This window comes from Pseudomonas entomophila L48, assembly GCF_000026105.1.
GTDB lineage: Bacteria > Pseudomonadota > Gammaproteobacteria > Pseudomonadales > Pseudomonadaceae > Aquipseudomonas > Aquipseudomonas entomophila.
In genome coordinates, this window is sequence record NC_008027.1 from 3,315,047 (window position 1) to 3,372,717 (window position 57,671).

Genomic DNA, 57,671 nt, shown 5'->3' on the forward strand with positions numbered 1-57,671 from the left:
GGGGCGGCGGATACGCAGGATCACCACCGACAGGGTCACCAGCAGGTAGGCCGTGCTCCAGGCACACACCGCGGCCAGCACCAGGTGCAGGATATTGTCGGTGTTGCCGCCCAGGTACCAGGCGTGCAGGCAGGGGATCAGCGCCACCACCAGTATGCACAGCAGCGGCGTCTTGAAGCGCGGGTGCAGGTAGGTGAAGACCTTGGGCAGGGCGCCGTCCACGGCCATGCCGTAGAGGATCCGCGGCACGCCGGCCATCAGCGTGTTGATGGTGGCGGCGCCGGCGAACAGGAAACCGATGCCCAGCCACACCGGGCCGATATCGCCCATCACCTGCTCGGCGAAGCGTGGGATGGCCATGGGCGTGTCCAGCAGGTGCACGCCGCTGGCAGCGTCGAGCACCACGTTCTCCACCTGGCGTTTCATCGCCGCGCCATAGATGAACATGCAACTGGCCACGCCGAACAGCCCGAGGGCCATGGCCTTGGGCATCACCCAGGCCGAGCGGCGCAGCTCCGGAGCCAGCGGGGTAACGAACTCGCAGCCGACGAACATGAACATGGCCATGCCCACCAGCGACAGGATGGTCATCAGGTCGGTCCCCACCAGCGACACCCCGAACGGCCCCTCCAGTTCGACGGCCGGCGCGGCGATCACGCCGAGCACGCCGAATACCATCAGCGTGGTCCACATGCCAAAGGTCAGCACCACTTCGGCGCGGCCGAAGGCGCTGACACCGAAGGCGTTGAGCACGCCGAACACCAGCACGAAGCCCACCCCCAGCAGCCACGAGCCACCGGCCGATTCGGCGAGGGTGTTGAGGTGCTCGAAGTTCACCAGGGCCATCACCCCGGAGAGGATGGTCTCGGCGGTGCCGGCGAACACATGCACGATCAGGTAGGCCGACAGGGTGCCGGTGATGGCGAAGAAGCGGCCCAGGCCGCAGTTGATGTAGTCGTATACGGAACCGGTGGTCGGCAGGATCGCCGCCGCTTCGGCGAAGGTGGTCGATTGCGCGAGCATCATCACCGCGGCGATCACCATGGCAACGGCGAAGGCGCTGCCGCCGATGCCGAAGCCCATGGTCGCGGTAAGGATCACGGGGCTGGCCATGATCAGGCCGACGGTGCTGGCCAACGCGGTGGGGAAACCGACGGTGCCGCGGTTCAGGTGCTCGGTGAGCTTATTGTTGATTGTCATGGGCGGGCCCTGGCTGGACGAGGAAAGTGCTATGCCGGGTTACTGTGGCCTGTGTCCATGGCGCTGTCTTGCCCCTGCCTGCCGCTGGCCTTGCAATTCTCTGCCAGCGTTGGCGAAAACCAGTGATTCATCGATATTGCTCAGCGCATTGCCTGGCACCGGCCTTGCCGGTGTTCGCCAGCAAGGATGGCTCCTACAGGTTTACAGACACCTGTAGGAGCGGCTTTAGCCACGACGCAGGCAACGCGATGGCCGGCACCCGCTTCGCGGGTGATCGCGGCTGAAGCCGCTCCTACAGGGGGCATTCCAAATCAACGGGCGATGATCGCCTTGAGCACGGTCTTGAAGGTGTCCAACTGTTCGTGGCTGAACTGGCCAAACACCTGCTCCTGCTGGGTCTGGGCAATACCCCACAGCCCCTCGGTTGCCTCACGACCGTCCTCGGTCAGACAGACCCGGCCATTATCCTCAGCCACCAGTCCCTTGCGCGTAAGGTTGGCCACGGCTTCGCCGACCTCGCGCTCAGGCATCGCCACCTCCCGCAAAAGGTCGGCTGGCGCGAGGCCTGCGTCGTGTTCCAGCACCATCAGCATACGGGCCTCGCTGGTGCGCAAGCCGGTGGCCAGTTGCCGGGGTTGGTAATCGCCCTGGTAAGCGCGCAGAGCCTGGGTCATCAGGTAGTACAGGTTGTGCTGCAAGCGGCCCTGGAAGTGACTGCGGTCATCGCCACGCGGGGCCATGCGCGGGTGTGGCAGGACCATGGAATAGGCGCCCTGGTGATAGAGCAAGGGCGAGCGGCCGAAGTCGTCGAACGCCAGCACCCTGCCCACCAGGATCCAGTGGTCGCCGCCATCGAGCTGCTGGAACGTCTGGCACCGAAAGCGCGCCGCGCAGTCGGCCAACAGCGGTGCGCCGCCCTCGCCCACCTCGTACTCGATGCCGGCAAAGCGGTCGTCGCTGGGGCGGGCGAAGGCATTGGACAGGTCGACCTGGTCAGCGGCCAGCACATTGACCGCGAAATGCCCGGCGGCCTCGAACACGGCGTGGCTGCTGGAGCGCTTGTCGATGCTCCAAAGGACCAGCGGCGGGTCGAGGGACACCGAATTGAAGCTGTTGGCGGTGACACCGACCTTGCGGCCGGCGGCATCGGCGGCGGTGATCACGGTCACGCCGGTGGCGAAGTTGCCCAAGGCGCGGCGGAACGCGCGAGCGTCGAACGAGGTAGTCATGCAAGGCTCCGGATTCGTTGTTGTTCTAGGGCTCAGGTCATTGCTGGATCCGGCTCCAGTCCCATTAGCTCACGGCCGAGGATCTGCGCGCAGACGTCGTAGTCGGTGTAGGCATGGGCACCTGTCATGTGGGCGTCACGGAACAGTCGCTGCAGTTCGCTGCTGTCGAACCAGGCGCCGCCACCGGCGGCTTCCATCAACCGGTCCACCGCCTGGATGCACAGTTTCACGGCATACCCCTGGTTGGTGCGCCAGAACGCCAGCTCCGTGCGCGTCGGGTATTGGTGGCGGGCGCTGTAGTCGGCGATCTGCTCCCAGCTTTTTTCCAGCAAGGCGCGGGCCGCGGCGACCTGGTGGGTGGATTCGGCCAGGCGCATCAACGCCGGCGTGGCGGCGCCGACGGCGGCACCGGTGTAGGCGCGCACGCGGTGGCGGGTCTTGTCCTTGAACGCTTCAAGCATCCTCTCGGCGATGCCCAGGCTGACCGTCGAGAAGCCACTGGCGAAGTACGGGCGGTAAGGGTTGAAGTAGAGGGCGCTGTCCGGGTACAGGCCGAACCCCGCCGACTGGCCTTCCATCATGTCCCGGGCCTTCTGGATGCGATGCTCGGGCACGAAGGCGCGGTCGACCACCAGGGTGCGGCTGCCACTGGCGCGCATGCCGGCGGCGAACCAGTCGTCGCGGATCTGGTAGTCGCTGCGCGGCAGCACGGCAAAGCAGTAGTCCTGACCGCCCTGCGGGTTGGCCCGGCGAAAGCCCATGATCGCCCACTCGGCGTGGTCGCAGCCGCTGCTCCAGCCCATCTCGCCGCTGAACAGCACGCCACCCTCCACCTCCTCGGTGCGGCCGAACGGGGCGATGCTGCTGCTTGCGGTGGCATCCGGGTCGTCCAGCCAGAGCTCGTCCTGCAACCTGGCCGAAAACATCGCCAGCTGGTGGCTGTGGGTGCACAGCAGGCTCATGGCCCAGGCCGTGCTAGCGCAGGCGCCAGCCAGGGCGCCGATGCATTCGGCGAACTGCGGCAGGCTGATTTCCAGGCCGCCGTAGTGCCAGGGCTGAAAGGCCCTGTGCAGGCCGATGCCCTTGAGCAGGGCGATGTTTTCGGCGGGCACGCTGCGCTCGCGCTCGGCCTGGTCGGCGCGGGCGGCGATGGCGGGCAACAGGGGCTTGAGGTCTTCAAGCAGGGCGTTTGGCTTTTTCATGATCTGGCTCATTGTTATTGGACCGTGGCGAGCGTGGCCATCAAGTGGCGGCCCGCTGATGAATGCCGGGTCAGTATGGGAGCCGCGCCGGGGGTGGAAAATGCAACTTCCGCACCTCGAATTGCATTTTTCGTGGGTTATTTCGCGCTGGCAGGCTGGGTCATGGGGCTGGCATGGGCAGACAAGATCGTGAGGGCTCGAGCGCATTAAGCTCAGGCAAAAGACCTGAGATCGCCCCCCCCTGTAGGAGCCAGCTTGCTGGCGAACCTTGCCACGACCGTGTCAAGCCTTGGTTCGCCAGCAAGCTGGCTCCTACAGGGGGACAATCATTGCCCGGAGCCGAAGCATGAGCGACATCCCCCTCCTTTCCAGCGTCACCGCGTTCCTTGCCCGCGACCATGGCCTGTACATCCATGGTCAGGCCGTCCCAAGCCAATCCGCCGCCCGCATCAGCGTGGTGAACCCCGCTAACGGCGAGCCCATCACCCAGGTCACCGATGCCAACCAGGCTGATGTCGAGCAGGCCGTCGCCTCCGGCCGCCAGGGCTTCCTGACCTGGTCACGCACCAGTCCTGCCGCCCGCGCTGCGGTGCTGTTCCGGCTAGCGGACCTGCTGGAAGCCCACCGCGAGGAACTGGCCCAGCTGGAAACCCTGCAATCGGGCAAACTGATCGGCATCGCCCGCGCCTTCGAGGTGGACCAGGCCGCGCACTTCCTGCGCTACTACGCCGGCTGGGCGACCAAGATCAGCGGCCAGACCCTCACCCCGTCGCTGCCCTCCTTCGCCGGCGAGCGCTACAGCGCCTTCACCCTGCGCGAGCCGGTGGGCGTGGTGGTGGGCATCGTGCCGTGGAACTTCGCGACGATGATCGCCATCTGGAAACTGGCCTCGGCGCTGACCACCGGGTGCAGCATCGTGCTCAAGCCCAGCGAGTTCACCCCGCTGACCCTGCTGCGTATCGCCGAGCTGGCCAGCGCGGCCGGGCTGCCACCTGGCGTGCTCAATGTGCTGACCGGCGGCGGCCTGGTGGGCAAGGCGCTGGTCGAACACCCAGGTACCGACAAGGTGTCGTTCACCGGCTCCGTACCCACCGGCATCGCCGTCGGCCAGGCTGCCATGGGCGCCAAGCTGACCCGCGCCACCCTGGAGCTGGGCGGCAAGAACTCGGTGGCGTTCCTGCCCGACGTGGGCATCGACAAGGCGGTGGACGGCATCATCGAAGCCGGTTTCCTGCATTCGGGGCAGATCTGCGCCGCCGGCGAGCGGTTCTTCGTCCACCGCTCGCGGATCGAACCGCTGCTCGACGCCCTGGCGCTACGCCTGGCGCAGCTCAAGACCGGCTCGCCACTGGACGAAACCACCCAGTTCGGCCCTGTGGCCAACAAGCCGCACCAGCAGAAGCTCGCCGAGCTGTTCGCCCTCGCCCGCGCCGAGGGCAGTCAGATCGTCCATGGCGGGCGCATCGGCGAAGGCCCAGGCTGCTTCGTCGAACCCACGGTAATCCTCGCCAATTCGGCCCAGGACAGCTTGCTCAACCAGGAAACCTTCGGCCCGGTGGCGACCTTCCTGCCCTATGACGACGAAGACGAGCTGCTGCAATTGATGAACGCCACCCCCTACGGCCTGTCCGCCAGCCTGTGGAGCAACGACCTGGGCAAGGTCATGCGCCTGATCCCGGAGGTCCAGGCCGGCACCCTGTGGGTGAACATGCACACCCTGCTCGACCCCGCCGTGCCGTTCGGCGGCATCAAGGCCTCCGGCATCGGCCGCGAATTCGGCTCGGCCTTCATCGATGACTTCACCGAGCTCAAGTCGGTGATGATCCGCTACTGACCATGGCCAACGCCCTGGACGAGCTGGGACGCTACTGCCTGCAGGCGTTCAGCCAGCAGGTGCCAGCGTCCCTGGCGGCGTTCTACCGCATCGACGCCGGGCAGCAGGCCTGCGACTTCCTGTTGCAGGACCTGCAGGCGCCCATGCACGCGCGCTATCTGGAACGCTATCGGGCCTTCGACCCGCTGCAGCCGGGGCATTGCCTGGCCATCGGCGGGCCGGTGGTGTCGCTGCGCCAGGGCCTGGCCCATCTACCGCAAGACCAGGGCCGCACCTATCGCCAGTTCCTGGCGCAGCATCAGGTGGTGGATGTGGTGGAGATCATCGCCCAGGTGCGCGGCCAACCCCGCGCGGGCATTTCCCTGCTGCGCTGCGCCAGCCTGGGCGAGTTCCGTGACGCCGAGCTGCAACGGCTGCTGCCGTTGCATGGGTTGATGCAACTGGCGCTGGCCAGCCAGCCGCTAGCACAGAACGCCGTACCCATCGCGCTCACCCCACGGGAGCGACAGATTGCCGAACTGTTGCGCCAGGGCGCCAGCAACAAGCTGATCGCCCGGGCACTGGAGGTTGGCCTGCCAACGGTGAAGACCCACCTGATCAACCTGTTCCGCAAGCTGGGGGTGAGCAACCGCACCGAGCTTGTGGCCAGCCTGTTCCTGTGACTCAACCTTCCGGTTGATACCAGGCCTTCCCGTGGCACTGCACCCTGTGGCCAAGCCAACCACAGGAGTCACCCCCATGAGCAAACCCGCCGACTGGATCACCGTGGGCGCCCTCGCCGAGGGCTTCGCCCCGCAAGCGTTCATCCTGCCGCAACGGGCCGACCTTGCCAGGCGCACGCTCACCCTCCACTTCGCCAATGGCTGGGTCATCCAGCACCGCTTCGATGCCGACCGACTGCACTGGCACGCCGCCGACGGCCACAGCACCGGCAGTGCCAGCTACCGCGCCACGTCAGTGCGCGATGGGCTGTACCTGGTCGATTTCATCAAGCAGGAAGGCGGCCAGCCCTGGTCGATCTCGCTGGTGCTCGATACCTTCAGCCGGTCTTTCACCGCCGTGCTCGGCCGCTTGCCCAATCAGGCTCAGACTGAACGCGGCCTGTACACCCGCGCCCTGGCCGGCGAACCCTTGACCGGCGTCGAGGCGACCTTCCTCCACGGCACCCTCGACCGCCCCTGGCAGGACGGCGCCTGCCCCCACGCGCCGACCACCGAGCTGGTGGGGCTGCGCAACCACTACCGCTACAGCCCGACCGAAGAGTACGAGCACCTCTACCTGAATGCCGGCTACTACAGCTGGCAGTGCCTCAAGGGGGTCGAGCAAGGTCTTTGCGACACCGACCGCGCCTACTACTACAAGATCGCCGAGCAGCTGTACCTGTTCGTCTGGTGCGAGAAGATCGTGCCGACCTTGGGCCTGGTGATGATCGACCTGCAGCAACACCGCAGCGACGGCAAGATCTTCGGCTATGCCGGTGGCAGCTTCGATGCCCTGGCCAACTTCCCGGTGTCCTCGTACTGCCGGGTGGTCAACCGCACGGAGTACCCGCAGTGAGCCGCCGCGTGCTGGTCACCGGTGCCGGCAGCGGCATCGGCGCGGCCTGTGCCCTGCGCCTGGCGCGCCAGGGCTGGCAGGTGGCGCTGGTGGGGCGGCGCCAAGCGGCGCTCGAACGGGTCGCCGAGGCAACGGGCGGCCTGGTGCTGGCGGGCGATGCGGCAGACAGCGCCACCTGGGGCGGCTTCATCGAGCAGGTCGAGGCGCGCTTCGGCGGCCTCGACGCCGTCATTGCCTGTGCCGGCGGCCACGGCCTCGGGCGTGCGGGCGATACCAGCGACGACGCCTGGCATGACGCGCTGCGCGGCAACCTCGACAGTGCCTTCCACACTGCCCGCGCCTGCCTGCCGTTGCTTTTGGCCAGCCGAGGCAGCCTGGTGCTGCTCGGTTCGATCGCCTCGTTGGCGGCCGGGCCCGAGGTGTGCGGCTATACCACCGCCAAGCATGCCCTGGTCGGCCTGATGCGCTCCCTGGCTCGTGACTATGGCCCTTCCGGCGTGCGGGTCAACTGCGTGTGCCCGGGCTGGGTGCGCACCCCGATGGCAGACGCGGAAATGCAGGCGTTGATGGACCATTACGGTGAGGACCTGGAGGCCGCCTACCAACGCGTCACTCGCGATGTGCCGCTGCGCCGCCCGGCAGACAGTGACGAGATCGCCGCCTTGTGCCAGTTCCTGGTCAGCGCCGAGGCGAGCATCGTGACTGGCGCGGTGATCACCGCCGACGGCGGCTCGACCGTGGTCGATGTGCCGACCTTGGCCTACACCCGCCTGGAGCACCAGCCATGAGCGCGCGCTACGATTTCGCCGGGCGCACGGTGCTGGTCACCGGGGCGGCCGGGGGCATCGGCCGGGCCATTGTCGAGGGCTTTGCCGGCAATGGCGCGCGGGTGCTGGCCGTCGATGTCGAGCCTGTGGCGTTGGCCTCATTGGTCGAGGCGCAACGTGCCCAGGGCCGCGATGTGCAGGCCCTGGTGCTCGACCTGGCCGACGCCCAGGCCATTGGCGCGCTGTTCGACGGCTTGCCGCGCCTGGACGTACTGGTACACAACGCCGCGTACTTTCCGCTCACACCGTTTGCCGACATCACGCCGGCGCTGTTGCAGCGCACCCTGGCCGTGAACCTAGGTGCGCTGTTCTGGCTCACCCAGGGCGCCTTGCCGCTGTTTCGCAAACAAAGAAGAGGCTGCGTGCTGGCGACCTCGTCGGTGACCGGACCACGGGTGGCCTACCCGGGCCTGAGCCATTACGCCGCGTCCAAGGCCGGCGTCAACGGTTTCATTCGCAATGCCGCGCTGGAGCTGGCGCCGTTGAATGTGCGGGTCAACGGGGTCGAGCCGGGGATGGTGCGCACGCCGGCCATGGGCAACCTCGGCGACGCCGCGCTGAATGCGCGGATTGCCGCAGGGGTGCCGCTGGGGCGCCTTGGCGAACCGGCCGATATCGCCGCGGCGATGTTGTTCCTGGCGTCCGATGCGGCCGGCTATATCACCGGCCAGACCTTGATCGTCGACGGTGGCGCCACCTTGCCGGAAACCCCCGCCCAATGAGGCCGTTGTAGGAGCGGGTTTACCCGCGATGCAGGCACCTAGCTGCAGGGCACCGGCTTCGCCGGTGTTCGCGGGTAAACCCGCTCCTACAGGCGCAGCCACCGCAATGGCGGCCAGGTGCAAGCGCGCTGGCAGCCACGGGCAAGACCCGCCCCACCGTTCCACGCGCTAATGCCCCGTCGCCCTGCGACACCTGCCTCCACAACAACGCGGCCCCAAGACCGCACATAACGAACGAGGAACGATCCATGCGTCTCACCCCACGCCGTACCGCCCTGGCCCTGGCCTTGCTGGTCACGGGCCAGGCCACTTCGGCCCACGAGCTGTACGCCGACGACGACACCCACCTGAACGCCGACCTGCTTGCGGTCTGGGGCATGTTCAACAGCCGCCACAACTATGACGGCACGCCTGGTGGCTCGACCTGGCGCGAAGGCTTCATCAAGTACGGCCTGAGCGGAGACCAGGGCCTGGCCGGCAACGGCAGCCTTTACGGTGCGCTGAACTGGGTAAGCTCCGGCGCCTGGGGCGACGGCGATGCCGGGGGCAACCAGGATGGCTCCGAACGCACCACCAAGATCGAGGACGCCTACCTGGGTTGGCGCTCCGGCGCTCTGTTCCCGTTGCTGGGCCAGGATGGCGTGGACATTTCCGGTGGCCGCCAGGTGATTCGTCTGGGCAGCGGTTTCCTGATCAACGACGACGGCCCCAACCTCGGCAAAGGCCCGGCCGAGGGCCATCTCAACCGCGGCGGTGGCTTCTACCTTGGCGCCCGGCATGCCTTCGACCGCACGGCGGTGCTGCGCCTGGGCGGCAAGGAGGGTTTGCACGGCAGCGTGCTCTGGCTTAAATCCGACAACCGCGCCCAGGCCGAAACCGAACTGGCCGCCGGCACCCTGGACTACACCCACGCGCTGGGCACCCTGGGCCTGACCTATATCCACGGCATCGATGTCGCCGACCAGTGGGCCAGCGATTTCCAGAAGGCCCGCGAAGGCATGGATGTATACAGCCTGCGCGGTGAGGGCAACGCCGGCTTGGCCAATACCCGCCTGGCCTTCGAATACGCCTGGCAGGACACGCGTGGCGGCCGGGAAACAGCCTGGTACGCCGAGGCCGGCTACACCTTCGCCGAGGCGCCATGGGCGCCGCAGCTGACCTACCGCTACACCCGCTACTCAGCAGGTTGGGACCTGCTGTTCACCGGCCTGTCCGGCGGCTACGGCACCTGGATCCAGGGTGAGGTGGCGGGCAACTATGCCGGGCCGTTCAACACCAACAGCGGCATCCACCATGTCGGCTTGAAGGCCACGCCACGGGACGACGTCACCGTGGGTGCGCTGTTCTTCGACTTCAATACCGTGCGTACCCGCGACACCCTCAACCTCGATGCGCAGGAACTGGACCTGTATGTGGAATGGGCGGTGAACGAGCACCTGATCGTCACCCCGCTGCTGGGGCTGTTCAAGCCGCGCAAGGATCAGAGCAATGGCGGGAACCAGGTGGGGAGTGGGACCAATGTGTACAGCCAGTTGACGGTGGCGGTGCCGTTCTGAGCAGCGGTTCGCCAGCAAGCTGGCTCCTACAAGTTCACCGCGCACTACTTGTAGGAGCCAGCTTGCTGGCGAACCGCCCGCAACTAGCCCAGCAACAGACGCAGGTCAGCGCCGGCTTCGTTCAACGGCGGGCACCAATAGTAGCCACCGCTCAGCGGCCGGCTGAAGCGGTACAAACCATCGATCACGCCATCTTCCAGCCCGCTCATGCGGCGCAGTTGCACCTCGAAGGCATCGAACGAATACCCCAGCGCCACAAACGCCAGACCCGCGCCGCGCTCGTCGGCCCAGGCCACCGAACGACGCACGATGAACGCCTCGGGCTCGAAGCTCTCCTGGGCGGTGCGCTTGACGTGGGCCGACTCGGGCGCGTCGTCAAGCTCTTCGTTATCGCTCAGGCGGCGGCCGATGATGTTGTCCTGCTCGCCCTGGGGCAGCGACTTGAAGTAGTTCAGGTCGTGCTTCCACAGCTGGAAGGCGGCATAGCTCGAGCCCGCCAGGCCCGGCACATCGCCCGGCACGATGGCGGCGGCGACGGCGTCTTCATCCACCGGGTTCTCGGTGCCGTCTTCGTAGCCGGTCAGGTCATGGCCACCGCGGTGCAGGAAGCCATCGACGCTGTCCACCAGGCGCAGGGCCGGTGCCAGGGCCTGTTGCAGCGCCTGGGCGCGCAGGAACAGCTCGCCACGCTCCTCGCCGCGCAGCCACAGCCACAGGGCGTGCTGGGTGGCCGGGTTCTCCACCACCGCGTCCAGTTGCGGGAAGCTGCGCAGGCCAGGTACTTCGCGGCCCAGGGCCTTGGCCAGCGGCGCGCCGACGGCGAGGATCAGGTTGTTGCCATCGACCTGCGGCAGCAGTTGGTCCAGGACGGCGGGCAAGGCCTCGACCGCGTCGAGGGCGAAGAACAGGTGGCGGGCATGGGCCGGCACCGGTGTGGCAAGCAGACCTGGCTGGAACGGCATGACAGGCTAATCCTCGGCAAAAGCGGGAATGCTACTGCGCCAGGCGCGGCATCGCAACGCGACCCAGGGCCGCTGTGCCGGGCCAGTTTAGTAACAAACGGTTACCAAGAAAGGTGTATTGCAATTAGCTATCGTTCCAACGCCACCTAGACTCCCGGGATCCTTCGCCCGAGAGACCGCCCATGACCGCCTCGCCGCTGCTCACCGCCGTCCTGCCCCTCGCCCTGGGCATCATCATGCTCGGCCTGGGGTTGTCGCTGACCCTGGCCGACTTCGCCCGGGTGGTCAAATACCCGAAACCCGTGGTGATCGGGCTGACCTGCCAGATCCTGCTGCTGCCGCTGGTGTGTTTTCTGATCGCCAACGGCTTCGGCCTGGAGTCGGCGCTGGCGGTGGGGCTGATGCTGCTGGCCGCCTCGCCGGGCGGTACCACGGCCAACCTGTTCAGCCACCTGGCCCATGGCGACGTGGCGCTGAACATCACCCTCACCGCGGTCAATTCGCTGATCGCCATCCTCACCATGCCGTTGCTGGTGAACCTGTCGCTGACCTGGTTCATGGCGTCCGACCAGGCCATCCCGTTGCAATTCGCCAAGGTCATGCAGGTGTTCGCCATCGTCCTGCTGCCGGTGGCGCTGGGCATGCTGATCCGCCACTGGGCGCCGCGCTTCGCCGCGCGCATGGAAAAACCGATGAAGCTGGTGGCGGCGTTGTTCCTGGCGTTCACCATCGTGCTGGCGCTGGCCAAGGACTGGCAGACGGTGGTCGAGTACGCGCCGGTGGTGGGTGGCGCCGCACTGCTGTTCAACCTGCTGAGCCTGGGGGTGGGCTACTGGGTGCCAAGGCTGCTGAGCATCCCCCGGCGCCAGGCGATCGCCATCGGCATGGAGATCGGCATTCACAACGGCACCCTGGCCATCGCCCTGGCCCTGAGCCCGACGCTGCTGAACAACGCGACCATGGCGGTGCCGGCGGCGATCTACAGCCTGATCATGTTCTTCACGGCGGCGGGGTTCGGCTGGTGGGTGAGCCGCGGGCAAAAGGCCGGGATCGCGCATAGCACAGGGGCTCTGTAGGAGCGGCTTCAGCCGCGATACGGGCAACGCGGTGCATGGCACCCGCTTCGCGGGTGTTCGCGGCTGAAGCCGCTCCTACAGGCCCCTGCGCCGCTTCAGCTGTTGCTTCAACACCCGCAACGGTGGCGCGTAGAAGAACCCGAACGAAACACTGCCTTCGCGCCCCTTCACCGCATGGTGCAGCCGATGCGCCCGGTACAGCCGCTTGAGGTAGCGATTGACCGGCTTCGGCGCCCGTGGCCAGTGGCGGTGAAAGAAACCGTCATGGGCCAGCACATAGGCCACGCCATACCCGGCCACTCCACCGCCGACCCACTGCAACGGCGCATGCCCGGCCTTGCCCAGCGCCACCAGCGCCGTGGCGATCAGCCCGAGGGCGAGCAGATACAGGTCGTTGGTTTCCAGCATGCCCAGCTGCGGTTCATGGTGCGAGCGGTGCAGCCACCAGCCCCAGCCATGCATGACGTACTTGTGGGCCAGCGTGCCGACGCCTTCCATGGCCACCAGGGTGCCGAACAGGATGGCGAGGTTGAACAACATGAGACGATCCGGGGGGTTGGCAACGAAAGGCGCAAGGGTAACATTGCCGGCAGGTCATACGGAGGGATTTTCCATGAAGGATGTACACGCCTCGGCCAGCACCGGCTTCACCCGCCAGTCGGGCAACTACGAACAGGGCCGGCCGGACTACCCCATCGCGCTGCAGGGCTGGCTGCGCGACACACTCGGCGTCGGCAACGGCACGACGGTGCTGGACCTGGGCGCCGGCACCGGCAAGTTCACCCGCCTGCTCACCCCGCTGGCACCACGCCTGACGGCGGTGGAGCCGGTGGCCGCCATGCGCGAGCGCTTCCATGAGCAACTGCCCGAAGTACCCGTGCTCGAAGGCACCGCCCAGCACATGCCCGTGGCCGACGCCAGCCAGCAGGTGCTGGTCTGCGCCCAGGCCTTCCACTGGTTCGCCGACGCCGCCGCGCTGGCCGAAATGCACCGCGTGCTGGCCCCCGGCGGACGGCTGGGGTTGGTGTGGAACGTGCGCGACGAGTCGGTGGACTGGGTGGCGCGCATCACCGAGATCATCACCCCCTACGAAGGCGACACCCCTCGCTTTCACACCGGCCGCTGGCGCGAGGCGTTCGACGGCCGCTGGTTCAGCGCGCCGACCCTGACCACCCTGCCCCATGTCCACGAAGGCAGCCCCCAGACCGTGATCATCGAACGGCTGCGCTCGGTCAGCTTCATCGCCGCCCTGCCCCAGGTCGAGCAGGACAAGGTCATGGCGCGGCTGCAGGACCTGATCGACCACCACCCCGATCTGAAGGGCCGCGAGCGCATCGCCTTCCCCTACCAGACCCAGGCCTACCGCTGCCAGCGCCTGGATTAACCGGATTGTCATGTTCCGCGCCTTGACCCGTTGGCGGTCAAGGCGTATGGTCCGCCGCGCACTCAAGCATCCCTTCAACAGGAGTCCCCTGCATTGGACAGTAGCCCCAGTCGATTGCGACAGGCCCACACGGCGAGCTAGTCCGGCAGCGTTCCTGCCACTGTCTCGCCGCACCCGGTAGACGGTGGTTTCCTCCAGCCCTCCATGGCTGAGCACCCCTCTTTTCCAGCAGCCTTGCCACCCGGCATGGCGCGTGGTCCTGCGCATTCCTCGCTTTCAATCGCGCCGTCTTCGGCCGGCGCTGCCGCGGGCCATCGCCCGCGCAAACGGAGTTCGCTATGGATTGGAAAATCTTTCTGCTGCGCGTAAGCGTGGCCCTGCTGCTCGGCGCCGTGATCGGTGCCGAGCGTCAACTGCGCCAGCGCCTGACGGGCCTGCGCACCAACGCGCTGGTGAGCACCGGTGCCTGCCTGTTCGTGCTGATGACCCAGGCGGTGCCGGGCATGGCGCCCACCGACGCTTCGCGCATCGCCGCCTACGTGGTGTCGGGCATCGGCTTTCTCGGCGGTGGCGTGATCATGCGCGATGGTTTCAACGTACGCGGCCTGAACACCGCCGCCACCCTTTGGTGCACCGCGGCGGTGGGCGTGCTGTGCAGCCTCGGGCTGCTGCTCGAAGCCTCGCTGGGCAGCCTGGTGGTGCTGTGCGCCAACATTCTGCTGCGCGATATCGCCCAGCGCCTGGACCGCCAGGACATGGTGCCGGCCAGCGAGGTCGAGCAGCGCTTCGAGGTGCGCATCGTCTGCCGCGCCGAGGATGAGATCCAGGTGCGCAGCCTGATGCTGCACAGCCTGAGCGACCCAGGCCTGCGCCTGCAATCGCTGCACAGCGAGGACCTGGCCGACCCCATGCGCCTGGAAGTGCGCGCCGAGCTGCTCGGCACGCCCCAGGCGCCCACTTCGCTGGAGCGCCTGGTCAGCCGGGTCAGCCTGGAGAAAGGTGTGAGCTCGGTACGCTGGCAACTGCAACGCCCTGTGCTGGAGGCCGACTAGCCGTCGCTGCGCAGGTGGCGCTCCCTGAGTTCCTGGCGCTCCTTGGCCTCGATGCTCAGGGTCGCGGTGGGGCGCAGCAGCAGGCGGCGCAGGCCGATGGGCTCGCCGGTTTCCGCGCACCAGCCGTAGTCGCCGCGGACCAGGCGTTCCAGCGCCTGGTCGATCTTGTCGAGCAGCTTCTTTTCCCGCTCCAGCGAGCGCAGTTGCCAGTGGCGTTCCTCCTCGGCGCTGCCCAGGTCAGCCGCGTCGCTGTGCACTTCCTGTTCACGCAGGGCGCGGAATTCCTGTTCGATACGCGCTTGCAGCTCGCGCCGTTGGGTCAGCAGCAGGTTACGGAAGAACTGGCGCTGGGGTTCGCTCATGTAGGCGTCGGTGGATTGCTGTAGCAATTGGTCTTCGGTCATGGTGTTTCTCCTGGCGGGTTCGCCGGCAAGCCGGCGCCTACATAGGGCGTGGGCGATCGAACATCAGTGGCAGGCCCTGGCAATGTGGTTGTACGCGTCCTTCATGCCAGGCCAATTGCCCAGACACCAAGGTGCTGCGTACCACATGGTGGAAGCCACGTGCCTGGAACGGCGTCCAGCCGCAACGGGCCAGCACGGGGTCGTCGGCCACCGCGCGCGGCGTGTCCAGGCGCTCGACCAGGGCAAGGTCCGCCCAGTAGCCCTCGCGCAGGAAACCACGCTCGCGGATGGCGAACAGCTCGGCCACCGCGTGGCTGGTCTTGGCCACCACCTGCGCCATGCTCAACACGCCTTCGCTGACCAGCTCCAGTGCCGCCGGCAACGCGTGCTGCACCAGCGGCAAGCCTGACGGCGCACGGCTGTAGCGCTGACGTTTCTCTTCCAGCGTGTGCGGCGCATGGTCGGTGCCGATCACATCGATACGGTCGTCGGCCAGGGCCCGGCGCAGGGCGTCACGGTCGCTGCGGGTCTTGATCGCCGGGTTGCACTTGATCAGGTGGCCGAGGCTGGCGTAGTCGCCATCGTCGAACAGCAGGTGGTGCAGGCACACCTCGGCGGTGATGCGCTTGCCCGCCACCGGGCCCGGCTGGAACAGTTCCAGTTCGCGCGCGGTGGTCAGGTGCAGCACATGCAGCCGGGTACCGAAGCGCCGGGCCAGCTCGACCGCCAGGCTGGACGAGCGATAGCAGGCCTCGGCGTCACGGATCAGCGGGTGTGCGGCGGGTGGAATGAACTCGCCATGGTGCGCCTGCCAGCGGGCTTCGTTTGCCAGGATGCTCGGGGTGTGCTCGCAGTGGGCCAGCAGCAGGGTTGGGGTATAGATGAACAGCTTTTCCAGCACCTGCGGGTCGTCCACCAGCATGTTGCCGGTCGAGGCGCCCATGAACACCTTGACCCCGGCCACCTCACGCGGGTCCAACGCGGCGATGGTGTCGAGGTTGTCGCGGCTGACGCCGAAGTGAAAGGCATAGTTGGCTAGCGAACTGGCCGCCGCCCTGCGCTTCTTGTCGGCCAGCGCTTCGAGCGTCAGGGTCGGCGGATGGGTGTTGGGCATGTCCATGAAACTGGTGATGCCCCCCGCCACCGCCGCCCGCGACTCGCTGGCGATGCACCCCTTGTGCGGCGCGCCCGGCTCGCGAAAGTGCACCTGGTCGTCGATCATCCCGGGCAACAACCAGGCGCCCCGTGCATCGATCTCGCACCGCGCCCGGGCGCCTTCCAGGCTGCCGGCGATGCGTTCGATCCGGCCCTGGCGCACCAGCAGGTCGCCTTCGAATTCACGCCCTTCATTGACCATGCGCGCATTGCGCAGCAACAGTTCGTCCATGCTCAGAACTCATTGCGCAGGGCCTTGTAGCCCTGCACCAGGTCGATATTGGTGCGCGCCACGTCCTCCGAGAACTCGGATGCCGAGACGCTGACGGGTGGAAAGCGGCCCAGGTCGGTATGCGGGCCGATGTGCTCGGTGGGTGGCACGTAGAAGCGTGCGGGCAGGTCACGGCCATCGACCACCGAGTTGTGCCGCACCACGCTGCCATCGCCGACCTGGCAGTTGAAAAGCACGCTGTTGAAGCCGATGAACACCCGGTCACCGACCTGGCAAGGGCCATGCACGATGGAACGGTGGGCGATCGAGCTGAACTGGCCGATGCGCACCGCCGCGCCGGACTTTGAGTGGATGACCACGCCGTCCTGGATGTTGGAATTGGCGCCGATGACAATCGGCTGCATGTCGCCGCTGGCATCCACTTCGTCGGCGCGAATCACCGCGTAGGGGCCGACGAAGACGTTGTCGTGGATGATCACCTTGCCGCAGATGATCGCGGTCGGGTCGATGTAGGCCGACTCGGCGATGTCGGGGAGATGGCCGGAGGGGTTTCTGCGGATCACGGGAGAAGTCCTGAGGGAAAGAAGGCAATCAATTGTTATATTATAACATTTAATTCGCAAGCACCCTTGCCCTCTGTAGGAGCGGCTTCAGCCGCGATGAAGGCACCGCGCTGCCTGGCACCCGCTGCGCGGGTGATCGCGGCTGAAGCCGCTCCTACAGAGGGCGGATCAGATCAATGGTTTGCCAGCGAACATCGACCACTCGCTTTGCGGCACAATCGCCAGGCAACCCCGTGCCCACACATCGAGTACCGTTCATGACCATCCGCCCCACCCTCGCCCAGGACCTACCCCTGCTCCCCGACCTCGAGCGCTCCGCCGCCCAGGCGTTCAGGCAATACCCGGCCCTGGCCTGGCTGGCGGACAGCGACGTGATGGATGAGGCGGAAAATGCGCGGTTCCAGACTGTGGGCGGCAGTTGGGTCGCTGTGGACGAGCGGGACCACCCGCTGGGCTTTATCTGCGCCGCGGTGGTCGGCGACAACTTGCACATCCACGAACTGTCGGTCTGCCAGCAAGCCCAAGGCCAAGGGCTTGGCCGGCAACTGCTCGACCAGGCGATCCAGACAGCCCGTGCAGCAGGACTGCACGCAGTGACCCTGACCACCTTCGCCGAAGTGCCCTGGAATGGGCCGTTCTATGCCCGCCTTGGGTTCAAGGTGCTGGCAGCCGGGCACCTGGACGACCGCTTGGCCGCGATCCTGGCCGAGGAGCGCGCGCACGGCCTGGAGGGGCGCTGCGCCATGCGCCTGCCCCTCGGCATCTAGGGGCCGCTGCGCACCCCGGCCTGCACACTCCCCGCCAGGCAATAGCGATCCCGCCCCTGGCGTTTTGCCGTGTACAGCGCCTCGTCCGCCGCCGTCATCAGGTTCTCCGGGGTGACGTTCTCCAGCGAAGGCGCCGCCACGGCGATGCCGGCACTGGCCGACACCTGGCCCAAGGGGCTGCCCAGGTGCTCGATGGCCGCGTGGCGCAACGCGTGCAGGATCTCCTGGACGATCAGCGCGGCGCCCTGGGTATCGGTGTCCGGCAGCAGCAGCGTGAACTCCTCCCCGCCATACCGCACCGCCAGGTCACCCGGGCGCTTGAGCGCCTGGCGCAGCAGCTCGCCGAACTGCCGCAGGCACGCATCCCCCGCCGGGTGACCGTAACGGTCGTTGTAGGGCTTGAAGTGGTCCAGGTCGAACATCACCAGCGCCAGCGATTGCCCCTGGCGCCGCGCACGGCGGATCTCGGGTTCGAGCACGGCATCGAGACGACGGCGGTTGCCCAGGCCGGTGAGGCTGTCGGTCAGGGCCATGGCCTTGAGCGTCTGGTGCGCCTGGTGCAAGGCGCGCTCGATGGCGATCCGCTCGCGCAGCTGGCGCAGTACCACCCAGCCAAACCCAGCCAGGCCGATCAGCAACAGCACCAGCACCGCCACCGACTTGAGCATGTCGTGCCGCCAGGGCGCGATGATCGACTCACGCGACAGCCCCGCCTCCACCACCAGCGGGTAGCTCGACAGCACACGGAAGCCATACAACCTCGGGGTGCCATCAACCACCGCCACCGCCTCGGCCACGCCCTCGCTGGCGTAGGGCAGGTGGTTGCGAAAGATCTCGCTGGCCGCAAGGCTGCGGCCGATCACCTGCTCGACGAAGGGGCGGCGCACGAGGATGGTGCCATCGCGCATGGCCAGCACCAGCGCGCCGCGCTCGTCGATCTTGAAGTCGCCGTAGTAGCGCACGAACCAGTCGACCTTGATGGTGCCCAGCAGCACCCCGGCGAAACTGCCGTCGGGGTAGTCCAGGCGCCGCGAGATGGGGATGATCAGGTCGCCGGTGGAGCGGCTGCGCACCACCGAACCGATGCGCACCTGGCGGTCCGGGTGGGTGCGGTGGTAGATGAAATAGTCGCGGTCGGCGTTGTTGGCGCCTGGGGGTACCACGTCCTTGTCGGTGACGATCCAGCTGCCGTCGGGGGCGTAGACGAACAAGCCGTGCAGCTGCGGGATGATCGCCGCCTGCTGCTTGAGCAAGGCGTGCAGCCGGGGCCGATCGATGTGATCGAAACCATCACCCTCGAGGCGCTCGGCCAACGCGGCGGTGATAGCGTCGACCTGGCGGATGGCATCTTCGGCGTGCTGGCCGGTGGCCCGGGCCAGGTTGGTCACCGCATGGTCAGCGTTGATGAACGCCTGGCGATAGTCGCGCCAGATCCGCCAGCCCTCGATCAGCACGAAGGCCAGCATCACCACCGCCATGAAGCACAGCACCAGGCGGAACAGCGCCGTCGCCCTGCCCTCGCTGGTCACCGCGTAGACACCGTCCTCGGTCGCTTTCCTGGCTGCACGCATTGAAATCCATTGCCCTCTTGCCTTTGCCGCCCATGACTATAGCCCAGGCGCTTGCAGGCAAAAAAAGGCCCCGGGACACGGGGTCCAGGGGCCGAGGTGGCTGGAATGCCCAACCAAAGGAGGTCTTTGACTGCCTGTAGGAGCCAGCTTGCTGGCGAACCGGCCAATCGTCGACACGACCTGTTCGCCAGCAAGCTGGCTCCTACCGGGTGTCATGTCATATTTGCGTCGGCCAGCCGCCGCCCAGGGCGCGGAACAGGTCGACCAGGGCCAGCTGGTGCTGGGTGCTGGCCTCGATGTAGGTCGCCTCGTTCACATAGTTGCTGCGCTGGGCGTCGAGGTAGCGCAGGTGGTTGTCCACCCCGCCCTCGTAGCGCGCCTTGGCCAGCGCCAGGGTCGCCTGGCTGGTGTCGGCCAGGGCCCGGCGCGCAGCCTCTTCGCGGCGCAGGGTGTCGGTGGCGGCCAGGGCGTCGGCCACCTCGCGGAAGGCGGTCTGGATGGTGCCTTCATAGGCGGCCACCGCCGAATCCTTGCGCGCCTCGGCCAGGCTCAGGCCGGCCTTGTTGCGCCCGGCGTCGAACAGCGGCAGCGACAGTTGCGGCATGAAGCTCCAGCTGCGCGAGCCGCCCTCGAACAGGCCGGACATCTGCGCACTGGAGGTACCAAAGCTGCCGGTCAGGCTGATGCGCGGGAAGAACGCCGCCCGCGCCGCGCCGATATCGGCGTTTCGCGCCCGCAGCCGGTGTTCGGCGGCGAGGATGTCAGGGCGCCGCTCGAGCAGCGCCGACGGCGCGCCCGGGGCAATTTCCTGCAGCACCATGGGCGCGGCGGAACGCTCGGCCGGAATGGCCTTGGCCGCCTCGCTGCTGCCCAGCAACAGCACCAGGGCGTTGAACGCCTGGCGCTGCTGGCGCACGGTGGTTTCCAGCTCGGCCCGCGACTGCTCCACCAGACCCAGGGCTTCCTGGTGGTCCAGGGCGGTAGCGGTGCCGGCCGCGCGGCGCTGGCCGACCAGGGCCAGCGAGTCCTCGCGGCTGGCCAGGGTCTGGCGGGTCAGGGCCTGGCGGCGCTCGGCGCCGTCCAGGGTCAGGTAGGCCTGGCTGACCTCGGCGACCAGGGCGACGCGCGCGGCGCGCCCGGCCTCCTCGGTGGCCAGGTACTGCTCCAGCGCCGCGTCGCTCAAGCTCTTCACCCGGCCGAACAGGTCCACCTCGTATTCCGGCAGCGACAACCCCACCTGGTAGGTGCTGTTCACCCCTTCGCGGCCATCGCTGGCCAGTGCCGCCGGCAGGTGCTGACGATTACCCGAGGCCCCGGCGTTCAGGCCCGGCACCCGGTCGGCACGCTGGATACGGTACTGCGCACGAGCTTGCTCTATGTCGAGTAGGGTCTGGCGCAGCGAACGGTTGTTGTCCAGCGCGGTGGCGACCAACTGGCGCAGCGTCGGGTCAACGATGAACGCCTGCCAGTCCAGTTGCTCCACCGCCCGGCCCTGATGGGCCGCCGCATCGCCCCACTGGGCCGCGACCGGCGCCTCGGGGCGCTGGTAGGTCGGCGCCAGCGAGCAGCCGGCCAGGGCGAAGGCCAGCGCACAGGGCAAAACGAAATTACGCATGTCCATCACTCCACGGCCTCGATCGCTTGTTTCACAGGGGCAGGCTTGCGCTTGAGCAGCGTCAGCACGAAGACGAAGCAGATCGGCACGAACACCACGCCCAGCAAGGTGGCGCTGAGCATGCCGCCGATCACCCCGGTGCCGATGGCGCGCTGGCTGGCTGCGCCGGCGCCGGTGGCGATGGCCAGCGGCACCACGCCGAGGATGAACGCCATCGAAGTCATCACGATCGGTCGGAAACGCAGGCGCGCGGCCTCGATGGCGGCGTCACGCAGGCTGTAACCCTTCTCCCACAGCTCCTTGGCGAACTCGACGATGAGGATGGCGTTCTTCGCCGCCAGGCCGATGATGGTGATCAGCCCGACCTTGAAGTACACATCGTTGGGCATGCCGGTGAGCATCACCGCCCACACCGCGCCCAGGGCGCCGATCGGCACGATCAGCATCACCGTCAGCGGGATCGCCCAGCTTTCGTACAGGGCCACCAGCAGCAGGAACACCACCAGGATCGCCAGGGCGAACAGGCCGGCGGCCTGGCCGCTGGAGACCTTCTCCTGGTACGAAAGGCCCGTCCAGGCGTAACCGATGCCGGGCGGTAGCTCGCTGACCAGGCGCTCCATCTCGGCCATCGCCTGGCCGGTGCTGGCGCCCGGGGCGGCGTCGCCGGCGATGCGGATCGACGGGTAGCCGTTGTAGCGCACCAACTGCACCGGCCCCTCCTCCCACTTGGTGGTGGCGAAGGCGCTGAACGGCACCTGCTCGCCACTGGCGTTGGGTGCATACAGCCGCATCACGCTTTCCGGGGTCATCCGCTCGCCCTGCTCGGCCTGCACCACCACGCGCTGCTGGCGCCCGGCATTGGTGAAGTCATTGATCACCGCCGAACCGAAGGCGGTGGCCAGGGTGCTGTTGATGGTCTCGAAGCTCACGCCCAGGGCGCGGGCCTTCTCGCGGTCGATCTGCACCCGCAGCTGCGGCGCCTCGGCCAGGCCTTCCATCATCGCGTAGAGGATCACTGGGTTGCCGTTGGCGCGGGCCAGCAACTGGTCACGGGCCGCCAGCAGCGCTTCGCGGCCCAGGCCGCCACGGTCCATCAGGCGCAGGGCGAAACCACCGGAGTTGCCCAGGCCGTCGATTGGCGGCGGCATGACGGCCGTGATGGTGCCGTCGCCATTGGCCGCGAACTGCGCGTTGATGGCCGCGGTCTCCGCCTCGGCCGACTGCTCCTGGCCACGCACGGACCAGTCCTTGTAGGTGGGGAACGCCAGCGCGGCGTTGTCGCCCTGGCCCGAGAAACTGAAGCCGCTGACGATGAACGAGCTGGCCACCGCCTCGCGGGACATCAGGAACTGCTCCAGCGCTTCGGCGGTGTGGTCGGTACGCACCCGGCTGGCGCCCGGTGGCAGTTGCACGTCGACGATGCTGTAGCCCAGGTCCTCGGACGGCACGAAGGCCTCCGGCAGGCGCAGGTAGGAATAGCCGAGCACCACCAGGATGCCGACGTAGGCCAGCATCCAGCGGCCGGCGCGGGCCACCAGGGCGCTGTTCATCACCGAGTAGCGCTCGGTCACGCGGGCGAAGGCGCGGTTGAAGGCACCGAAGAAGCCGCCTTTCTCATGGTGACCGTGGGGCACCGGCTTGAGCAGCGTGGCGCACAGCGCCGGGGTGAAGGTCAGGGCCAGGAAGCCGGAGAACAGGATCGACACCGCCAGTGACACGGAAAACTGCTGGTAGATCACCCCCACGGAACCTGACATGAACGCCAGCGGCAGGAACACTGCAGCCAAGACCAGGGTGATACCGATGATCGCCCCGGACACCTGCCCCATCGCCTTGACCGTGGCCGCCACTGGCGACAGGCCTTCCTCGGCCATCAGCCGCTCGACGTTCTCCACCACCACGATAGCGTCGTCCACCAGGATGCCGATGGCCAGGACCATGCCGAACATCGTCATCATGTTCACCGAGAAGCCGAGCAGCTTCATCACCATCAGCGTGCCCAGCAGGCACACCGGCACCACGATCGACGGAATCAGGGTGTAGCGCACATTTTGCAGGAACAGGAACATCACCAGGAACACCAGCACCATGGCTTCGGCCAGGGTGTGGAGGACCTTCTCGATGGCGACGTCAACGAAGCGCGAGGTGTCGTAGGGCACCGCATACTCGACGCCTTCCGGGAAGAACTGCGACAGCTCCGCCAGACGCTCCTTGACCAGCGTCGCGGTCTGGATCGCGTTGGCGCCAGGCGCCAGCTGCACCGCGCCGGCCACGGCCGGATGGCCGTCCAGGCGCGACGACAGGTTGTAGTTCTCGCTGCCGATGGCCAGGCGCGCGACATCGCCGAGCAGCACGCGGGAGCCGTCCGGGTTGGCGCGCAGGACGATGCCGGCGAACGCCTCGGGGGTGTCGAGGGTACCCTGCACCGCCAAGGTCGCGGTCAGCTCCTGCTCGCTGGCCCCCGGGGTGCTGCCGAAGCTGCCGGCCGGCACCTGGACGTTCTGGCCACGAATCGCATTGTTGATGTCGTCGATGGACAGGCCATAGCCCACCAGCTTCTGCGGATCGACCCAGACTCGCATGGCCGCCTCTGAAGCGAAGAACTGCAGCTTGCCCACGCCGGGCACGCGCCGCAGTTCGTTGTTGATATTGCGCGCGGCGTAGTCAGCCAGGGCCGTGGTGTCGCCGCTGTCACTGGCCTTGCTGGTCAAGGCGTAGATCAGCAGGAACCCGGCGCTGGCCTGCTCAACCTTCAAGCCCTGGGTCAACACCGCCTGGGGCATGCGCGCCTCGGCCTGCTTCAGGCGGTTCTGCACGTCCACCTGGGCCATGTCCGCCTCGGTGCCGGGCTCGAAGGTCACCAGCACCTCGGCGACGCCGTTGGAGTTGTTGGTGGACTCGTAGTACAGCAGGCCCTTGGCGCCGTTGAGCGACTCTTCGATGATGCTGGTCACCGACTCCACCAGCACCTTGGCCGACGCGCCCGGGTAGCTGGCGGTGATGGAGATCTGTGGCGGTGCCACGCTGGGATACTGGGCCACCGGCAGCGCCGGGATCACCAGCAGGCCGGCCAGGGAAATGAACAGCGCCATGACCCAGGCGAAGTTCGGCCGATTGATGAAGAACTTGGACATCTCGCTACCCTCGCCTTATTGCGCCGCGGCCTGTTGTGCCTGGGCCAGGCTGACCGGCGTGCCCGGAACCAGGCCCGCCGGGCTGCCGACGATGACCTGGTCACCGGCGCGCAGGCCCTCGGTTATCTGCCAGCGCGCGCCCTGCATCACGCCGGTGCGCACGCTGCGCGCCTCGGCCAGGTTGCCGGTGCCCACCACCATCACCCGCGCCTCGCCATCGCTGCCGCGCTGCACGGCGCGTTGCGGCACGAGGATGGCCTGCTGGTCGGTGCCCTGTGGGGTGCGCACGCGCACGTACATGCCCGGCAGGAGAATGCCGTCGGCGTTGTCGAAGCGCCCGCGCAGGCTGACCTGGCCGGTGCCACGGTCGACCGCCACATCGGTGAACATCAGCGCGCCCTGGCGCTGGTAGTCGGTGCCTTCGACCTGGGCCGTCAGCGCCTTGTCGTCGCCACCGGCCAACGCGCCGTCCTTCAGGGCCTGGCGCAGGCGCAGGGCATCGGCGGCGGACTGGGTGAAGTCGACATAGATCGGGTCGAGCTGCTGGATACGCGCCAGCAGCGTGGCGTCGCCCTGCCCCACCAGCGCCCCCTCGGTGGCCAGGGCGCGGCCGATGCGCCCGGAAATCGGCGCGGTGACCGTGGCGTAGCCAAGGTTCAGGCGCGCGGTCTGCACGTCGGCCTGGGCTGAACGCACGGCGGCCTGGGCGCTGCGCAGCTCGGCGGTGGCGCTGTCGAAGTCCTGCTGGCTGACCGCTTCGATCTTGACCAGCGGTTCATAGCGCTTGACCCGCGCCTGGGCTTCCTGCTGCACCGCCTGGGCACGTGCCTGGTCACCCTCGGCCCGTGCCAGGGCGGCCTTGAACGGTGCCGGGTCGATCTGGAACAGCACGTCGCCGGCCTTGACGTCGGCGCCCTCTTCGAAGCGTTTGTGCAGGACGATGCCGGCCACCCGGGCACGCACCTCGGCCACCCGCATCGGCTCGACCCGGCCCGGCAGGGTCGAGGCCAGGGCCAGTGGTTCACTGGCCACGGTCACCACCTCCACCGGATACACCACCTCGGCCGCGGCCTGGGGCTGATCCGCCCCGTCACAGCCCGACAGCGCGATCGCCGCCGCCAGCAGGCCGACCACCCCAATTGCACGCAAGTTGCCCATGAATTTCACCCGAGCCTTTGATTTGAAAACGGCGCGAATGGTACTCAGAAAGCGTTATTGAGTCAATTTAGTCTCATTTGATTCTCTTGTTAAAGATTGTAATCACGGTGGCCGATCGTCACCTCGTGGCACCCTTGGCCATGGGCAGGCGTCAAATGAACACACTGGACTCAAGGAGAACGCCCATGGCCCTGCATGCCGTCGCCACCCTCGCCGAGCTCGATGAGCAGCGCCCGCTGCGAGTCCAGGCCGGTACTGAAGAGGTCATCCTGGTGCGCCACGGCGACCAGGTGCGCGCCTACCAGGGCAATTGCCCCCACGCCGGGGCGCCCCTGGATGAAGGCGTGATCTGCGCCGGCCTGCTGGTCTGCCCCTGGCACAAGGCCGCGTTCGCCATGGATGAAGGCGCCGTGTGCGAGCCCCCGGCGCTGGTCGACCTGCGCCGCTACCCGGTGCAGGTCAAGGATGGCCAGGTCTGGGTGGACGACCAGCCGCTGCCCAGGGCCGAACCGCCCCTGCACAGCGATGCCCGCACCTTCGTCGTCATCGGCGCGGGCGCGGCGGGCAGCGCCGCCGTGGCGACCTTGCTCGGCCATGGCTTCGGCGGGCGGCTGGTCTGGATCGACCAGGAGCCGCAAAGCGCCTACGACCGTACCGCCCTGAGCAAATTCGTCATCGCCGGGCAGATGCCCCCGGACGAAGTGCCGTCGCTGCTGGAGCCTGACGACCTGCGCCGGGGCCAGTTGCAACGCCTGCACACCAAGGTTCGCTCGCTGGATGTCGAAAAGCGCGAGATCGCGCTCGCCGACGGCAAGCCGCTCAAGTACGACGCCGCCTTGCTGGCCACCGGCGGCAAACCCCGGCGCCCGGACCTGCCTGGCGCCCACTTGCCCGGCATCTGCGTGCTGCGCTCGCGGGAAGATGCCGCGCGCTTGCTCGACCTGGCCGAGCCCGGCCAGCCGGTGGTGATCGTCGGGGACGGGTTCATCGGCCTGGAAGCCGCCTCGGCCCTGCGTAAGTACGGCTTGCAGGTGCATGTGGTCACGCGCCATCCGATCCCGCTGGTCAAGCAGCTGGGTGAGCGCATTGGCCGAACGCTGCGTGAACTCCATGAACGCAAGGGCGTGGTGTTCCACGGCCCGACCGAAGTGACCGCCTTTGAAGGCAAGGAACGGGTCGAGGCAGTGGTGCTGGCCAACGGCGAACGGCTGGCCACTGCGCTGGTGCTGCTGGGCACCGGCGTCTCGCCGGCGACGCGCTATGTGCAGGGCCTGCCTCTGGGCGAGGACGGCGCTATTGAAGCGGACGCGCACCTGCAAGCCTGCGACGGCCTATGGGCGGCCGGCGACATCGCCCGCTTTCCCCTCGCCGGGCGCCCGGTGCGCATCGAACACTGGCGCCTGGCCCAGCAGCACGGCGTGATTGCCGCGGCCAACATGCTCGGCGAGCGGCGCCGCTATGACGACGTGCCGTTTTTCTGGACCTACCAGCACGGGCGCACCTACGAAGTGCTCGGGCATGGCCGCTACTGGAACCGCATCGAGTTCGTCGGCGAGCCGGAGCATGGCGATTTCATTGCCCTGCAGTGCATCGACGACGAGGTCGAGGCGGTGATCGCCAAGGGTTACTCGGATGCCATGGCTGTGTTGTCGCAGCGGATGAAGCGGCCGCTGTCGAGCCGCGAAGCCCGAGAACTGATCGACACCGCCAGCCACGTGACTCAATGATCTGGCACAACCTCTGTAGGAGCGGCTTTAGCCGCGATCACCCGCCAAGCGGGTGCCAAACACCGCGGCGCCGGCATCGCGGCTGAAGCCGCTCCTACAGGCAACCCTGTTCCACGGCCCTTTCAAACAGGTGCGGTTGTGTGTAAAACCACTGGATCACTTCGCCTGACAAGGACCCGCGAGCATGATCTACCGCCCCCTCGGCCACTCTGGCCTGCAAGTCTCGGCCCTCACCCTGGGCAGCATGATGTTCGGTGAGCAGACCAGCACCGAAGACGCGCTGCGCATCATCGACAAGGCCTGGGACCAAGGCATCAACTTCATCGACACTGCCGACGTGTACAACGGTGGGCGCTCGGAGGAGATCGTCGGCGAGGCGGTGGCGCGCAACCGGCAGGACTGGATCGTCGCCTCGAAAGCCGGCTACGGCCCGGTCGACGGCGTGCCCAACCGCAGCGGCCTGTCGCGCAAGCACCTGTTCAATGCCCTGGAAGCCAGCCTCACCCGCCTGGGCAGCGACTACCTGGACATCTACTACCTGCACCGCGAGGACCACGCGGTGCCGCTGGAAGAGACCGTGCGCGCCATCGGCGACCTGCTGGCCCAGGGCAAGATCCGCTACTGGGGCGTGAGCAACTTCCGCGGCTGGCGCATCGCCGAGATCTGCAACGTCGCCGAACGCCTGGGCGTTGCCAAGCCGGTGGTCAGCCAGCCGTTGTACAACATCGTCAACCGCCAGGCCGAGCCCGAGCAGCTTACCGCCGCCACCTACCACGGCCTGGGCGTGGTGCCGTTCAGCCCCCTGGCCCGTGGCGTGCTCAGCGGCAAGTACGCGCCGGGCTCGATACCGGATGCCGGCAGCCGCGCCGGGCGCCAGGACAAGCGGATCATGGAAGTGGAATGGCGCCAGGAGTCGTTAGCCATCGCCCAGAAGATCCATGCCTACACCGAGGCCAAGGGCGTCGGCATCGTCGAGTTCGCCATTGCCTGGGTGCTGAACAATCGCCTGGTCAGCTCGGCCATCGTCGGGCCGCGCACCGAGGCGCAGTGGGACACCTACGCCGGGGCGCTGGAGGTGAAGGTCACGGCGGAGGACGAAGCCTTCATCGATTCGCTGGTGACGCCAGGGCATGCCTCGACGCCCGGGTTCAACGATGTGGCGCATTTCGTGACCGGGCGTTTGCCGCGGGCATGAGGGTCGCGCAGGACCTGTAGGAGCGGCTTCAGCCGCGATGCGGCCGACGCGGTGTATGGCACCCGCTTGGCGGGTGATCGCGGCTGAAGCCGCTCCTACAGAGGACACACCAATTGGGGAGCCACACGCCGGGGTACCGGTCCCCCTATTCCCCAATCACCTCGGTATCGTGCGCGCCATCGAATCAACTTTCCGATGGAGCCCCGATGAAACTCTTCGAACCTCTCAAGCTCGGCCCGCTGACACTCCCCAACCGGGTCTTCATGGCCCCCCTGACCCGCCTGCGCAGCCTGGAACCCGGCGATGTGCCGACCCCTCTGATGGCCGAGTACTACCGCCAGCGCGCCAGCGCCGGGCTGATCATCAGCGAGGCCACGCAGATCTCCTTCCAGGCCAAGGGCTATTCCGGTTCGCCGGGCATCCACACCCCCGAGCAGATCGCCGCCTGGCGCCAGGTCAACGAAGGCATCCATGCCGACGGCGGCCACAGTGCGGTGCAGGTCTGGCACACCGGCCGCGTGTCGCACACCTCGCTGCAACCGAACGGCGACGCGCCCGTGGCGCCTTCCGCGCTGCCGGCCAACGCCCGGACCTCGCTGCGTGACGAAAACCGCAAGGTGATCCGCGTCGAAACCTCCGCGCCACGTGCCCTGAGCGAAACCGAGATCGCCGCGATCGTCGCCGACTTCGGCCAGGCCGCCGCCAACGCCCGCGAGACCGGTTTCGACTTCATCGAACTGCACGCCGCCCATGGCTACCTGCTGCACCAGTTCCTCACCCCCAGTGCCAACATTCGTGACGACCGCTACGGCGGCAGTGTCGAGAACCGTGCGCGCATCGTGCTCGAAGCGGTGGACGCCGCCATCGCCCAGTGGAGCGCCGACCGGGTCGGCATCCGCATCTTCCCGCTGGGTGGTTTCAATGGCGTGGACAACGGCGAGGACCAGGAAGCGGCCGGGCTGTACCTGATCGGTGAGCTGGCCAAGCGCAACCTGGCCTACCTGCACCTGTCCGAACCGGACTGGGCCGGTGGCCAGCCCCTGCGCGATGAATTCCGCGAGGCGATTCGCGCGGTGTATCCAGGGGTGATCGTGGCGGCGGGCGCCTATACCGCCGAAAAAGCCGAGGACCTTCTCAGCCGCGGGCTGATCGATGCGGTGGCATTCGGCCGTGCGTTCATTGCCAACCCGGACCTGGTGGAACGCCTGCGGCTGCAGGCGCCGCTGAACGAGCACCGCGCACAGTTCGACTACGCCAATGGGGCCGAGGGGTATACCGACTACCCCGTCCTGAAACAGGCCTGAATACAGCCCTTGTTCTCCTCACGCCTTGCGCGATCCTTGTGGGAGCGGCCCATTCGCGACACAAGGCCGCTCCCACAAGGGCAGGCGTCAACAGCGAATACTCTGCAAGACAGTTGCTCCCACCTGTAGGAGCCAGCCTTGCTGGCGAACACCGTGGTGAATTGGTCAGATTGCTGGCATTGTGCACCTTTCCCTGCGCAAAGGACGCGCTCCATGGCCCTGCACCTCTGGTTGACCTTCTCCTTCGCCTACCTGCTGACCTCGCTGATCCCCGGCCCCAACGTCCTGCTGACCGTGCGCAACGCCCTGCGCTACGGCCCCTCCGGCATGGGCATGACCTTGTTTGGCAACCTCACCGCGCAACTGCTGACCATCACCGCCGTGGCCATGGGCGTGGGCGCCCTGCTGATCTCGCTGCCCACGGCGTTCCTGGTGCTGAAGCTGGTGGGCGCCGGCTACCTGATCTACCTCGGCCTGCGCCAGCTGCTGGCGCCCAGCAGCACCTCGGCTGCGACCGCCCCACCCGCGGCCACGCCACCCCAGACGCAATGGCGCATTGCCGTGGAAGCCTTCCTGGTTTCAGTGAGCAACCCCAAGACCCTGGTGTTCTTCTGCGCCTTCCTGCCGCAGTTCCTCGAGCCCGGTCGGCCGATCTTCGGCCAGTTCGCGGCGATGTACCTGAGCGGCTCGCTGATCGTCTGCCTGGTGCATTCGTTCTATTGCTTCACCGCCTACCGCTTCGGCCTGCGCCTGAAGGCGTCGCCCCTGGCCGCCTGGTTCAAGCGGGCCACCGGCGCGCTGTTCATCGGCCTGGGCGTGCGCCTGCTCAATGCCAGGGCGGTGTAGGCCTCACTTCTCTCCCCCTGCCTCGTGCAACCTGCTGCTGTGATGACACCGTTACCGGTAAAACCGACATCCTGTAGGAGCGGCTTCAGCCGCGATGCAGACAACGCCTGCCCGGACCCGCTTCGCGGTTGATCACAGCTGAAGCCGATACTACAGAGGTCATACCAAGCCAATTGGCTGCCCTCGAGCCGGTGAACACCCGGGTTTAATGGGCTGCGTACCTAGCATTTTTGCCAGTTTCGACAGATAGCCATACCCACTAAGGTCTTCGGAAACCATGCATATGCACTTCGGAGGCCGCCATGTCCGGACGCTCTCGAGCTTCAAACCTGTTCTCGACCCTCAGGGTGACGGTCTTGGCATTTGTCAGCCTGCTCACCAAAGTATTCACCTGGAAAGCCGTCAAAGCCCCCCAAAAGGTAGTCGAGTCGCCGGTGTGCCTGGTCGTGCTCTCGCCGGATGAAAATCCGGATGACGATATCACTCAGTCAACGCCGCCATTCAAGCTGTGCCACGGCGCCGAGCATCGCCTGGAGGTCAAGGCGCCGGAGGGCAGTACCTGGGTGGGGCAACCGCTCAGCCTGCGCTGGCTGAGCACGAACTCAAACCTGCCAGGTAAACACGGCTTGAGCACCGTGCCCCCCCTGCACATGGCCGATGGCGACGAGACGGAACGCTATCAGGATCTGCCCAGCGCCGGGGCTGACTGGATGCTGACCGCGACCAGCGATGACGACGTGCTGTCCGGCGACGTGAAGCTGGCCTTGGGCAGTTACTGGCAAGCGCCCAAGTATGCAATCGACGCGCACGTGGGCGATCCCTGGTACGGCATCACCGACTTGGCCTGGGACGGCACAGTCCCGATCGTCGGTGCAAAACCCACAACCCTGGTTGCCACGGTGAGCAGCGCCTTCGCCGACACGCGTGCCATCCCAGGGGTAGAGGTGGAATGGACAATCGGTGTCCAGCCGCCCCAGCGCATCGAAACCAACGCGGATGGCACGTCGGCGTTTGCTTTCTCACTCACGCAAGAGGACATCAAGGACGACTATGTGACAGTCAAGGCGGCCTGCAAAGACGCATTTGGCCACGAAACAGTTGACGCAAGGGAACTCAGGGCCTTTGTCAAAGCGCCTTGGAATGAGCTGATGACGGTGGTCCTTCGTGAAAAAGGTGGACCTGTGGTCGATCCCTCCGCGCTGGGGATGCGCTTGACTCGCGGTGTTGAGTACGAGCTGACCCTCACCCCTCAAGGCGAAGACGATTACTTTGTTGGTCACATGATCACGCTGGATTGGTTCGAGGGCAGCCTGCGTCGGCGCGCCAACCAACTGGGCATCGACTTCCAACCCAAGAGCGGACGGACGATGCCCAAAGAGGGGCTCACCTGGGACGTCTCCGCTGGCGAGCAGAGCGGGCAGTTCACGCTGCAGGCGTGGTCGCAGACGCTGGGCCAGGGCGTACCATTTCACCTGGATGGGGTGCAGATGTCGGCGAACCTGGCGGATGAAGCCGAATGGGATATCGCGCTCAGTGCGGACAAGGTGCCGCCGATTTTCCAGGCCGGCGTGCATAAGACCGTGCGCATCGTACCCAAGGATGGCAGCCCGTTGGGCCTGGCAGGGCTTGAAGCCACGCTGATGTTCGATAAAAAGGAAGAGTACTTGACGGCCAACTACCTGAGCGCCGTCCCAGCCTACGGAAAGCCGAACGCGGTGAGCGAAGAGGGGGATGCCACCTGGACGATCAAGCCCAACAATCGCCGCGGCGAGTTTGGCCTGCATGTCGAGATGCCGGGTTTCACGACGCCGTTGAAGTTGGAAACGGGCTACTTGATGTCCAGCCACCTCTACAACGATGCAACCGTGGTCATAGAGAACGACGATGGAGACGTCGATTTAGGTAGCAAGGTTCTGGTACTACGGCGCAACAAGTCCTTGACCATAAAGTTGGTTCCTAAGGCCCACAGGAACACACCGTTGGGCAGAACGGGGCTCAAGGGCTGGATCGAATTCGAGGAGGGCAGCCTGAAACAGGACAAGTTAACTGCCACTCCGACCTATAACAAGCCAGAGCCCATCACGGCAGAAGGCCTGAGCTGGACGCTGAAGGGGGACGAAAACGTCAGCGGCAATTGTACTCTCTACATCAAGGTGGAGAGCTTTGACTCACCCTGTACGATTGCGAAGGTGGTGCTGCTTTCCAGCAATTTGGGCGACGAAGTCGTGTTTACCCACGCGGGCAACGAATACCCCAGGTTTATTTTTCGTCGCAACGGTGGCTACGAATTTCTCTGCCAGCCCAAAGCGGGCAGCCCACTGGCACTGGCCGAGCTCGACTGCAGCTTAAATTTCGTGGGCGGCGAGGGAGCGTTGGCGCAGGAGGAGATACCGGCATCACCGAAGTACGGAGATAAAAGGAAAATGACGGAAGAGGGTCTGGGCTGGAGGCTGGAGAGCCAGAACGCCAGCGGCTGGTTTGATTTGATCGTCGCGGTAGAGGGGTTCGATACCCAACTGAACTATCCGAAATCGATCCTGCTCTCCAAGCACTTGAGCGACGAAGTGGAATTGCAGTGGGAGGGGGGGGTGGAAGAGTCGCCCAGGCTGATGTTTCGTCGCAACAAGAGATACGGTCTCCAGTGCAAGCCAAAGTCTGGCAGCCCTTTAGCGCTGGCCGAGTCCAAATGTAGCCTCAACTTCACGGGGGGCGAGGGAGCGTTGGCGGAGAAGGAGATACCGGCATCACCGAAGTACGGTGAAGCAAACATAATGACGGCAGAGGGGCTGACTTGGACGCTGGACAGCAAGAACGCCAGCGGCTGGTTTGGCTTGAGCGTCAGGGTAGATGGGTTTAGTTACATGCTGGATTATCCGGAGTCAATCTTGGTCTCGGAACGCTTGAGTGACGAAGTTTATGTGACACGGGATGATGAGAGGGTGGAGTCACAGCTGGTTCTGCATCAAGATACGGAACACCCTGTCAGCCTTCATGCGAAACCCGGGAGCCCGATATTGAAGCTTCAATACGACTTCCAGTTGATCTTTGCCGGTGGTGGTTTGAGCCGCGACAAAGTGACCGCTTCACCGGACTATGAAGAAAAGCAAAATTTCTCAGCGCCGGGATTGGGTTGGACATTGAAGGGAGAGGCGGTCCGAGGTGTTTTTGATCTGAAGATCAAGATGGATAATTTTAAAGAACCACTGGCACTCTCTAATTCACTACTCGTGTCGTCGAAATTGGAGGATGAACTGTTGGCGTACATCGGTGGGCCTATGCAAAAAGGCCGAGTTATTTTTAGGCGCGGAGAGCCAGAACCTCTCGACCTGTCTCCTTTGGCGGGTAGTCCACTAGAGGATGTAGCGATTACTGCATGGCTGACATTCAATAAAATCGCAAATGTAACGGAAGACAAGGTAATAGCAGTGCCCCCCTATTCTGAAAAGAAGACCGGCAAGGCCAAAGACCTGAAGTGGTCACTGACAGGTGTCGACGTGAGCGGGGTTTTCGGCCTGGAACTTCATGTTGAAGGTTTTTCGTCGACGATTCGATTTGACAGGGAGCACTTGATCTCGCAAAAAATTGCAGACGAGGTGAGTATTAATCCAATTTCTATTGAACTTCGCGATCATGACACACCGGTCCTAATAGAGGTGACGCTAAAGCCGGGAAGCCCTTTGGTGGAGTTGGGAGGTTCCGTTAGCTTGCATCAACGCAAGGACAATCCCCAGCTGCGTTTAATTTGCAAGCCAGTGAATTGGACTCCTCTTTCACCAGAGGGGGTAGAGTGTAGCGTAGAACATTTATATGGAATTGGAGAATTTATTCTTGAATTAACTTGCGCACATTACTACGAACCGATCCCAATACCCGGAAAGGTGAACTTCAGCCTGATCGATACAGTGCCTGATGAATGATACGTCCGGACGTAAAACTCATGAATAATATCACTCAAGTCTTGAATGCAGATTTCTCGTCGTCATGTACCAAATTCACCGCTGGAGCATCTTGATCAGCCTGGCGTGGTTGCGTCTCTTCAGGTTGCGTTCACCGGCAAAGCCGGCAAATGATAGGCACAGTTCAGAGGGGCCTTGCCTGGCGAAGCTACTGGCGAGCCCGCTCGACCCAAGTTGAAACCAGCACTCCCTGACGGCGCAGGTAGTCATTGTAAGTCCCGCTACAATGCAGGCGGCCAGCGACGACACAAACTCACGGTCGCGGCTGACGAACAGCAGGGTGTTCGGGTTGGATACATCAAGGCGACATCCAGTGTTCAGGGCTGGCTTGCTGGCGAACAGGTCGCGCTATATCTCCCAAGGCACACCGTTACTCCAACGTACCACCAACAGGTCGATGAACCCACGCACCCGCGGCGACAGGTGCCTGCGGCTCGGATAGACGATGCGGATCGGGTCGGCGGGCGGACGGAAATCGTGCAGCACCTCCACCAACGCTCCGCTGCGCAGGTCGTCTCCGGTGATGTAGGTCGGCAGGTGAATCAGCCCGAACCCCGCCCGCGCGCCGTCGAGCATCGCCTCGGAACTGTCGATGTTCAGCCGCCCCGGCTCTTCGCACAGGTGCAGGCCCTCCTCGGTGCGAAAGCGCCAGGGGCTGGCCTTCTCCCCGGCCAGGAAGGCGATCTTGTCGTGCCCATACAAGTCCGCCGGCACCTGCGGCGTGCCATGTTGGCGCAGATACTCAGGCGAGGCGCAGGTGACGAACTGCTGCCAGGCCACGGTGCGGGTCAGCAGCTGCGAGTCCTCCTTGGGCGCACCGATGCGCACGGCCACGTCAACGCCCTCCTCGACCAGGTCGACGAAGCGGTCGGTGAAGCGGATATCCGCGCGCAGCTCTGGCCACTGCTTCAGGTAGGCATCGAGAATCGGCAGCACGTGGCGCTGGCCGAACGACAACGGCGCGGTCAGGCGCAAGGTGCCGGTGGGTTTGTTGCGGCGTTGGGCCATGGCGGTTTCGACCTCGTCCAGGTCGTCGAGGATCTGCCGCCAACGCTCGAACGCCACCTGCCCCTCGTCGGTCAGGCTCAGCTTGCGCGTGGTGCGGTTGAGCAGGCGCACCGCCATGCGCGCCTCCAGGCGGGCGATGCTCTTGCCCACGGCCGAACGGGTCAGCCCCAGGCTCGCCGCCGCGGCGGTGAAGCTGCCGGCCTTCGCGGCGCTGACGAAGGCGGCGATATCGCCGAAGCGGTTGGGTTCCATGCGGGGCTCCTGGACAAGACAAGGCCTGCTAGATGGGTGCGGTTTGGCCTATTGCAAGGGTCAGCGCGGCTGGGACAGGTACTTGTCCATCCAGCTGGCCAGCGGCAACGGCGGTTGCGGCTCCAGGATGCGTCGCCAGATCAACTTGAGATCCTCGGCATTGAACATGGAGCTGACTCCGGCGCCCACCCATGGCCGGGGCTGGATCGCGGCCCACTGCCCGGCCCCGTCACGCCGGGCCATCTCGAAGCGGAAGCTGTAGTTCCCCGGGGTGCCCATGCGCAGGTCGCTGACCACCAGCGCGTCGCCCACCACGTCGTAGCGCAACCAGTCGCCGGTGAACCAACGCAGCCGCTCGTACAAAGGCACGCCGTCAAGCACCTTCGCCGCAGGCAGGTTCAGTGGCTGGCGCTGCATCTCAGGCGGCTCGCGGTCAAACCAACTGCTCACCCCCTCGTAATAGTCACCTTCCGGGGTCTTTGCCAGCACCCGCCAGATCAGGCTGTTGAACGCCAGCGGCACCGCGCGCACCTCGCTCACGGCAATACCTTGCTGGTCCAGCGCCTGCTGGAAGCGATGCTCGGCGGCGACGCGCCCGGCCAGGCCGAAGCCCAGGTAGGCGGTACTGAAGGCCAGCGCCAGGGCCAGCATCGGTGTTGTCCTGCCGGCCAGGCCACGAACCAGCGCGTAGCCCACCGCCAGCAGCAACGGCACGGTGTAGACCGGGTCGATGATGAATACCGCGGCCCAGCTGGCTGGTATCGGCTGCAAGGGCCAGAACAGCTGGGTGCCGTAGACGGTGAAGGCATCGAGGATCGGGTGGGTGACCAGCACCAGCCAGAACGCCAGGAACGTCCTCGGCAAGGTATAGCCCTTCTCGGGCCAGCGCCGCCGCCCCAGCCAGGTGACTATCCAGGCGAGCAGCAACGCAAGGCCGGTGAGCACGAAAAGCGAGTGGGAGAAGCCGCGGTGGAAGGTCATCCGCGAGACCGGGTCGGCGTAACGAATGAGCACGTCCAGGTCCGGCAGGGTGGCCAGGGCGGCGCCGTATAACAGCGAGCGGCGGCCCTGGATGCGGCCCAGCACGGTGCCCTGCAGGGCGGCGCCGAGGACGGCTTGGGTGAGTGAGTCCAAAGGGAGGCTCCACGAGAATGATTCGCGGAACCTACCTGCATACCGTCAATCAGTGCAAATCGGGATGCCTGCACCGGCGAACAGGGCCGACCGGATCAGAACAACTGCCAGGTGTACACGAAGATCAAGCGGTTCTCATCGATATCGCTACGGTAGTTCGACCGCGCCATGGCGTTCCTCACGCGAATCCCCAGCCCCTTGAGCACCCCGCTCTGCACCGCGTAGCCCACATCGATATCGCGCTCGCGGTCCTTGCCCTCGAACCCCTGCCCCGTGTCGACGTTGTTGCCGGTGATGTAGCGCACCGTCGCCGTCAGCCCGGGAATGCCCAGCGCAGCGAAGTTGTAGTCGTAGCGCAGTTGGTAGGAACGCTCGTCGGTGTAGGCGAACTCGTAGGTCGGCACTTCGTTGCCCAGCGGCGTGATGTTGGCGAACACCCGGGGGAACGGGCTGTCGCCGTACATGGCCTGGTAGCCGGCACCGAAGCTGTGGCCGCCGAGCCGGGCGGTGAACATCGAGAAGAACGCCTGGTTGTCGATATTGCCCAGCAACGCATCGCCATCTTCACGGGCGCTGAAGTAACCAAGGTTGGCGCCCAGTACCCAGTCACCCACCGGCTTGCTGTGCTTGAGGCCGACGAAGCCCTGCTGGTAGATATCCTCCAGCTGACCGTACCACAGGCTCAGGCTGCTCTGGTTGACATTGAAGGCGTAGTCGCCGCCCACATAGTTGAAGGCATCGCTGGCGACCTGGCGCTGGGGCACATGGCCGAGCATGGCGTTGAGCTTGCCGTCGCCCGCTTCGTTGCGCAGGTGGCTGGAGCTCAGGTGACCCGTTTGCAGGGTCAAACCATCGAACTCGGCCGAGCTCAGGCTCACCCCCTGGTAGGTGGGCGGCAGCAGACGGATATCACTGAAGGTCAGCACCGGCAGGTTCGGTTGCAGCTCACCGACGCGCAGCTCGGTTTTCGACAGCCGCGCCTTGAACGTCGGTGCCAGCCGGCTGTACTCGCCGGCGGCGCGGCCATCGCCCTGCACTGGCAGCAGCCCGGTGTTTACCCGGTCAGGGCTGCTGTCAAGCCTGATCCCCAGCAGGCCCAGCGCATCCACGCCAAAGCCGACGGTGCCAGGGGTGTAGCCGGACTTGAAGTCGAGGATGAAGCCCTGGGCCCACTCCTCGGCTTTTGATTGCCGATTGGCGCCGACGATATCCGAGAAGTCCCGGCTGAAGTAATAGTTGCGGGCGCTGAGGCTGGCCTTGGCGTCCTCGAAGAAATCGCCGTCGGCGGCCAGCAAAGGTTGGCTGAGCAGGCTCAGGCCGATAGCGACACAAGGGGTGTGGTTCATTCCGAAGCTCTCTGATCTTGTTGTTATGTGGTGAAGCGCTGAACCATGGGGTGATGCCGAAGTGGGCCTCCTTACTTGGCGGTTGCGGCTTGTGGCTGGGGGCGGCGCAGGCTGCCCAGGGCATGGGCCAGCAGCCCGAACAGCAGCCCCCAGAACGCCGCCGACAAGCCGAGGAAGGCCACGCCCGAGGCCGTGACCAGGAAGGTGAACAACCCGGCATCGCGCTCGCCGGGGTCGGCCAGGCTGCGGGTCAGCGCCTCGCTGATCGCGCCGTACAGGGCAAGGCCGGCGAGCGTGGCCACCAGCGCGGCGGGGAACGCTGCGAACAGCGAAATGAGGGTGGCGCCGGCGATGCCCAGCACCAGGTAAAGCACGCTGCCGGCCACTGCAGCCACATAACGGCGGCGTGGTTCTTCATGGGCCTCGCGTCCCGTGCACAAGCTGGCGGTGACCGCCGCCAGGTTCAGGCCATGGCAACCGAACGGCGCAAGCAAGGCGCCCAGCACCGCGCTGGCACTGATCAAAGGGCTGGCAGGCGTGCCGTAACCGGCGTTGCGCAGCACCGCCATGCCCGGCATGAACTGGCCGGTCAGCGCCACCAGCACCAGGGGCAAGGCCAGGTTGAGCGTCGCCAGCAGGCTGAACTGCGGCGCGATCCATTGCGCCGAGGCCAGGGCCAGCACCAGCTCGCCGCCACGGAATTCGCCACTGGCCAGGGTCACCAGCGCACCGACCGCCAGCACCGCCGCCACCGCGTAACGCGGTTGTGCACGACGCATCAGCACATAGGTGATGAACATTGCCAGCACCAGCACAGGTTGCACCGGCAATGCACGGAACACTTCGATGCCGAAGCTGAACAGGATCCCGGCCTGCAAGCCGGCGGCGATGGAGCCCGGTAGCCGGGCGACCAGGCGTTCGAAGGCACCGCTCAGGCCGACCAGCAACAGGATCAGGTTAGCCACCAGGTAAGCGCCCACGGCCTGCGCCAGGCCCAGTTGCGGCAAGGCGGTGACCAACAGCGCGGAGCCCGGGATCGACCAGGCGATCACCACCGGCGCCCGATAGCGCAGGCTGAGCAGCAGGCCAAGCAAGCCACTGCCCAGCGACACCGCCCAAACCCACGAGGACAGCTGGGCGTGAGACAGCCCGGCAGCCTCGGCGGCATGGAAGATGATCACCAGGGGGCCGGCATAGGAGATCAACGTGGCGATGCAGCCGGCGACCACGGCGGACAGGGAGCAGTCCTTGAACAGGGTTTTCATGGCAGCTCGCTTCTCGATTGAATGGGCAGGATTCCTTGTTCGCCGGCAAGCCGGCGCCTACACGAAACCCTGTAGGAGCCGGCTTGCCGGCGAACCCACCTCAAGCCTGTTGCAAGGCGCGCGGCCGCCCACTGCGCTGCTCGGCCTCGCTGCCCTGCGCCGCCTGCAACTGGAAGTCGAACGTCAGCTCGGCAACACGTCCCTGCTCCCCCTCACGGAACACCACCTCCCCCACCAGCCCGTCACGGGTGGCATAGGCGAAGTCATCCCACAGGTACTGGTCCCCGGCCAGGTTGATCTGGGTGGTCAGGTGCCGGTGCCCCGGCGCCGAAATGAAGAAGTGGATATGCGCCGGGCGCTGGCCGTGGCGGCCGAGCAAATCCAGGCACTCCTGGGTCGGCCCCTGCGGATCGCAGCCATAACCCGACGGCACGATCGAGCGCGCGCGGTAACGACCATCGGCGTCGGTGACAATGCGACGACGCAGGTTGTATTCGGACTGGCTCTGGTCGAAGAACGAGTAAGTGCCCCGGGTATTGGCATGCCACAGGTCGACGGTGGCGCCTGGCACCGGCTGGCCGCTGGGGTCGAGCACCTGCCCTTCGAGGAACATCACCGTGGCCACACCGTCTTCGCTGCCATCGTCCATGCGCGCTTCACCCTGGGCGATCGGCGCCCCGGCCACGTACAGCGGGCCTTCGATGGTGCGCGGGGTACCGCCGGTGAGGCCGGCCTGGTGGTCCTTGGCGTCCTGCAGCAGGTCGAGGAAGTGCTCGATGCCCAGCCCCGCCACCAGCAGCCCGGCCTCGCCGCGCCCGCCGAGGCGGTTGAGGTAGTCGACGGCGTGCCAGAACTCGTCCTCGCTGACCTCCAGGTCTTCGATCAGCCGCGCGGTGTCCTGCAGCACGCGCTGGATAATGCGCTTGAGGCGTGGGCTGCCGTTGTCGTTGCCGAAGCCTGCGGCCTGTTCGAAGAACGCTTGCACGTCAGGGGTATGGGAAATCTTCACGGTCATGATCAGGTACCTCGTGTTGTTCTTGTCGTGTGGGGTTCAGCGGTCGTCGGCGTGGATCGACGAGGGGTGGCGGCACAGGCCGTCGACCTCGATATCCATGTAGGGGAACAGCGGCAGTTGCATCAGGGTGTCGTGCAGGGCCTCGACGCTGGGCACGTCGAACACGCTGTAGTTGGCGTAGTGCCCGGCGATGCGCCACAGGTGGCGCCAGGCGCCTTCCTGTTGCAGGCGCTGGGCCAGCGCCTTCTCGTCGGCCTTCAGCTGCGCGGCCTTGGCCGGGTCCATGTCCAGCGGCAGCTTCACGGTCATCTTCACGTGGAACAGCATGTGTCTCTCCTTGCGTATGTCGTTGATTTGGCGGGGGCCGCGAACACCGGCTTGGCCGGTGCCATCCACCGCGTCGTCTGCATCGCGGCTGAAGCCGCTCCTACAGGGGGGTCAACAACCGCGGGCGAAGCGCTTCAGTTGCGCCTCGTCCAGGGTCAGGCCCAGGCCGGGCGTGGTCGGTACATGCAGCTGGAAATCGCGGTACAGCGGCGGTTCGCAGACAATCTCCTCGGTCAACAGCAGCGGCCCGAACAGCTCGGTGCCCCAGGTCAGCTGGCGCAGGGTGAGGAAGGCGTGGGCCGAGGCCAGGGTGCCGACCGTGCCTTCGAGCATGGTCCCGCCATACAGGGCGATGCCCGCGGCCTCGGCAATCTGCGCGGTGCGCAGCACGGCGCGGGGGCCGCCGTTCTTGGCGATTTTCAGGGCGAAGATGCTTGCCGCACCAATGGCGGCCAGGCTGAAGGCGTCCTCGACGCTTTCGATGGACTCGTCGGCCATGATCGGCGCCGGGCTGCGCTGGTTCAGACGGACCTGGCCGGCGCGATTGATCCGCGAAATGGGTTGCTCGATGAGATCGATGCCGTTGTCGCCCAGCACCTGGCAGGCGCGGATGGCCTGGGACTCGTCCCAGTACTGGTTGACGTCCACCCGCACGCTGGCGCGCTCGCCCAGCTCGCGCTTGATCGCCAGCACGTGCCTGAGGTCCTGCTCCAGCGGGTTGGCACCGATTTTCAGCTTGAACACGCGGTGGCGACGCACTTCGAGCATATGCTCGGCCTCGGCGATGTCCCGCGCGGTGTCTCCACTGGCCAGGGTCCAGGCCACCTCCAGGCTGTCGCGCACCCGCCCGCCCAGCAACTCGCTGACCGGCAGCCCCAGGCGCTTGCCCTGGGCGTCGAGCAGCGCGCTCTCGATACCGGACTTGGCGAAGGTGTTGCCCTTGGCCAATTTGTCCAGTTTGAGCATCGCGGCGTTGATGTTGCCCGCCGGCAAGCCGATCAGTGCCGGCGCCAGGTAAGCATCGATATTGGCCTTGATCCCTTCCGGGCTTTCGTAGCCGTACGCCAGGCCACCGATGGTGGTGGCCTCGCCGATGCCCTCGATGCCGTCGCTGCAGCGCAGGCGGATGATCACCAGGGTCTGCTGTTGCATCGTGTGCATGGCCAGCTTGTGCGGGCGGATGGTCGGCAGGTCGACGATGATCGCCTCCAGCCGGTCGATGGTCGGGCTTGTCATGCCAGGCTCCAGTTCAGTCAATGTTCGGTTCAGGCCGCCGCGGCCAGGGCGTGGCGCCGGCCGCTGGCCAGGTGCACGGCCATGGCCAGCGCGGCGACCGCGCCGGGGATGGCGAAGGCGATGAAGTTCAGTTGCAGTGGCAGGTTGATGCCCATCAGCGCGCCACCGAGCAGCGGGCCGACGATGGCGCCGTTGCGGCCGATGCCGGAGGCCCAGCCCAGCCCGGTGGAGCGCACCGACAGGCCGTACAGCTGGGCGGCGCCGGCATACAGCAGGATCTGCGTGCCGATGGTGGTGGCGCCGGCGATGAAGATCAGCAGGTACAGCACCGGCATCGGGCTGTTCACCCCCAGCAGGCTGATCGACAGTGCGGCGGCGAGGAAGAACGCCACCTTGACCTTGACCAGGTTGTAGCGGTCGCCCAGCCAGCCGCCGCAGATCGCCCCGGCCATGCCGCCGAAATTCAGCACCAGCAGGAACGACAGGCTCGAGCCCAGGCTGTAGCCAGCGTTGGCCATCAGCTTGGGCAGCCATGAGCTCAGTGCGTAGACCATCAGCAGGCAGCAGAAGAACGCCAGCCACAGGGCCAGGGTGCGCACCGCCAGGCCTTCGCGGAACAGCGCCAGCACCGAGGTGCCCTGGCCTTTCCTGTCCTGCGCCTGAAGTTGGTCGTCGGCTTGCACGTCGCAGGTCGGATCGAGGCACTTGAGCAGCGCGCGAGCCTCTTGCTGGCGACCCTGGCGCACCAGGAAGCCGATGGACTCAGGCAGGTAGTAGAGGATCACCGGCAGCAACAGCAAGGGTACGGCGGCGGCGAAGAACATCGACTCCCAGCCAAAGCGCGGCAGCAGGAAAATGCCGACACCCGCCGAAAGCATGCCGCCCAGCGAATAACCGCTGAACATGATCGCCACCAGGGTGCTGCGCAGACGCTTGGGCGCGTATTCGTTCATCAGCGCCACGGCGTTGGGCATCAGCCCGCCGCAGCCCAACCCGGCGAAGAAGCGATAGATACCGAACTCGCTGGGGCTGCTGGCAAAGCCATTGAGGATGGTCGCCCCGGAGAACAGCGCGAAGCAGATGGCGATGCCCTTCTTGCGCCCGATACGGTCGGCCAGGCTGCCGAATGCCAGGGCGCCGAACATCATCCCGAACAGCGCGTAGCTGCCCAAGGCGCCGGCCTGCAACGGCGTCAGTCCCCATTCCTTCATGATCACCGGCAGCACCACGCCGTAGATGAACAGGTCGTAGCCGTCGAAGATCAGCAGCAGGCCGCACCAGGCCATGACCATCCAGTGGAAGGGGGTGAAGCGGGCGTTGTCGATGATCGGGTGGACGTCGAGTGTTCGCATGGCATCTGTCTCATTTGTTTTTGTTGTGTGATGAGCAAACCTTGCCGGGGCGGCCTTCAGCCGAGGTCGCCGCCGCCCACCGGCAGGGTCACGCCGGTGATGTACGAGGCCTCGTCGGAGGCCAGGAAGAGAATCGCGCCGACCTGTTCGTCGAGGCTGCCGTAGCGCTTCATCAGGCTGCTGGACACGGTCTGGTCGACGATCTGCTGGTACCAGGCCTGCTCTTGCTCGCTCTGTTGGGCTTCGTTGCGGGGGATGCGCCGGGGCGGTGCCTCGGTACCACCCGGGGCGGTGGCGTTGACGCGGATGCCGCGCCCGGCCGTCTCGAACGCCAGGCACGCGGTGAGCGCGTTGACGCCGCCCTTGGCCGCGCCGTAGGGCACGCGGTTGACGCCACGGGTGGCGATGGACGAGACGTTGACGATGGCGCCGCTGCCACGTTCGAGCATGTACGGCAGCGCGGCGTGGCAGCACCACAGGGTGGGGAACAGCGAGCGGCGCACTTCGGCTTCGATCTGCTCGACTTCGTAGTGTTCGAAGGGCTTGGCCCAGAGGGTGCCGCCGACGTTGTTGACCAGGATGTCGAGGCGGCCGAAGGTGTCCACCGCGTCGGCCATGACCCGGGCGCAGTCGTCGTGGCGTTCCAGGTCGGCGGTGAGGGTGAGCACGCCCTCGCCGGCCAGTTCGTGGACCAGCTCGGAGCGGTCCACCGCCACCACCTGCGCGCCTTCGGCCTTGAGCCGCCAGCACACGGCGCGGCCGATGCCCTGGGCGGCGCCGGTGACCAGGGCGACCTTGCCTTGGAATCGGTTGTTCATGTCGATCTCCTGTTCGATCCAAAATCGCCGGGAGGGCTACGCCCTCCATCGCGACACAAGGCCGCTCCCACAGGTACCGCGCTCGGTTCAGGGCACAGGAAAACCTGTGGGAGCGGCCTTGTGTCGCGAAAGGGCCGCAACGCGGCCCCGGCGTTCTCGAACTTCATGATTAAAAAGAGGCCACCCTCACCCGCACGATGCGGGCAGCCCCGTGAAAACCTCAGGCCGCCGCGGCGAACTTCTCGAAGTAGAAGTTGACCGGGCTGATGCCCTGCTCGCGCAGGTACTGGCTGACCGCCTCGACCATCGGCGGCGGCCCGCACAGGTACACGTCCACATCACCGTCGTTGAGGTGGCCCGGCGCGATGTGCTGGGTCACATACCCCTTCTGCGGGTACTGGCTGTCGGGGTTGGCCACGCAGGCACTGAAGGTGAAATTGGGAATCCGTGCGGCCAGGGCCTGCAGGCGGTCCAGCTCGACCAGGTCGAAGTCGTTGGTGACGCCATAGATAAGGTGCAACGGATGCGCGCTGCCCTGCTCGGCGATCTTCTCCAGCATCGCGGTGAACGGCGCCAGGCCGGTGCCACCGGCCAGCAGCAACAGTGGGCGCTGGATCGGGCGCAGGTAGAAACTGCCCAAGGGGCCGGCCAGGCTCATGCTGTCGCCGGCCTTGGCCAGCCCGGTCAGGAAGCTGCTCATCAGCCCACCTGGCACGTTGCGGATCAGGAAGCTGACCTCGCCATCCTTCTGTAGCGAGCTGAATGAATAGGCGCGGCTCTGCTCGCTGCCCGGCACTTTCAGGTTGACGTACTGCCCCGGCAGGAACGCCAGCCGGCTCAGCGCCTCGCCCTTGATCGACAAGGCAATGGTGCTCTCGGACAGCTGGCGTACATCGCTGATGGCTGCCTCGAAGCTGGCCTGTTCGGTCTTGCACACCTGCGACGACGCCGGGATGCGCACCACGCAGTCCGATGCGGCGCGCATCTGGCAGGTCAGCACGTAGCCCTCGGCGATCTCGTCCTCGCTCAGGGCGTCCTCGATGAAGTTGTCGCCCAGGTCGTAGCGGCCCGATTCGGCTTTGCACTTGCAGGTGCCGCAGGCGCCGTCGCGGCAGTCCAGCGGGATGTTGATGCCTTGGCGGTAGGCGGCGTCGGCCACGGTCTCATGGCCGTCGGCGTCGATGAAGCGGGTGACCCCGTCTTCGAAGTTCAGTGCGATCTGGAAGCTCATGTTGCACCTCGCGGGCGAGCCTGCCCGCGGCGCGCCGCAGGGCACGCCGACAGGCTCGGCCTTGGATCAGATGTGGTAGATGTCGATGACCTGGCGCACGTAGTCGTTCTTCAGCACCACCTTCTTGGCCTTGATCAACGGCTGCTCGCCGCGCAGGTCGAGGGTGTAGAAACTGGTGCCGAAGTAGCTGTCGGTGGTCTTGTAGCGAAAGCTCAGGGTGTGCCAGTTGAAGCGCACCTGGCAGGTGCCCTCGCCCACCTCGACGACCTCGATGTTGCTGAGGTTGTGCGAGGTGCGGGTGTCCGGCACGGTGGCGCTGGAGCGCTCGGTCTTGATGCGGAACACCCGGTCTTCCAGGCCGCCACGGTTGCCGTACCAGATCAGCGAGATCTCGCTTTGCGGGTCTTCGGTCAGCGTGTCGTCGTCATCCCATGACGGCATCCAGAACGTCGCGTCACTGGCGTACAGCTCCAGCCACTGGTCCCACTGCGCATCGTCCAGATAGCGCGCCTCGCGGTAGAGGAAGTCGCGCACGGTGTCATGCAGGCTCATTGCACGGCCTCCACGGGGATCAGTCGGGTTTCCTGTTCCAGGGCCTTGAGCATGGTGTCCTGCCAGTACTTGTGCTGCAGCACGAACAGCCCTTCGTCCTCGGTGCGCACGCCCGACAGCAGCGGCTTGAGCGCGATCTCGCGGGCCGCCTCGTCGGCGCCTTCGATCCAGTGCTGCGCGCCGCGGGACATGTCGTTCCAGCCGGTGCCGCCACCATAGCCGGTCTGGCACGAGCGGAACTCCTCCAGGTCGTCCGGGGTGGCCATGCCGCTGACGTTGAAGAAGTCCTCGTACTGGCGGATACGGCTGGCCCGGGCCTCGGGGCTCTCGCCCTTGGGCGCGATGCAGTAGATGGTGATCTCGGTCTTGTTCACCGAGATCGGCCGGGCGATGCGGATCTGCGAACTGAACTGGTCCATCAGGTACACGTTCGGGTACAGGCACAAATTGCGCGAGTTGCCGATCATCCAGTCGGCGCGGGCCTGGCCGAAATCGGCGGCCAGTTGCTCGCGGTGCTCGTAGGCCGGGCGATCCTCGGGGTTGGCCCAGCGGGTCCACAACAACAGATGGCCGTGGTCGAAGGAGTAGAAGCCGCCGCCCTGCTTGGCCCAGCCACCGGCGCTCATGGTCTTGATCTCGTCGCCCGCCTCGCGCTGTTTGCGCTGGTTCTGGGTGGCGGCGTAGTTCCAGTGCACGGAGCTGACGTGGTAGCCGTCGGCGCCGTTCTCGGCGGTGAGTTTCCAGTTGCCTTCGTAGATGTACGAGCTGGCGCCGCGCAGCACTTCCAGGCCTTCGGGGGACTGATCGACGATCATGTCGATGATCTTCGCCGACTCGCCCAGGTGCTCGACCAGCGGTTTCACATCCGCGTTGAGGCTGCCGAACAGGAAGCCCCGGTACGACTCGAAGCGGGCGACCTTGGTCAGGTCGTGGGAGCCGTCGCAGTTGAAGCTGTCGGGGTAGCCGGCGTTGCTCGGGTCCTTGACCTTGAGCAGCTTGCCGCTGTTGTTGAAGGTCCAGCCGTGGAACGGGCAGGTGTAGCTGGCGCGGTTGCCGCGCTTGTGCCGGCAGAGCATGGCGCCGCGGTGGCTGCAGGCGTTGAGGAAGGCATTGAGCACCCCGTCCTTGTTGCGCGCGATGAAGATCGGCTGGCGCCCCATGGTCAGGGTGAGGAAGTCGTTGTTCTCGGGGATCTGGCTTTCGTGGGCCAGGTAGATCCAGTTGCCCTCGAAGATGTGTTTCATCTCCAGGTCGAACAGGCGCGGGTCGGTGAACATCTCCCGCTTGCAGCGATAGACGCCCTTCTCCCGGTCATCCTCGAGCAAGGCGTTGAGATAGTCGAATCCCAGGGACATGGCCAGGGCCTCCATTGTTATTGTTCAGGCCGGGTCAGGTTAGGTCCGTGGGTGCAGCGCCGATATCCGGATCGTGCAGAGTGCTATCCGTTTTGTGCAGCCAGACGCCGATCAACCTGTAGGAGCCAGCCTTGCTGGCGAACCCAAGGCGCCGCCGTGCCTGCAGACACCGCGCGGCCCGGTTCGCCAGCAAGCTGGCTCCTACAGCACCCCGTTGCATCGCGTCGATAGCAATTACCCATTGAACGCCAAGGCCAAGGTGCAGTAAGCTCGGGCTCATTCACTGGAGAGCAACATGTCGAAACAAACCCGCAACCACACAAACCACACCGGTCGCACCGCGCGCCCTGTGCTGGCCGTTGCCGGTCGTAACGCCGTTGCCAGCTTTTATTTTGGGTATTGGTTTAGCCACTAGGCGCCGCTGATACCCACACGGCGCCCACCTTCGAGGGGCCGCCGAACATGAGAATACTCAAACCCCCGGTCGGCTCCCCGACCGGGGGTTTTGCTTTTCCAGGCCCACGAAAAACACCGATTTACATTGAGGACCGATTCATGAACTACGCCAACTACTGCTACGCCAACACCTACACCTGGCGATTTAGCCAATCCCGTTCGGGCCAGCCTGCCGCCTCCGTTCGGTCGATTTCCGGTGGCAATGCCGCACAACAACCCAATTTGACGACCCGTCGAACACCTCGATAGGGCCGACCACGCGGGCCAGAACCCGCCGTCCGCCCAGGGAAATAAACGCCATGCAAGCCACCAACCTCGCCCTGCCCCTGACCCAACCGCAAGCGGCCAACAGCACCGTCAGCCAACGCTTGCCCAGCCCGCACCTGCTCAAGCAGCAGATGCCGCTGCCCACCGAACTCGCCCAGCAAGTCCAGGCTCACCGCCAAGCGATCCGCGCCATCCTCGAAGGCCGCGACGAGCGCCTGCTGGTGGTGGTCGGCCCGTGCTCGCTCCACGACCCGCGCTCGGCCCTGGAATACGCCGACCGCCTCGCCGCCCTCAGCCGCGAAGTCGACGACAAGCTGCTGCTGGTGATGCGCGCCTACGTCGAGAAGCCCCGCACCACCGTGGGCTGGAAAGGCCTGGCCTACGACCCACACCTGGACGGCAGCGACGACATGCACGCCGGCATCGCCCTGTCCCGTGGCCTGATGCTGAGTATGATCGAACGTGGCCTGCCGATCGCCACCGAGCTGCTGCAACCGATGGCCGCCGGCTACTTCGACGACCTGCTGGGCTGGGCCGCCATCGGTGCACGCACCACCGAATCGCAGATCCACCGCGAAATGGTCAGTGGCCTGGAGCTGCCCGTGGGCTTCAAGAACGGTACCGACGGCGGCATCGGCATCGCCTGCGACGCCATGCGCAGCGCCGCCCACCCGCACCGGCATTTCGGTATGGATGCGCAAGGCTACCCGGCGATCATCGAGACCCTCGGCAACCCAGACACCCACCTGGTGCTGCGCGGCGGCCACAAGGGCCCGAACTACGACGCCACCAGCATCGCCCAGGCACGCCAGGGGCTGGCCAAGGCCGGGTTGCAGGCGCGGATCATGGTCGATTGCAGCCATGCCAACAGCGGTAAGGACCCGGCGCGTCAGCCGGCGGTGTTCGAGGAGGTGCTGGCGCAGCGGTTGGGTGGGGATCGCTCGATTGTCGGGGTGATGCTTGAAGGGCACCTGTTCGACGGTTGCCAGGCGTTGGGCAAGGGGGTGTTGAAGTATGGGGTGTCGATTACCGATGGGTGCTTGGGGTGGAGTTCCACCGAAGCCATGCTGCGCGAAGCGGCTGGGCGGCTGTGATCGGCGGCAGGTGAATTCATTGTCGATGGTCATTGGTAGAACACCCGCACTGCGCCTCGACGCAGTGCGGGCGTCTTCATGACCGTGGCGCCCTCACAACGGCCTGAATACAACACCCAGCATGGTTGAGTTATGCGCGGCGCTCGCGGGGATCCAGTGATGGATCAGCTGAGGGCCATAGTTCCAGAACTGATAACCCTCCGGCGCCCGGTTGTACACCCAGGTGTGGTAAGTGAACGGCTGGCTGTAGACCCGCCGAATGTCATTTTCCTGGGCGGTGGTGAGCGTCGATGCACCGGCAACACTCGCCGCCCAGTTGCTGAATTGCGTAGGGCTCATTCGTGTCGTGTTGACCACAGCTTCGACAACATTGGTGACTTGAACGGGATAAGACACCGTACTGCTTCCATCAGTTACCGAGATAATCGCGTTACCGTTCCTGTTCCCCGTCACCTTCCCTTGTGTGGTTACCGATGCCACGGCCGCATTGTTTGAAGTGTAGGTGTAACGGTTTCCTCCACCCGTCGGGGTTCGTACCGCTGTATTGCCAATCGAGTCCAATCCGGTCCTTGGACGCCCTGCCATCTTCACCGAAACTCCGTTCAGTACCATGGTGCGAGTGTCGATGCTCATCGCCGCGTTCACCCTCAACCGCAAAGGGTCGGAGAAGGCAAAGTCAATCTGCCCATGCCGCTTGCGCTCATAGCGGACAATGACATCCTTGCCGACATTAGCCAGCACCACGCTGCGCGGTACGTGGAAAGTCAAGGTGCCGATCTGGTCGACCGTCTGCACCTCGCTCTTGAAACCCGGATCACCGTCAAACAGCAACCGCACCTGGTCCAGCGGCAACATGCCCTGGTACGCCACTGTGAACGTCGCCCCCGGCGTCAGCGGCACCCGGGCCGGGTCGAGCAGCCCACCTGCCGCCTCCAGCGACACCGGCGGGCGCTTGTCCCAGGGCGTATCGGCCGAGGCGATGATCAGGGTCACCGTGCCCGACAGCCGCACGCCACTGCCGTTGCGCACCGTGTAGAACACCTGAATGGCTTGACGCAGGCCTGCCTCCACAACGCCTGCCGGCACGCTGAAGGCCATGGGCACACCGGCGTCCGCCACCTGGACATCAGTGAACGTGGCTGCCGCCGTGCGCCCGGTCCAGCTCAAGGTCACCCGGTCATCATCCTGCAGCGGCACAGGAATGTTGACCGTCACCGCCCCTCCCGGACGCAGCAGCCCGTCTTCCAACCCCACCACGATCGGTGCCCGCAACAGGTCTACCTGCTCGCCTACCAACAAATGCAACGGATCGGATGGCTGCACTGCGGCCCCCGTCTGACCAACTTCATAGCTGACTGCGAGACTTCCACCGTTCAGCAGCGAGAATTGATCGGCCACCGTGCGCTCCATGCGGCCCAGGCTCGCCTCATTCTGCGACACCCGCGCCAATGGCACTGTCCGCTCGATCACGCCGCTCGCCGAGCGACCGCTCAGCACCAGTCGCACTCGATCGCCCAGGCTCATTCCGGGCCACGCAATCCTGGCGGTGATCGCCGCCAGGTTACCGGGTAACAGACCACCCACCGCTTCAACCACACCCGGCGCCGGCAGGCGCTGGACCCTGCCTTGCACCGTCAACGTATTGCGCCGCGAGCGCCAGACCATTTCGCCATTGCGGTACACCTGGTAGCTGACCCGCAACTGCCCGTTCGCCGCCCTTACCAAGTCGGCGTTAGGAATCGTGCCAAAGCGATCCCCTGGGTACGGTTCGCTGACTGTCCGCTGGATGACGATATCGGGCAGCGTAACCGTGAAACGCTGACCGTCGACCGTCGTGATCTCGTAGATGAACCGCAGCTTGTCGCCCAACAGGACGATCGGGCGCATCACGTACACCTGCATCCGTGCATCCCGCGAGCCCACCTCGTCCAGCGACAGCTGACCCTCATGGATCTCGTCACCGATCAGGACCTGGGGAGACTCCAGCAACGAACCGTCATCGAACTCAGGCAGCAGTTCGAGCACACCGGACCACTTCTCCGAGAAGTTCTCCACCTCATCATGCACCCGCCAGACCACATGCACGACCTCCAGGTCCTTGATCGACTCCAGCTGGTCGGCAGCGATCAGGAAGGAGACTTGATTGTCGACCTCCCCCTCTTCCAGCGTGTGGGTGAAGAAGACCCCGCCCACGCTGAGGGTGATGACATCCCGCACCCGCATCAGCGGGTACGGATCGAGGGTGACCGGAATCTGCAGCCCGGGCGTCAGCGCCTCCGGCAGTACCAGCTGCGCGGCGTGCAGCTCCGAATGCCAGGCCTCATCGGGCCGCCGGTCCGGGCCGCCGGGCAAGGTGTCCTTGTAGAACACCGTCAGCTTCACCGAGTCTTCCGGGTTCTGCGAAGCCACCCGAGTGACCCGCACATACCACTGGGCGAAACCGGTGACTGCGCGCTCGATCGGTACGTTGGAACTGATATTGGCACCCGCCTGCGCCTGTTCTTCCGAGACCACTTCGGTGCGCACGGCAATCGGGTTGGGTTGCCCAGCCGGGTGCCAGAACAGCTCGATGCGGTCTCCCGCGCTCATGTTGTCGTAGGCCTGCAGGGTCACTGGCAGCCCGGTGACCGGACTGACATGCACAGCAGCGCGGTTGAGCCCGAAGTGCGCGCCCACCACTGGCGCGCGGGCTCCGGTCGGGAAGGCTGGACGCACGGCCATGGTCCCCGGGCCCATGATGCCGCTGTTCAGATGGAAGGCCTGGTTGAAGTCCTCCACCCCCTCCAGCACCCGCTTCGGTTCCGGCTCGGGGGCCGGTGTCGAGAACATCATGACCCCTTCGCCGCCTGGCAGCGGCGCAAGCTCACTCGGTGGCTCAGCCTGACTACCGTCGGGTACCACCAGTTTCGCCGGTTCACTCTGTACATCACCACCGAGTTGATTGAAATAATCGAGGTCCATGAATGCTGCCCACCGTTTGAGGAGCGCCAGTGCTCATCGCCTAATGTCCTTGCTGCCCCAACAAGGCACAACTAGCAGAAATAACAGGTTGGACACCCTGCCTGACATATTCTCGTCAGTAATGAAGTCATCGACGCGCCGCGGAGCATTGTTCAAGGCCCGAAAGATAGTTCTGCTACCACCAGCTCGAAGTAGCTCACCGCCGGAGCTGCCCCACCGTTGCACACCCGCTGCACTCAACACTTTCAGCATCTCGGTCATCCGAGATATCCAACAAGCGCAAAAAAGAAAACCTGCCACAGACAGGCTGCGGCAGGTGAACACTTGACTCAAGTCATATAGATTTCAACGAGAACGGCACAAGCTTTCAGGCAGGCTCAAACTCGAAGTTGTCGATGTACAGGGCAGCGCCCCCTGCAGGTATCCAAAACTGCGTGATCGGCCTATGGGGTGAAGTGAAGCTGAACTTTGTAGTGTAAACCGGTTGACCGGCAGCAAACTGAGGTGTCTTTACAGTGGCCGTACACACACCATCTACCCCATAGAACAAAACATCTCTGCTCGACCCGCTTATAGAGATGATGTCAAACGACACCCGACGCGCAACTGCATTTAAAACGAAAGAAACACTGGCATTACCATGCACATACAAATGACTTCCACGCATAGGCGGCCGACAATCGCTAACCACTATTGATGCGCTCCCAGCACCCAGCCGAACCTTCATGGATGGGAACTCATTGACTTTACCCACCATCAAGACACCACCTGGGTGCGATTCGAGCCCCTCATATACCGGATACACTTTGAACTTACCTTCCAGCGTCAGAGTGACAGGTTGCGAAAGGCCTTTTTTACCCGACGGATAATGCTCAACCTCGTAAGTCAAAACTACTTTTGACTGCCCCTCCAGGCCCGAATAGTCCATTGCCGCCAGCGTTACTTCCTGCTTCCCAACAACCTTGACCTGGTGTTTCTTGATGGTCACTCCATTCAGTTTTATTTGAATCAGATCGTCTTCGGCCATACCGTGATAGCGTGGCACTTCCAGCACCAGACCATCGGGGCCGATGGCACCCAGATCGAGTTTGCCCTGGCTGGCGGATGGGACAGTCAGTGGCGGGTACATGTTTTTCAGGATGTCCGCCGTCGCGATCAAGAAAGTAAAGTCTTCGGACAGTCTCGAAGGCTTGCCCTCCCATTCGACCCTGTAATAGACCCACACCCGGACCGGCTTGTCTCCCTTGGGCTGAAGCTTGTCTGCGGGAATCTTGAAATGGCTCAGTACACCCCCTGCGTCCAATTTCTGCGGCACCTCATGGTATCCACCCTCCGACGTCTCCCAGTACAAAGTAATCGTGCACGGCCTGGGTTGTGCAGCTTGCTCAGGCACGAACACTTGCATGTCGTACTCGTAGGCTGGCAGGCCTGGATTCAGGGTGTTCTCCAGCAACTCGGGGGTGGTAAAAGGTGGCGGCAGCGTTTCTGCCGGTTCGCCCACATCGTAACTAGCGACTTGAGATTTCAGTTTCTGCTTGCCACGAGTGATCTCGTAGCTAACATCGACCCACCCGCCATCGAACGGCTTGATAAATTCTGCGCCCTGCAGACTAATTGCCAAAACCTTGCCTTTATGTTCCTCGTCCATAGTGTATATTTTGCTGCTCATTATCTTGACACTGCCATCGGATGCGGTGCCAACCCACTTAACGGTAACCGTATCGCCCTTGAGCAATGCCGCCTCGACAGGGACCAGTGCATGGACATACTCGTGATCGGCACTGATCCAATAGTCCTGGTTGTTGTCCACGTTCAGCGTCGGCGCTGGCAAGTCGGTTGCAGCCCCCTTGATATGGACGAAAGCCGTTTTAGAGTACGTGTTGACACCGTTGCGCGTCAGTGTGTAACTCAAGCGCACGCTACCACCAGACAATACACTCACGATCTGCCTGGGGACATTAAAGGTATATGTCGCGCTGTCCTGGACAAGCTCTTCGGAGCCAAAGGTATGCTCAATCCATTGGCCAGCATGCGTCGTTCCGCTCCAGTTCAAAACGAGTTTATCTTTAGCCTTGAACTGCCCCGTGACCCTGACCACGACATGATCTGCATGCAGCTCACTCAGATCGATCTCACCGATGACAGCGCCGTCGCTGCCCAGCACCACCGGAGCATCCAGTAGTTCGGCAGCCTGCAACTTGACCGTGACAAATGCATCTTTCGACCATTCGGACTCACTGCCCACCTCATTGGCCACGAAGTAGTAGACCGGCAACGCCGTGCTGTCACCAGCGGCCTTGATAATATTCTCATCCACCTCGATCACGATCGCCGCGTTCTTGTCTTTGACGACATACGTGACAGTTTGATCTCCCCAGTAGAGTGTGATGACGTCCTGGTTGTTTTTATTGCGGTAATCGGGGATACGTACCTTGACCTTAGCCTTGGCTTCTGCGCTACCGATTATCTTCGAGGCCGGCAATTCGACCACCGGCGCGGCCAGTTCTTCACCGGCACCCTCGCCACCGAGCACGCCTGGCTTCCCCATGAGCACGAGGGTGGCGTTTGCGGGTGAGTATCGAAGGTTGGCAGTATTCGGGTTCAACAAAAAGCGCAACCAGCTTTCACCTTTAGGCACCTTGTCGGCGGGTACGCGCAAACTCAAGTATTTACCAACGTTGCCAGCAGTGACTTCAGCTCTCTGAACCACCGCCTCTCCCCACAAGAGAAGGAGCCGGTCACCTGCCTTCATGCCTGGATACGCAGGAACAATTACCAACAAGCCCTCATCATGCTCGTTGAGCAATTCATCGCTTATGCCTTGGTCTGCCTTGGAAAGGCCTTTTACCGCACCGTAAACCATCGGCCGTGGCAGTTCGGACGGCGCATCATTCGGGTACTTCTTCTTGAGCAGTTCCGCGAAACCAGACAGTTCGTTCTGGATCTGGGCGGTTCCGTCCGAGTCATCCTGGAAGATAGTTGCATTTTTGAGCGGTAATTGAGTACTGCTATCAATGGTTGACATCTTCGACTCCCTGCGCGTGGCGTGTTGATATGACGACACCAAGGTATAAACAGAACTCAGTCGTCAACAACTGGCAAAAATGACAGGTCGGTCAGTGCGCAGGCATTCTTCGACCGTGCTATAGGCAGCTCGTGACAAGCCCGACGAGACTTGATCCGTGCAAGTGCGCTAGGCTTACCCTTTTTACCTGAGGAGCATCCCCATGGCCCGCGCCACCGCCCGCCACATCCTGGTCAGCAGCGAAGACCAGTGCAACGAACTCAAGGCCCAGATCGAAGCCGGCGCCGACTTCGCCGAAATCGCCAAGGCCAACTCCACCTGCCCCTCCAGCCGCCAGGGCGGCGACCTGGGCTCGTTCGGCCCGGGCCAGATGGTCCGTGAGTTCGACACCGTGGTGTTCAGCGCGCCGCTGAACGTCGTGCAGGGTCCGGTGAAGACCCAGTTCGGCTACCACCTGCTGGAAGTGACCAGCCGTCAGGACTAAGTCATCGCCGACGATGACCGGCCTTGTAGGAGCGGATTCATCCGCGAACGCGTCAGGCCAGGCAATGGTGTTGCCTGGGAGGGCGCTATCGCGGATGAATCCGCTCCTACAGGCTTTCTGTGGCCTGATGTTGTCGTGCATGGCCAACGCCGCCCCGAGCCACGCCCTCACCGTCTACGGTGAAGCGCCCCGCTACCCCGAACGCTTCCAGCACTTCGCCTACGTCAACCCCGACGCCCCCAAGGGCGGCAGCCTGCGCCGCTCGGCCCTCGAGATCGGCCAATTCGACCATATCCTGCCCTACATCGACAAAGGCATCGGCGTCAGCCAGGTCGATGGCTGGCTGTACGCGCCCCTGGCGCTGCGCTCGCTCGACGAGCCCTACACCGTCTATGGCCTGATCGCCCGGCGCATGGAGCGTGGCCCGGACGACGCCTGGCTGCGTTTCGACATCGACCCGCGCGCCACCTTCGCCGACGGCAAGCCGGTGCGCGCCGAGGACGTGCGCTTCACCTTCGAGCTGCTGATGAGCAAGGGCAGCCTCAAGTACCGCACCCAGTTCGCCGACGTGGCCCGGGTGACGGTCGAAGGCCCGTTGTGCGTGCGCTTCGACTTCAAGCAGCCCCACGGCCGCACCCTGCCGCTGGACCTCGCCAGCCTGCCGGTATTGCCCGAACACGACTGGCAGCAGCGCGACTTTGCCAACGGCGCCGGCTTCGACAAGCCGGTGGGCAGCGGCCCGTACCGTATCGAGCGGATCGACAACGGGCGCAGCATCACCTTCGAACGCGACCCGAACTGGTGGGCCAAGGACTTGCCTGCCACCCGTGGCCAGTACAACTTCGAGCACCTGCGCATTGAGTACTTCGGCGACACCGAGGTGGCGCGGCAGGTGCTCAAGGGCGGCGGCTACGACTACAACCGCGAGTTCTCCGCCACCGCCTACACCCTGGGCTACAACGGCGCGGCACTCGATGACGGGCGCCTGCAGCGTGCCCAGCTCGGCCCGGCCAAGCCCCAGGTCGCCCAAGGCTTCGTGTTCAACCTGGACAAGCCGCAGTTCAAGGACCGTCGCGTGCGCCAGGCCCTGGCCCTGCTCTGGGATTTCGAGTGGAGCAACCGGCAGATGATGCGCAACCTGTACATCCGCCAGCAGAGCCTGTTCTCCAACACCCCGCTGGCGGCACGTGCGCTGCCCGACGCGGATGAGCTCAAGCTGCTCGAGCCGTTGCGCGGCCAGGTGCCGGACGAAGTATTCGACAAGGTGTTCACGGCACCGGTTACCGACGGTTCGGGCATCATCCGCCCTCAGCAACTGCAAGCCCTTGCGCTGCTCCAGGCCGCAGGCTGGCACCCGGAGGGCGACCGCCTGGTGAACGCCCAGGGCGAGCCGCTGAGTTTCACCTTCCTCAATGGCCAGCCGGGCATGGAGCGCCTGCTGCTGCCATGGAAACGCAACCTGGCGCAGATCGGCATTGAGCTGAACATTCGCAACGTCGACTCGGCGCAGTACGTCAACCGGCTGATGGCCCGCGACTACGACATGATCGTCACCGGCTACCCGGTGACCCTGTCGCCGGGCAGCGAGCTGTACAACTACTTCGGTTCGGCGGCGGCCAACGACCCGGGCTCGAACAACCAGATGGTGCTCAAGGACCCGGCCGTGGACCACCTGATCGACGGGCTGGTGCGCGCCAGCACCCAGGCCGACATGCTGCGCCACGCCCATGCCCTGGACCGGGTGCTGCAATGGAACTACTACTGGATCCCCAACTACTACCCGCCCGGCAGCTCGACCGTGTGGTGGAACCGTTTCGGCCTGCCCAAGGTGCAGGCCACCTATGACGAAGGCCTGGACACCTGGTGGGAGGTCAGCCCCACAGCGCTGACCAACCAACAGATGGATGCACTGCGGAACACTTCACCATGACCGCCTACATCCTGCGCCGCCTGCTGCTGATCATCCCCACGCTGCTGGCGATCCTGCTGGTCAATTTCGCCATCGTCCAGGCCGCGCCGGGCGGCCCGGTGGAGCAGGCGGTGGCGCGCCTGCAAGGCATCGGCGGCGGCGCGCCGGGTGCCCGGGTGGAGGCCGTGCACAGCGAGTCCCGCGCCACCCGCGGCCTGGACCCGAAGCTGATCGACGAGATCAAGCGCCAGTACGGCTTCGACAAGTCGGCCCCCGAACGCCTGTGGTTGATGCTCGGCCAGTACACCCGGCTGGACTTCGGCCAAAGCTTCTTTCGTGGCGCCAAGGTCACCGAC

The 57,671-nt window shown here is 65.2% G+C and carries 45 protein-coding genes (2 of these 45 running past the window's edge); 19 read left to right on the forward strand and 26 right to left on the reverse strand.

What is annotated here, in order from left to right:
• The 3 genes from PSEEN_RS14365 to PSEEN_RS14375 all read right to left on the reverse strand — a co-directional run.
• Positions 1 to 1,200 carry the 5' portion of an APC family permease gene (locus PSEEN_RS14365; RefSeq protein WP_011534259.1) on the reverse strand. 300 nt of this gene lie to the left of the window's left edge, so the window shows 1,200 of its 1,500 coding nt (coding positions 1-1,200); its start codon is at positions 1,198 to 1,200; its stop codon lies beyond the left edge, outside the window.
• Positions 1,201 to 1,511: 311 nt separating this feature from the next.
• The gene (locus PSEEN_RS14370; RefSeq protein ID WP_011534260.1) at positions 1,512 to 2,429 is read right to left on the reverse strand and encodes a p-hydroxyphenylacetate 3-hydroxylase reductase component; all 918 of its coding nucleotides are present in this window, start codon (positions 2,427 to 2,429) and stop codon (positions 1,512 to 1,514) included.
• A 32-nt stretch (positions 2,430 to 2,461) separates the two neighbouring features.
• Positions 2,462 to 3,631, reverse strand: coding sequence for a p-hydroxyphenylacetate 3-hydroxylase oxygenase component (locus tag PSEEN_RS14375; protein WP_011534261.1), 1,170 nt, complete (start codon positions 3,629 to 3,631; stop codon positions 2,462 to 2,464).
• 346 nt (positions 3,632 to 3,977) lie between these two features.
• On the opposite strand from PSEEN_RS14375, the gene PSEEN_RS14380 reads away from it, so the two are divergent.
• The 6 genes from PSEEN_RS14380 to PSEEN_RS14405 all read left to right on the forward strand — a co-directional run bounded on the left by PSEEN_RS14380 (position 3,978) and on the right by PSEEN_RS14405 (position 10,127).
• Positions 3,978 to 5,465, forward strand: a complete 1,488-nt coding sequence (locus tag PSEEN_RS14380; protein WP_011534262.1) for an aldehyde dehydrogenase family protein — start codon at positions 3,978 to 3,980, stop codon at positions 5,463 to 5,465.
• A 2-nt stretch (positions 5,466 to 5,467) separates the two neighbouring features.
• A complete protein-coding gene (locus tag PSEEN_RS14385; protein ID WP_011534263.1) occupies positions 5,468 to 6,127 on the forward strand; it encodes a helix-turn-helix transcriptional regulator in 660 nt (219 codons plus the stop codon).
• 76 nt (positions 6,128 to 6,203) lie between these two features.
• The gene (locus PSEEN_RS14390) at positions 6,204 to 7,022 is read left to right on the forward strand and encodes a molybdenum cofactor biosynthesis F family protein (RefSeq protein ID WP_011534264.1); all 819 of its coding nucleotides are present in this window, start codon (positions 6,204 to 6,206) and stop codon (positions 7,020 to 7,022) included.
• On the forward strand, positions 7,019 to 7,810 hold the full coding sequence (locus PSEEN_RS14395) for an SDR family NAD(P)-dependent oxidoreductase (RefSeq protein ID WP_231845270.1): 792 nt from the start codon (positions 7,019 to 7,021) through the stop codon (positions 7,808 to 7,810). Before PSEEN_RS14390 ends, PSEEN_RS14395 begins: the two co-directional genes overlap by 4 nt.
• Entirely contained in the window at positions 7,807 to 8,571 is a 765-nt protein-coding gene (locus PSEEN_RS14400; protein WP_011534266.1) for an SDR family oxidoreductase, read from the forward strand. The genes PSEEN_RS14395 and PSEEN_RS14400 overlap by 4 nt, the downstream gene beginning before the upstream one ends.
• Before the next feature lie 248 nt (positions 8,572 to 8,819).
• Positions 8,820 to 10,127 carry an alginate export family protein gene (locus PSEEN_RS14405; RefSeq protein ID WP_011534267.1) on the forward strand — a complete coding sequence of 436 codons (1,308 nt, stop codon included), beginning with the start codon at positions 8,820 to 8,822 and terminating at the stop codon, positions 10,125 to 10,127.
• An 83-nt stretch (positions 10,128 to 10,210) separates the two neighbouring features.
• Here the strand turns inward: PSEEN_RS14405 and PSEEN_RS14410 are convergent, their stop codons facing one another.
• Positions 10,211 to 11,089, reverse strand: a complete 879-nt coding sequence (locus PSEEN_RS14410; RefSeq protein WP_011534268.1) for a Dyp-type peroxidase — start codon at positions 11,087 to 11,089, stop codon at positions 10,211 to 10,213.
• Positions 11,090 to 11,271: 182 nt separating this feature from the next.
• On the opposite strand from PSEEN_RS14410, the gene PSEEN_RS14415 reads away from it, so the two are divergent.
• Positions 11,272 to 12,165: a bile acid:sodium symporter family protein gene (locus PSEEN_RS14415; protein WP_011534269.1), complete on the forward strand. Its 894-nt coding sequence runs from the start codon at positions 11,272 to 11,274 to the stop codon at positions 12,163 to 12,165.
• Between the two features lie 75 nt (positions 12,166 to 12,240).
• On the opposite strand, the gene PSEEN_RS14420 is transcribed toward PSEEN_RS14415, so the two are convergent.
• Positions 12,241 to 12,705 (reverse strand): sterol desaturase family protein, encoded by a 465-nt coding sequence (locus PSEEN_RS14420; RefSeq protein WP_011534270.1) that lies wholly within the window; start codon positions 12,703 to 12,705, stop codon positions 12,241 to 12,243.
• Positions 12,706 to 12,778: 73 nt separating this feature from the next.
• Between PSEEN_RS14420 and PSEEN_RS14425 the strand changes: the two genes are divergently transcribed.
• On the forward strand, positions 12,779 to 13,549 hold the full coding sequence (locus PSEEN_RS14425) for a class I SAM-dependent methyltransferase (protein ID WP_011534271.1): 771 nt from the start codon (positions 12,779 to 12,781) through the stop codon (positions 13,547 to 13,549).
• 338 nt (positions 13,550 to 13,887) lie between these two features.
• Positions 13,888 to 14,601 (forward strand): MgtC/SapB family protein, encoded by a 714-nt coding sequence (locus PSEEN_RS14430; protein ID WP_011534272.1) that lies wholly within the window; start codon positions 13,888 to 13,890, stop codon positions 14,599 to 14,601.
• Here the strand turns inward: PSEEN_RS14430 and dksA are convergent.
• Genes dksA through PSEEN_RS14445 form a run of 3 tightly spaced genes read right to left on the reverse strand, consistent with a single transcriptional unit; the run spans position 14,598 to position 16,955 of the window.
• Positions 14,598 to 15,005 carry an RNA polymerase-binding protein DksA gene (dksA, locus tag PSEEN_RS14435; protein WP_011534273.1) on the reverse strand — a complete coding sequence of 136 codons (408 nt, stop codon included), beginning with the start codon at positions 15,003 to 15,005 and terminating at the stop codon, positions 14,598 to 14,600. The genes PSEEN_RS14430 and dksA overlap by 4 nt on opposite strands.
• A gap of 37 nt (positions 15,006 to 15,042) precedes the next feature.
• Complete coding sequence (locus PSEEN_RS14440) at positions 15,043 to 16,392, reverse strand: dihydroorotase (RefSeq protein ID WP_011534274.1); 1,350 nt, start codon at positions 16,390 to 16,392, stop codon at positions 15,043 to 15,045.
• Between the two features lie 2 nt (positions 16,393 to 16,394).
• Positions 16,395 to 16,955, reverse strand: coding sequence for a gamma carbonic anhydrase family protein (locus tag PSEEN_RS14445; protein ID WP_011534275.1), 561 nt, complete (start codon positions 16,953 to 16,955; stop codon positions 16,395 to 16,397).
• Positions 16,956 to 17,212: 257 nt separating this feature from the next.
• Between PSEEN_RS14445 and PSEEN_RS14450 the strand changes: the two genes are divergently transcribed.
• On the forward strand, positions 17,213 to 17,722 hold the full coding sequence (locus tag PSEEN_RS14450; RefSeq protein WP_011534276.1) for a GNAT family N-acetyltransferase: 510 nt from the start codon (positions 17,213 to 17,215) through the stop codon (positions 17,720 to 17,722).
• Here PSEEN_RS14450 and PSEEN_RS14455 read toward each other — a convergent pair.
• From PSEEN_RS14455 to PSEEN_RS14470, 4 genes are all read right to left on the reverse strand, one after another.
• Positions 17,719 to 19,293, reverse strand: coding sequence for a sensor domain-containing diguanylate cyclase (locus tag PSEEN_RS14455; RefSeq protein ID WP_011534277.1), 1,575 nt, complete (start codon positions 19,291 to 19,293; stop codon positions 17,719 to 17,721). The genes PSEEN_RS14450 and PSEEN_RS14455 overlap by 4 nt on opposite strands.
• Before the next feature lie 217 nt (positions 19,294 to 19,510).
• Positions 19,511 to 20,914: an efflux transporter outer membrane subunit gene (locus tag PSEEN_RS14460; protein WP_086009443.1), complete on the reverse strand. Its 1,404-nt coding sequence runs from the start codon at positions 20,912 to 20,914 to the stop codon at positions 19,511 to 19,513.
• Positions 20,914 to 24,042 carry an efflux RND transporter permease subunit gene (locus PSEEN_RS14465; protein WP_011534279.1) on the reverse strand — a complete coding sequence of 1,043 codons (3,129 nt, stop codon included), beginning with the start codon at positions 24,040 to 24,042 and terminating at the stop codon, positions 20,914 to 20,916. Before PSEEN_RS14465 ends, PSEEN_RS14460 begins: the two co-directional genes overlap by 1 nt.
• 15 nt (positions 24,043 to 24,057) lie before the next feature.
• Positions 24,058 to 25,200, reverse strand: coding sequence for a MexC family multidrug efflux RND transporter periplasmic adaptor subunit (locus PSEEN_RS14470; RefSeq protein ID WP_011534280.1), 1,143 nt, complete (start codon positions 25,198 to 25,200; stop codon positions 24,058 to 24,060).
• Between the two features lie 185 nt (positions 25,201 to 25,385).
• Here PSEEN_RS14470 and PSEEN_RS14475 point away from each other — a divergent pair, with 185 nt between their 5' ends.
• The 5 genes from PSEEN_RS14475 to PSEEN_RS14495 all read left to right on the forward strand — a co-directional run bounded on the left by PSEEN_RS14475 (position 25,386) and on the right by PSEEN_RS14495 (position 34,189).
• Positions 25,386 to 26,927, forward strand: coding sequence for an FAD-dependent oxidoreductase (locus tag PSEEN_RS14475; protein WP_011534281.1), 1,542 nt, complete (start codon positions 25,386 to 25,388; stop codon positions 26,925 to 26,927).
• Between the two features lie 184 nt (positions 26,928 to 27,111).
• Positions 27,112 to 28,122: an aldo/keto reductase gene (locus tag PSEEN_RS14480; RefSeq protein WP_011534282.1), complete on the forward strand. Its 1,011-nt coding sequence runs from the start codon at positions 27,112 to 27,114 to the stop codon at positions 28,120 to 28,122.
• A gap of 206 nt (positions 28,123 to 28,328) precedes the next feature.
• Positions 28,329 to 29,426, forward strand: coding sequence for an alkene reductase (nemA, locus tag PSEEN_RS14485; RefSeq protein ID WP_011534283.1), 1,098 nt, complete (start codon positions 28,329 to 28,331; stop codon positions 29,424 to 29,426).
• Positions 29,427 to 29,639: 213 nt separating this feature from the next.
• Positions 29,640 to 30,272, forward strand: a complete 633-nt coding sequence (locus tag PSEEN_RS14490) for a LysE family translocator (protein ID WP_011534284.1) — start codon at positions 29,640 to 29,642, stop codon at positions 30,270 to 30,272.
• 302 nt (positions 30,273 to 30,574) lie between these two features.
• The gene (locus tag PSEEN_RS14495) at positions 30,575 to 34,189 is read left to right on the forward strand and encodes a hypothetical protein (protein ID WP_011534285.1); all 3,615 of its coding nucleotides are present in this window, start codon (positions 30,575 to 30,577) and stop codon (positions 34,187 to 34,189) included.
• A gap of 387 nt (positions 34,190 to 34,576) precedes the next feature.
• Here PSEEN_RS14495 and PSEEN_RS14500 read toward each other — a convergent pair whose 3' ends face one another.
• The 12 genes from PSEEN_RS14500 to benA all read right to left on the reverse strand — a co-directional run bounded on the left by PSEEN_RS14500 (position 34,577) and on the right by benA (position 47,119).
• Positions 34,577 to 35,488, reverse strand: a complete 912-nt coding sequence (locus PSEEN_RS14500; RefSeq protein WP_011534287.1) for a LysR family transcriptional regulator — start codon at positions 35,486 to 35,488, stop codon at positions 34,577 to 34,579.
• 60 nt (positions 35,489 to 35,548) lie between these two features.
• Complete coding sequence (locus tag PSEEN_RS14505) at positions 35,549 to 36,622, reverse strand: metal-dependent hydrolase (RefSeq protein WP_044488184.1); 1,074 nt, start codon at positions 36,620 to 36,622, stop codon at positions 35,549 to 35,551.
• Between the two features lie 95 nt (positions 36,623 to 36,717).
• The gene (locus tag PSEEN_RS14510) at positions 36,718 to 37,968 is read right to left on the reverse strand and encodes an OprD family porin (RefSeq protein ID WP_011534289.1); all 1,251 of its coding nucleotides are present in this window, start codon (positions 37,966 to 37,968) and stop codon (positions 36,718 to 36,720) included.
• Positions 37,969 to 38,039: 71 nt separating this feature from the next.
• The gene (locus tag PSEEN_RS14515) at positions 38,040 to 39,233 is read right to left on the reverse strand and encodes a benzoate/H(+) symporter BenE family transporter (RefSeq protein WP_011534290.1); all 1,194 of its coding nucleotides are present in this window, start codon (positions 39,231 to 39,233) and stop codon (positions 38,040 to 38,042) included.
• Between the two features lie 100 nt (positions 39,234 to 39,333).
• Complete coding sequence (catA, locus tag PSEEN_RS14520; protein ID WP_011534291.1) at positions 39,334 to 40,248, reverse strand: catechol 1,2-dioxygenase; 915 nt, start codon at positions 40,246 to 40,248, stop codon at positions 39,334 to 39,336.
• A 36-nt stretch (positions 40,249 to 40,284) separates the two neighbouring features.
• Positions 40,285 to 40,575, reverse strand: a complete 291-nt coding sequence (gene catC / locus PSEEN_RS14525; RefSeq protein ID WP_011534292.1) for a muconolactone Delta-isomerase — start codon at positions 40,573 to 40,575, stop codon at positions 40,285 to 40,287.
• 111 nt (positions 40,576 to 40,686) lie between these two features.
• Positions 40,687 to 41,811 carry a muconate cycloisomerase family protein gene (locus PSEEN_RS14530; RefSeq protein WP_011534293.1) on the reverse strand — a complete coding sequence of 375 codons (1,125 nt, stop codon included), beginning with the start codon at positions 41,809 to 41,811 and terminating at the stop codon, positions 40,687 to 40,689.
• A gap of 29 nt (positions 41,812 to 41,840) precedes the next feature.
• Positions 41,841 to 43,163: an MFS transporter gene (locus PSEEN_RS14535; RefSeq protein WP_011534294.1), complete on the reverse strand. Its 1,323-nt coding sequence runs from the start codon at positions 43,161 to 43,163 to the stop codon at positions 41,841 to 41,843.
• A gap of 56 nt (positions 43,164 to 43,219) precedes the next feature.
• A complete protein-coding gene (locus PSEEN_RS14540; RefSeq protein ID WP_011534295.1) occupies positions 43,220 to 43,981 on the reverse strand; it encodes a 1,6-dihydroxycyclohexa-2,4-diene-1-carboxylate dehydrogenase in 762 nt (253 codons plus the stop codon).
• A gap of 220 nt (positions 43,982 to 44,201) precedes the next feature.
• Entirely contained in the window at positions 44,202 to 45,212 is a 1,011-nt protein-coding gene (gene benC, locus PSEEN_RS14545) for a benzoate 1,2-dioxygenase electron transfer component BenC (protein ID WP_011534296.1), read from the reverse strand.
• A gap of 66 nt (positions 45,213 to 45,278) precedes the next feature.
• A complete protein-coding gene (gene benB / locus PSEEN_RS14550; RefSeq protein ID WP_011534297.1) occupies positions 45,279 to 45,764 on the reverse strand; it encodes a benzoate 1,2-dioxygenase small subunit in 486 nt (161 codons plus the stop codon).
• Positions 45,761 to 47,119 (reverse strand): benzoate 1,2-dioxygenase large subunit, encoded by a 1,359-nt coding sequence (gene benA / locus PSEEN_RS14555; RefSeq protein WP_011534298.1) that lies wholly within the window; start codon positions 47,117 to 47,119, stop codon positions 45,761 to 45,763. Before benA ends, benB begins: the two co-directional genes overlap by 4 nt.
• Before the next feature lie 755 nt (positions 47,120 to 47,874).
• Here benA and PSEEN_RS14560 point away from each other — a divergent pair.
• Positions 47,875 to 48,936, forward strand: a complete 1,062-nt coding sequence (locus PSEEN_RS14560; RefSeq protein ID WP_011534300.1) for a 3-deoxy-7-phosphoheptulonate synthase — start codon at positions 47,875 to 47,877, stop codon at positions 48,934 to 48,936.
• A gap of 93 nt (positions 48,937 to 49,029) precedes the next feature.
• Here PSEEN_RS14560 and PSEEN_RS14565 read toward each other — a convergent pair whose 3' ends face one another.
• Together PSEEN_RS14565 and PSEEN_RS14570 are read right to left on the reverse strand one after the other, a co-directional pair.
• Positions 49,030 to 51,897 carry an Ig-like domain-containing protein gene (locus tag PSEEN_RS14565; RefSeq protein WP_044488187.1) on the reverse strand — a complete coding sequence of 956 codons (2,868 nt, stop codon included), beginning with the start codon at positions 51,895 to 51,897 and terminating at the stop codon, positions 49,030 to 49,032.
• A 367-nt stretch (positions 51,898 to 52,264) separates the two neighbouring features.
• Positions 52,265 to 54,922, reverse strand: coding sequence for a hypothetical protein (locus PSEEN_RS14570; protein ID WP_011534303.1), 2,658 nt, complete (start codon positions 54,920 to 54,922; stop codon positions 52,265 to 52,267).
• 202 nt (positions 54,923 to 55,124) lie between these two features.
• Here PSEEN_RS14570 and PSEEN_RS14575 point away from each other — a divergent pair, with 202 nt between their 5' ends.
• From PSEEN_RS14575 to PSEEN_RS14585, 3 genes are all read left to right on the forward strand, one after another.
• Entirely contained in the window at positions 55,125 to 55,406 is a 282-nt protein-coding gene (locus tag PSEEN_RS14575; RefSeq protein ID WP_011534304.1) for a peptidylprolyl isomerase, read from the forward strand.
• Positions 55,407 to 55,500: 94 nt separating this feature from the next.
• Complete coding sequence (locus tag PSEEN_RS14580) at positions 55,501 to 57,336, forward strand: extracellular solute-binding protein (protein ID WP_044488189.1); 1,836 nt, start codon at positions 55,501 to 55,503, stop codon at positions 57,334 to 57,336.
• Positions 57,333 to 57,671, forward strand: the 5' end (the start) of a protein-coding gene (locus tag PSEEN_RS14585) for a microcin C ABC transporter permease YejB (protein ID WP_011534306.1). It continues 720 nt past the right edge of the window; 339 of the gene's 1,059 nt are visible here — the first part of the coding sequence; the start codon lies at positions 57,333 to 57,335; its stop codon lies beyond the right edge, outside the window. The genes PSEEN_RS14580 and PSEEN_RS14585 overlap by 4 nt, the downstream gene beginning before the upstream one ends.

Bases quoted from the DNA above. Each gene is read 5' to 3' on its own strand.
- PSEEN_RS14535 (WP_011534294.1), bottom strand. From the start codon at position 43,163: ATGCGAACACTCGACGTCCACCCGATCATCGACAACGCCCGCTTCACC.
- benA (WP_011534298.1), bottom strand. From the start codon at position 47,119: ATGTCCCTGGGATTCGACTATCTCAACGCCTTGCTCGAGGATGACCGG.
- PSEEN_RS14470 (WP_011534280.1), bottom strand. From the start codon at position 25,200: ATGGGCAACTTGCGTGCAATTGGGGTGGTCGGCCTGCTGGCGGCGGCG.
- PSEEN_RS14380 (WP_011534262.1), top strand. From the start codon at position 3,978: ATGAGCGACATCCCCCTCCTTTCCAGCGTCACCGCGTTCCTTGCCCGC.
- PSEEN_RS14430 (WP_011534272.1), top strand. From the start codon at position 13,888: ATGGATTGGAAAATCTTTCTGCTGCGCGTAAGCGTGGCCCTGCTGCTC.
- PSEEN_RS14410 (WP_011534268.1), bottom strand. From the start codon at position 11,089: ATGCCGTTCCAGCCAGGTCTGCTTGCCACACCGGTGCCGGCCCATGCC.
- PSEEN_RS14375 (WP_011534261.1), bottom strand. From the start codon at position 3,631: ATGAAAAAGCCAAACGCCCTGCTTGAAGACCTCAAGCCCCTGTTGCCC.
- PSEEN_RS14420 (WP_011534270.1), bottom strand. From the start codon at position 12,705: ATGTTGTTCAACCTCGCCATCCTGTTCGGCACCCTGGTGGCCATGGAA.
- PSEEN_RS14495 (WP_011534285.1), top strand. From the start codon at position 30,575: ATGTCCGGACGCTCTCGAGCTTCAAACCTGTTCTCGACCCTCAGGGTG.
- PSEEN_RS14440 (WP_011534274.1), bottom strand. From the start codon at position 16,392: ATGGACGAACTGTTGCTGCGCAATGCGCGCATGGTCAATGAAGGGCGT.
- PSEEN_RS14575 (WP_011534304.1), top strand. From the start codon at position 55,125: ATGGCCCGCGCCACCGCCCGCCACATCCTGGTCAGCAGCGAAGACCAG.
- PSEEN_RS14530 (WP_011534293.1), bottom strand. From the start codon at position 41,811: ATGACAAGCCCGACCATCGACCGGCTGGAGGCGATCATCGTCGACCTG.
- PSEEN_RS14465 (WP_011534279.1), bottom strand. From the start codon at position 24,042: ATGTCCAAGTTCTTCATCAATCGGCCGAACTTCGCCTGGGTCATGGCG.
- benB (WP_011534297.1), bottom strand. From the start codon at position 45,764: ATGAGCCTGCATGACACCGTGCGCGACTTCCTCTACCGCGAGGCGCGC.
- PSEEN_RS14405 (WP_011534267.1), top strand. From the start codon at position 8,820: ATGCGTCTCACCCCACGCCGTACCGCCCTGGCCCTGGCCTTGCTGGTC.
- PSEEN_RS14425 (WP_011534271.1), top strand. From the start codon at position 12,779: ATGAAGGATGTACACGCCTCGGCCAGCACCGGCTTCACCCGCCAGTCG.
- catC (WP_011534292.1), bottom strand. From the start codon at position 40,575: ATGCTGTTCCACGTGAAGATGACCGTGAAGCTGCCGCTGGACATGGAC.
- PSEEN_RS14460 (WP_086009443.1), bottom strand. From the start codon at position 20,914: ATGGACATGCGTAATTTCGTTTTGCCCTGTGCGCTGGCCTTCGCCCTG.
- PSEEN_RS14500 (WP_011534287.1), bottom strand. From the start codon at position 35,488: ATGGAACCCAACCGCTTCGGCGATATCGCCGCCTTCGTCAGCGCCGCG.
- PSEEN_RS14490 (WP_011534284.1), top strand. From the start codon at position 29,640: ATGGCCCTGCACCTCTGGTTGACCTTCTCCTTCGCCTACCTGCTGACC.
- PSEEN_RS14565 (WP_044488187.1), bottom strand. From the start codon at position 51,897: ATGGACCTCGATTATTTCAATCAACTCGGTGGTGATGTACAGAGTGAA.
- PSEEN_RS14370 (WP_011534260.1), bottom strand. From the start codon at position 2,429: ATGACTACCTCGTTCGACGCTCGCGCGTTCCGCCGCGCCTTGGGCAAC.
- PSEEN_RS14560 (WP_011534300.1), top strand. From the start codon at position 47,875: ATGCAAGCCACCAACCTCGCCCTGCCCCTGACCCAACCGCAAGCGGCC.
- PSEEN_RS14390 (WP_011534264.1), top strand. From the start codon at position 6,204: ATGAGCAAACCCGCCGACTGGATCACCGTGGGCGCCCTCGCCGAGGGC.
- PSEEN_RS14580 (WP_044488189.1), top strand. From the start codon at position 55,501: ATGAATCCGCTCCTACAGGCTTTCTGTGGCCTGATGTTGTCGTGCATG.
- PSEEN_RS14385 (WP_011534263.1), top strand. From the start codon at position 5,468: ATGGCCAACGCCCTGGACGAGCTGGGACGCTACTGCCTGCAGGCGTTC.
- PSEEN_RS14480 (WP_011534282.1), top strand. From the start codon at position 27,112: ATGATCTACCGCCCCCTCGGCCACTCTGGCCTGCAAGTCTCGGCCCTC.
- PSEEN_RS14415 (WP_011534269.1), top strand. From the start codon at position 11,272: ATGACCGCCTCGCCGCTGCTCACCGCCGTCCTGCCCCTCGCCCTGGGC.
- catA (WP_011534291.1), bottom strand. From the start codon at position 40,248: ATGACCGTGAAGATTTCCCATACCCCTGACGTGCAAGCGTTCTTCGAA.
- PSEEN_RS14510 (WP_011534289.1), bottom strand. From the start codon at position 37,968: ATGAACCACACCCCTTGTGTCGCTATCGGCCTGAGCCTGCTCAGCCAA.
- PSEEN_RS14540 (WP_011534295.1), bottom strand. From the start codon at position 43,981: ATGAACAACCGATTCCAAGGCAAGGTCGCCCTGGTCACCGGCGCCGCC.
- benC (WP_011534296.1), bottom strand. From the start codon at position 45,212: ATGAGCTTCCAGATCGCACTGAACTTCGAAGACGGGGTCACCCGCTTC.
- PSEEN_RS14450 (WP_011534276.1), top strand. From the start codon at position 17,213: ATGACCATCCGCCCCACCCTCGCCCAGGACCTACCCCTGCTCCCCGAC.
- PSEEN_RS14455 (WP_011534277.1), bottom strand. From the start codon at position 19,293: ATGCGTGCAGCCAGGAAAGCGACCGAGGACGGTGTCTACGCGGTGACC.
- PSEEN_RS14570 (WP_011534303.1), bottom strand. From the start codon at position 54,922: ATGTCAACCATTGATAGCAGTACTCAATTACCGCTCAAAAATGCAACT.
- PSEEN_RS14400 (WP_011534266.1), top strand. From the start codon at position 7,807: ATGAGCGCGCGCTACGATTTCGCCGGGCGCACGGTGCTGGTCACCGGG.
- nemA (WP_011534283.1), top strand. From the start codon at position 28,329: ATGAAACTCTTCGAACCTCTCAAGCTCGGCCCGCTGACACTCCCCAAC.
- PSEEN_RS14475 (WP_011534281.1), top strand. From the start codon at position 25,386: ATGGCCCTGCATGCCGTCGCCACCCTCGCCGAGCTCGATGAGCAGCGC.
- dksA (WP_011534273.1), bottom strand. From the start codon at position 15,005: ATGACCGAAGACCAATTGCTACAGCAATCCACCGACGCCTACATGAGC.
- PSEEN_RS14515 (WP_011534290.1), bottom strand. From the start codon at position 39,233: ATGAAAACCCTGTTCAAGGACTGCTCCCTGTCCGCCGTGGTCGCCGGC.